The sequence below is a fragment of the Massilia soli genome, assembly GCF_016809835.1.
Lineage (GTDB): Bacteria > Pseudomonadota > Gammaproteobacteria > Burkholderiales > Burkholderiaceae_D > Telluria_A > Telluria_A soli.
In genome coordinates, this window is sequence record NZ_JAFBIL020000001.1 from 853,881 (window position 1) to 911,551 (window position 57,671).

Sequence of the window (57,671 nt, forward strand, 5' to 3'; positions counted from 1 at the left end):
AACTTCGTCTGAACTGATAGTTATGCACAATGGCGCTACCGGGCGACGAGAAAACACTGTGCATAAGTACAGTACGCAAGTACTTGAAATTAAACGAAAAAATATATTTGATTTTTTCCGGAGCCCTGCATGTCTTGTGCAAAGCACAAATTTTTTGCCCTTAATCCAGAGTTTGTTCACAAAGTTGTCCACAACTTCGCGCAAACCGCTGGCATCGTGGGAAAACATGCGTTTTCGGCCAGCCGCGCCGTCGATTCGCGCGGCCAGGTGTCAACCTGATGAGCTTTTGCATCCTTCGGGTCGCCCTCGATACCCCGCTCGATAGCTGCTTCGACTACCGCTGGCGCTGCGAACCGGGGACCGAACCTGCGGTCGGCCAGCTGGCCCTGGTCAGTTTCGGCACCCGCGAGGTAGTCGGGCTCATTGTCGGAGTAGGTCAGGCGACCGATGTCGCGCCTGAAAAGCTCAAGGATGCGCTGGCCGTGCGCAGCCAGCTGGCGCCCCTGTCGGCCCAGTGGCTGGCGCTGGCGGCCTTCGCCGCCGACTATTACCAGCGTCCGCTGGGCGAGGTGGCGCTGCCGGGGCTGCCAAAGAACCTGCGCGTGCCGACCACGGTCAACCTGGACCGCGCCCTCAAAAAAATGGACAAGCACGACGCTGTGCACGACGCCACGCCGATCTCGGTGCCGCGGCTGAATGGCGCGCAGCAGCTGGCGGCAGACGCGATCGGCGGCGCCACCGGCTTTACGCCAATCCTGCTGTACGGCGTCACGGGCAGCGGCAAGACCGAGGTCTACCTGCAGGCCTGCTCGCAGGTGCTGGAACGCGAGGCCGACGCCCAGATCCTGATCCTGGTCCCCGAGATCAACCTGACGCCCCAGCTGGAAGGCAACATCCGCGCGCGCTTTCCGGGCGTGATGCTGGCGACCCTGCACAGCAGCCTGTCCGAAGGCGAGCGCATGCTGCACTGGCTGGCCGCGCACCAGGGCCGCGCGCGCATCATCCTCGGCACGCGGCTGTCGATCCTGGCGTCGCTGCCGCGGCTGAAACTGATCGTCATCGACGAAGAACACGATCCCTCGTACAAGCAGCAGGAAGGCCTGCGCTATTCGGCGCGCGACCTGGCGGTATGGCGCGCGCGCCAGCTGGCCATTCCGATCGTGCTGGGATCGGCCACGCCGTCGCTGGAAAGCTGGCACCACGCCGGGTCGGGCCGCTACCGCAAGCTGGAGCTGCGCGAGCGCGCCGTCAAGGACGCGGTGTTGCCGCGCGTGCGCCTGCTCGACATGGAGCGCGACAAGCCGAAGGACGGGCTGACCTCGCACCTGATCGCGGCGCTGCGCCAGCGCATGGACCGGGGCGAACAATCGCTGCTGTTCCTGAACCGGCGCGGCTACGCCCCGGTGATCTCGTGCGACGCCTGCGGCTGGATCAGCGACTGCACCCGCTGCACCTCGTTCATGGTGCTGCACAAGCCCGAGCACCGGCTGCGCTGCCACCACTGCAGCCTGGAGCTGCGCATTCCGCGCAATTGCCCGACCTGCGGCAACGTCGACCTGCAGCCGCTCGGACGCGGCACCCAGCGCGTCGAAGAAGGGCTGCAGCAGATGTTCCCCGAGGCGCGCATCCTGCGCATCGACGCCGACTCCACGCGCCGCAAGGGCAGCGCGCAGGCGGCGTTCGACACGGTGCACCGCGGCGAGGTCGACATCCTGATCGGCACCCAGATGGTCGCCAAGGGACACGACTTCAAGAAGCTCACGCTGGTGGGCATCCTCAACCCGGATACCGCGCTGTTCTCGCAGGACTACCGCGCCAGCGAACGCCTGTTCGCGCAGCTGATGCAGGTTGCCGGGCGCGCCGGCAGGGCCGCGCGCAATGAAGGCGGCAGCACCAGCGAAGTACTGGTGCAGACCCGCTACGCCTCGCATCCGCTGTACGGCGCGCTGGTCAACCACGACTACGACCGCTTCGCCGACACCCTGCTCGACGAACGCCGCGGCGCGGCGCTGCCGCCGTTCATGTACCAGGCGCTGCTGCGCGCCGAGGCGCGCGAACTGGCCATCGCCATCGCGTTCCTGCAAGCGGCGCGCGACGTCGGCGCGGTCGAAGGCATTACCATCAATGACCCGATCCCGATGACCATGACGCGGGTGCACAACGTCGACCGTGCCCAGCTGCTGGTGGAGTCGCCGTCGCGCCCCGCGCTACAGGCTTTTCTGAAACAGTGGATTGTGTCGTTGCGCGACATGAAGAGCCGGGTCAAGTGGTCGCTGGAGGTAGACCCGCTCGATATTTGAATTTCCAATAGAATCGGGGCTGGAACCAGGCGCCGGAAGGAACATGCAATGAACAAGTTGACAGTGGACGTAGCGGTAATCGGCACCGGCACCGCGGGCCTCACGGCCTACCGCGCTGCCCGCGCGCAAGGCAAGCGCACCGTACTGATCGAAAGCGGCCCTTATGGCACGACCTGCGCGCGCGTCGGCTGCATGCCCAGCAAGCTGCTGATCGCCGCCAGCGAAGCGGCGCACACGGTGCAGGCGGCGGCCGGCTTCGGCATCCACGCCGGCCAGGTGCGCATCGATGGCAAGGAAGTCATGGCACGGGTGCGGCGCGAACGCGACCGGTTCGTCGGCTTCGTGCTGGAAGGCGTCGACAATATTCCCGACCAGGACAAGATCATCGGCCACGCGCGCTTTACCGGGCCGCATTCGCTGCAGGTGGATGCTCACACCGAGATCGATGTCGCGCGGGTCGTGATCGCGACCGGCTCGCGCCCCTACATTCCTGAAGAACTGCGCGATGTCGGGCCGGGCGTCATCGTCAGCGACCAGGTGTTCGACTGGACCGACCTGCCGGAATCGGTCGCGGTGATCGGCACCGGCGTGATCGGCCTCGAACTGGGCCAGGCGCTGCACCGCCTCGGCGTGCGCGTGTCGATCTACGCGCGCGGCGGCAGCGTGGCCCATATCAGCGATCCCGAAGTACTGCACGTTGCCACCACGGTCCTGAGCGCGGAGCTTGACCTGCGCTTCCAGCACAAGCTGGTCAGCGCGCGCCAGGACGGCTCCGAAGTGCTGCTGACGACCCGCGACCCGCTTGGGGCCGAGCGCAGCGAACGATTCCAGTATGTGCTGGTCACCGCGGGCCGCACGCCGAATGTCGACAACATCGGCATCGAGACCACCGGGCTGGAACTGGATGCCAGAGGTATTCCAGTGTTCGACCCGATGACCATGCAGTGCGGTACCAGTGCGATCTTCATCGCCGGCGATGCCAACAACGAGCGCCCCTTGCTGCCCGAGGCGGCCGACCACGGCAAGATCGCCGGCGACAATGCGGGACGCTATCCGAGCGTGCACCCGGGCCTGCGGCGCACGCCGCTGGCGATCGCGTTCACCGAACCGCAGATCGCCACGCTGGGCGCGTCATACCGCGCGCTGTGCGCGGAAGGGCAGCACACCTTCGCGGTCGGGAAGGTATCGTTTGAAAACCAGGGACGCAGCCGCGTGATGTTGCAAAATCACGGCATGCTGCGCGTGTATGGCGAATATGGCAGTGGCTTGTTCCTGGGCGCCGAGATGATCGGGCCGCGCGCGGAAAACCTGTCGCACACGCTGGCGTGGGCATGCCAGGCGCGCATGACGGTGGCGCAGATGCTCGACATGCCGTTCTATCACCCGGTGATCGAAGAGGGCATGCGCACCGCCTTGCGCGACCTCGCCGCCGAACTGGAAAAGGGCGCGCCTGCGCAAAGCAAGGCGCCCGACTGCGTGCCGGGCGCCTGAACCTTCAGTTGACGTAGTCGCTGTCGAGGCGTCCGGACGCCGCCATTTCGCGCAGGATCTTGATGGTGTCGATGTCGGCCGCCTGGTAGTGCGAGCGCTTGATATCGTCGTACATTTCGCTGGCCGGATCGGACGAGGGGCCATGGCCGTCGTCGTAGGTGAAACGCACGAACAGGCGGCCTTCGGCCGGCGCCTCGATCGCCATCACCAGGCTGGAAGCGACGATTTCCCCCTGGGCCGGCACCTCGTAGCGCACCGTCTCCAGCGGCGTCAGGCGCACATGGTCGAGCACCACCAGCTGGCCGTAGCGCAGGCGGCGGCGGAAGCCCTGGTCCGATTTCTGGTCGATCGTCGCCTCGTCGAGCTGGGGCACGAACAGCTTCGGCGCCTCGGCGCGCAGCACCAGGCCGCGCCACAGCTGCTCGCGGGTGATCGTATCCATTAGTGGATTGAGCAGGTCGTTAATTTCAATCAGGTGTTCAAATTTCATGGTGCGGGCCGTGTAAGTGAAGGCGTGATGGTAACGCAATGGGGCGCATGGCGTCCGGAAGCGAGTCGTGCGCGCGGAACGGCCGTGTTGCGCATAGCCAATTGACAAGCTGACGGAGCAGCGCAAGGCCCACATGCTGCTGCTGTGAAAGCTCGCATGCACCGACGCCGCCTGGCGTCATTCGGTGTTTACACAACGCTAATGGTTTTTTCCGATACAAGTATGTATTTATTACTGGAAATAATGGTACGCTGTAGGAACTCTCCTACAGTGCCATTGTATGAACCGTCGCGACAACTATCTCTCCCGCAAAGCGGCTTCCGCCTTGAAGCAGCGCCTGATTGGCGTGGCGGTGGTGGCTGCCGTGGCTGGCCTGGCGGTGGTCGGGCTGATGGTGGAGCCGGAGCACGCCATCGCGGCGCGCTCTGCGATGGCAGAAACGGCTGTACCGCCTAAAACGGCGCCGGGCACTGCCCAGCCTGCGCCAGCACCGGCGCCAGCGGCCGCGGAGCGGCGCGTCTATCCGTATTCGATCATTCCGGGCGGGGTTTCTGGCAAGGAAGAGCTTGCCAGCGTCATCAAGACCGACAAGGTCGTCGCAGCGCACTACGCGTCATTCGATGTGGCCAAGGCCTTCAAGCTGACCGTCCAGAAGCCGCGCGCGGTGTACGTCTCGTATCGCAAGGGCGACCAGGTGTACTGGACGTCCAGGAAACTCATGCTGGTCAAAGGCGAAATGCTGCTCTCGGACGGGCGCAATGAAATGCGTGCGCGCTGCGCCAACCGGATTTCCGACACGCCGCAGTTCCCGGTCGAAGTGAACGAACCAAGCGCGGAAGAACTCGACTCGGTGATGGCCGTGTCGATGGACCTGGATGACCTCGGACTCGACGACACTGGCGCGGGAACCGGGTATGGCCCTGGCCTTGGCCCGGCCAGCGGCGAACCGTCTTCCGCCAACAACGCTGGCCAGGCATCGCCGGACGCCAGCCGCACCGCGCTGGTGGCAAAGAAACCGGTCTCGGGCCGCGCCACCACCTTGCGTCCGGAGCCGTCCGACCCGTCCTCCGGCGCCACCCCGGAAACGCCGGTGGCGGTTCCGCCGCCGCAAAGCAACGATGGCGTCCCGGGCAATACGCCAGGAACTCCTCCGCTTGCGGGCGGCGGCACGCCTGCCCCATCGCCGGCACCACTGCCTGCCCCGCCGCCGGCACCATCGCCGGCCCCATCGCCCGAGCTGTCCCCGCCGCCGTCCGGTGGTCCAGTCACTCCGGGCCCGGGTGGACCGCCGCCGCGGCCCGCGCCGCCAGGCGCCAATCCGCCTGCGGGAATTCCTCCTGGCGATATCCCGGGTACGCCGTTTTTGCCGCCGGTTGTGCCCGAGCCGCCTGTGTTCCCGCCAACCGAGCTGCCGCACACGCCTGGCGAGCCGGAACACGCCCTGCCGGAGCCGGGCACGCTGCTGCTGTTCGGCGCGGCATTCGCCGGCATACTGCTGCTGCGCCGAAAGCCGGCGCGCTCGAAGCGCTGAGCTTCCAGCATTAATTGGACAGCAGAATCCCGTTCTGGCGACGTTGCAGGAAAGCGATGCCGACCAGGATGCTGAACGAAATCGCCAGCAGGATCAGCGCGTAGGCGTGGGCGGCGTCGTAGTTCAGCTTCTGGGCTTCGTCATACAGCGCAATCGACGCCACCCGCGTCTGGCCGGGGATATTACCCCCGAGCATAAGGACGACGCCGAATTCCCCCATCGTATGCGCGAAGCTGAGCGACACGCCGGTCAGGATGCCGTGCTTTGACAGCGGCATCACGATCGACCAGAACACTTGCCGTTTGGTCAGCCCGAGGGCGAGGGCGGTGTCCTTCATCTCGCGCCGCACCGAGCGGAACGCGGCCTGGAACGGCTGCACCGCGAACGGCAGGCTATAGATCACCGAGCCGATCACCAGGCCGGCAAACGAGAAGGGCAGCGGCTGGCCGAATACCGATACCCAGGCGGCGCCGATCGGTTGCTGCGGCGCCATCAGCACCAGTAAATAGAAGCCGATCACCGTCGGCGGCAGCACGATCGGCAGGCTGACCAGGGTTTCGATGAAGATGACGCCGCGCATGCGGCTGTTGTTGAGCCAGTTGGCCAGCGGCATGCCAAGCACCAGCAGCACCAGCGATGAAACGAAGGCAAGCTTGAGCGTCAGGCCGATCGCGTTCCACAGTTCGGGTGGCAGGCCGGTCATTCGGTGCCGTCCGCCGCTGCCCCCGGCAGGCCGAAGCCGCTGCGCTGGAGAATGTCGCGTGCGGCCGGGGTGTGCAGGAACTGCAGGAAGCGCGCCGCCAGCGGATTGTCTTTCCCATGCCGGGTCAGCACCACGCCCTGCTCGAGCGGCGCCAGGCCCTGCTGCGGCACCACATAGTGGCGGCCCACGCCCTTCATGCGTGGCGAGAGCACCGTCGCCAGCGAGACGATGCCGACTTGGGCGTTTCCGGTCTGGACGAACTGGGCGGCCTGGGCGACATTGTCGCCAAGGGCCAGCTTGCCTTCCACGTGCTGCCAGACGCCGTGATGCACCAGCGCGGCGCGCGCGGCGCGGCCATACGGCGCCACCTCGGGGTTGGCGATCGCTACCCGGCGCAGGCGGGCGTCGGCGAACAGCCGCATGCCCACGGCGGGGTCAAGGCGCGGGTCCAGCGTCCACACCGCCAGCCGTCCGATCGCATAGGGCGTGAGCGAGGCCGGGTCGGCCGCGCCTTGCTGCGCCAGCTGGCGCGGGTAGTCCATGTCGGCCGACATGAATACATCGAATGGCGCCCCGCGCTTGATCTGGGCGAAGAAGTTTCCCGAGGCGCCGGTGGACACCTTGACCTCGGCCCCCGGCACCTGCTTGCGGAACGCGGCGCTGAGTTCGTCGATACAATAAACCAGGTCGGATGCGGCCGCCACCAGCAGCGTGCCGGCCTGCGCCAGCGGCATCGCGGCGACCATCATCAGGAAGAGTAATTTTTTCACAAGCACATTCTACGACAGGACCTGCCGCCACAGCCACTGGCGCTGGACGCGCCGGCGCTTGCGCTACAATGGGCGGCTGTTTTGTCCAAAAAAGAAGTCCGTCCCGATGTCGACCGCCCCCAAGTTTGGCCTGAACGTTCCCCAGAGCGAAGCCGTGATGTATCTCGACGGTCCGTGCCTGGTGCTGGCGGGCGCCGGTTCCGGCAAGACGCGCGTGATCACCCAGAAAATCGCCCACCTGATCGAGGACCGCGGCTACGATCCGCGCACCATCGCCGCGCTGACCTTCACCAACAAGGCGGCGCTGGAAATGCAGGAGCGCATCGCCAAGCTGCTCAAGCAGCCGCGCCAGGCCAAACAGCTGACGGTGTCGACCTTCCATTCGCTGGGCGTGAAAATCCTGCGCCAGGAAGCCGGCGGCGTCGGGCTGAAGGACCGCTTCTCGATCATGGACAGCGACGATTGTTTCGCGCTGGTCTCCGACCTGGCCATTACCACCGACAAGCAACTGGTGCGCCAGATCCAGAATGCGATTTCGCTATGGAAGAACGGCCTGGTCGACCCGGAGCTGGCCATCAGGAACGCCAAAGACGAGGACGAGGCCCAGTCCGCGCGCATCTACCGCAGCTATGTCGCCACGCTGGCCGCCTACCAGGCGGTCGATTTCGACGACCTGATCCGCCTGCCGGTCGAGTTGTTCCGGAATAACGACCCGATCCGCGACAAGTGGCAGCGCCGCCTGCGCTACCTGCTGATGGACGAGTACCAGGATACCAACACCTGCCAGTACGAGCTGGTCAAGCTGCTGGTCACCGGCATCGGCAAGAAGCCGATGTTTACCGCCGTGGGCGACGACGACCAGGCCATTTACGCCTGGCGCGGCGCCTCGGTCGAGAACCTGAAGACCCTGGGCGACGATTTCCCCGACCTCAAGGTCATCAAGCTGGAACAGAATTACCGCTCGACGACCCGCATCTTGCAGGCGGCCAATGCGGTGATCTCGAACAACCCGAAACTGTTCGAGAAGGCGCTGTGGTCCGAGCACGGCCTGGGCGAGCCGGTCAAGGTGCTGGGCATGCAGAACGACGAGCAGGAGGCCGAGCAGGTGGCCATCATGATCTCGGCCGACCATTTCCAGCGCAAGAACAAATGGTCCGACTACGCGATCTTGTACCGCGGCAACCATCAAGCCCGGATCATCGAGCAGTGCCTGCGCAAGGAGCGTATCCCGTACACCATCTCCGGCGGCCAGAGTTTCTTCGACAAGGCCGAAATCAAGGACATCATCAGCTACCTGCGCCTGATCGCCAACGAGGGCGACGACCCGGCCTTCATCCGCGCGGTGACCACGCCCAAGCGCGGGGTCGGCATGGCCACGCTGGAAGTGCTGGGCGAATTCTCCAAGCAGTGGAACTGCTCGCTGTTCGAGGCCGTCTTCAAGGGCGGGCTGGAAGCCAAGCTGCCGGACCGCCAGCTGTTGCCGCTGCGCTCATTTTGTAACTTTATCAACCAGCTGGAAGCGCGCGCCAGCCGGCCGGGACCGTCGGGCAGCGGCGAGAACGCCGCCTCGGTGCTGGACGACATGATGAAGGAAATTAACTACGAAGGTTATCTGTACGACACCTTCGAGGAACGCGCCGCCCAGAGCAAGATGCAGAACGTGTTGGAATTTACCAACTGGCTGAAAGAACGCGGCTGCGGCGGCCGCGACAAGACGGGCGAGGAAAAGAACCTGCTCGAACTGACCCAGATGGTGGCGCTGATGTCGATGCTGGAAGGCGCCGACGAAGAGCAGGACGCGGTCCGCATGTCGACCCTGCACGCCTCGAAAGGGCTGGAGTACCCGCACGTGTTCCTGGTCGGCGTCGAAGAAGGCATCCTGCCGCACAAGGGCGATCCGGATGCGCCGGTGGAAACCATCGCCGCGCGGGTGGAGGAAGAGCGCCGCCTGATGTACGTCGGCATTACCCGGGCCCAGCGCACCCTGCAGATCACCTGGTGCAAGAAACGCAAGCGCGCCGGCGAGCACGTGCACTGCGATGTGTCGCGCTTCATCAAGGAAATGGCGCTCGACGTCGGCGACGCCGTCCCGACCGAGGCCGAAACCATTTCGCCGAAGGACCGGCTGGCCAGCCTGAAGGCGCTGCTGGCGACGCCAAAAGTGTAAAAACAGCCAGCTGCCAGCGCGCACGGTTGAACCCGGTTTTATTTGACACCGAAGGTCCGGCAGGAAATACTTGGGACTCCCGCAGCACGTCGGGAGGCCCGCGCCCGGCACCCGCCAGTTGCGACAGGATCAATCCGTGACTACTTAACGACATCGCGCCCAGCATGCCTAAACTTTCCGACATCGAATCGACGCCCCTGTCTCCGCTTTACCACGTCAATGCGCTGCTTGACTCGGGGCCGGACTGGAATTACCTGATGCCCTCGAACAATACAATCCTGTACACGTTCTCGGTCGCATCTGGCAACGAGGTACGCAACGGCACGCCGATTTCAGGCCAGTCGAGCTTCTCGATTTCCCAACAGGTCAACGCACGCAGCGCGATCGACTACATTTCCAAGCTGACCGGGATCGTTTTCGTGGAAACCAGCGACGGCGCCTCCGCCCACGTCCACCTGGCAAACATGGACATCGCCGATGCGAACACGGTCGGCCTGTGCAGCTGGAGGGTGTCGTACGGCGCCAGCAGCGTCACCGGAGAACTGACCAGCTACGAGGCCGATGCCTGGGTCTACCTCGACAACCGCGAATGGGCCTCCCACAACGCCAACCTGGCGCCCGGCGGCAGCGGCTATGAAACCCTGCTGCACGAGCTGGGCCACATGCTCGGCCTGAAGCACCCGCACGAAGACGACATCCAGCTGTCGCCGTCGCAGGACAATACGTCCCAGACCATCATGTCGTACGACCATCTGGGCGGCCCTTATGCCCAGTTCAACAGCCTGGATATCGCGGCGCTCGACTGGCTGTACGGCCGGGACGGCCTCGGCGGCAACCTCGGCATCAACTCGGTCACCGGCGCGCGCTACCTGAGCGGCAGCCGCTTGTCCGAGACCATCGACGGCACCCCATTCGATGACACGCTGCGCGGCGACAAGGGCAACGACACGATCAACGGCGGCGCCGGGACCGATACCGCGGTGTTCAGCGGCAACCGGGACGGGTATGTGTTCAACGTGATGGCTGGCGACACCCTGATCGTCAGTGGCGCAGATGGCACCGATACGCTCACGTCGGTCGAGCTGTTCCAGTTCGCGGACGGCGTGTTCCTGCGCGGGCAAGTCATCGACACCACCCCGCCGGTAGCGCCGCTGGTCAATGTCGCCAAGAATGCGAACGGCTATATTGCCGGCAACGTGCCTACGCTGTTCGGCAAGACGGAGCTTAACTCGACGGTTACCATTTTTGCCGGCACGACCGCGGTCGGCACCGGAAAATCGGACGAAAACGGTTTATTCAAGGTCACGCTGGCGGGGATGGGCAACGGCACTTACACCCTGAGCGCCGTTGCCACCGATGCGGCCGGCAACCGATCTCCGGCAAGCAGCGTCACGTTCAAGGTCGATGGCACGCCGCCCGTGGCGCCGACGGTCGCCTTCCAGGCCGCGGCGGCCGATGGCAACCAGCCTGCCTTCTCCGGAACCGGTGAAGCGGGAAGCACGATCAAGCTGTTCAATAATGGCAGCGAGCTGATTGCCACAGCGCTGGTCGATGGCACGGGCAAGTGGAGCAGCGCCAATCCACTGGCCAATGGCAACTACAACGTGTCGGTGAAATCCTTCGATGCCGCCGACAACAACACGACGGCCGCGACGGCGTTCACGTTCGTGGTCAACAGCTCCCTGAACAGGGTCGGTACGGCGGCAAACGACGTCATCACCGGGACCTCCGGCAACAACGCCTTGCAAGGGATGGCTGGCATCGACACCGCGCTGTACACGGGCGCGCGCGCCGGCTACGCGATCGATGCCTCGGCCAACGGCTATATCGTCGCTTCGGCTGCCGACGGCCGCGATTCGCTGATCGGGGTCGAACGCCTCAAGTTCTCCGACATGTCGGTGGCGATCGACATTGAAGGCAACGGCGGCATGGCTTACCGGGTGTACAACGCGATCTTCGCGCGCGAGCCTGATCTGGTCGGCCTCGGGTTCTGGATCGATCACCTGGACGACGGCCTGACGCTCAACTATGTGGCCAGCCGCTTCCTCGCCAGCGAAGAGTTTTTCGATCGCTTTGGCGCCAACCTCAGTACCCAGGACTACGTTGAAAAACTGTATTTGAACGTGCTGAACCGGCCACTCGACCAGGACGGCTTCAATTTCTGGGTGGCCGCGCTGGACCGCGGTGTCCCGCGCGAGGATATCCTGATCGAGTTCAGCGAAAGCATCGAGAACAAGGCGCAGGTGATCGGCGCCATCGAGCACGGCATCGAATATGTCCCGTGGCTCGGCTGACCAAGGTCCGCGGTTGCCGCGCGCTGGCATAATGGCGGCTTTGCCGCAAGGACTATGCCGTGAGTAACGAAGACCGTTTCGTCGATATCGAAATCAAGCTGGCGCACCAGGAAGACCTGGTCGAATCGCTGAACCAGATGGTGTACCAGCAAAGCCGCCGCATCGACCAGCTCGAAGCGATGGTGGCCGGCCTTGCCGAACACATCCGCACCAGCGCGCAAGCGGGCGGCGGACCGCTCAACGAGCCGCCGCCGCACTACTGACCATTGGGCCTTCGCGCCCGTCAATACGGGGCGCGCGCCGCGCGCTGCCGTACACATATGCATACAAACCGGCCCGTGACGGTTGAGTTCCATGCTGCTATGATCGAACGTTCAAGCGCTGCCTGCCATCCGCGGGCAGCTTTACATTAGCGCTCGTGAAAGATGCCATGAACCGTCCACACATGCTTATCCTTGCCGCCAGCCTCGCGCTGGTCAACGTTGTCCACGCCGCCCCGGGCGCACCCGCCGCGGCAGTGCTGGAAGCGTCGAATCCGTTTGCGAAACTCAGCACGCTGCCGTTCCACTATCCGGCTTTCGACAAGATCAAGGACGAGCATTTCGTGCCAGCTTACGCGGCCGGCATGCGCGAGCACCTGCGCGAGATTAACGCCATCGCCGCCAACCCGAAGGCGCCGACCTTCGACAACACCATCGTCGCGATGGAGCGTTCGGGCCAGCTGCTCACGCGCGTGGCGACCACCTTCTCCAACCTGCAGGGCGCCAACACCAACGACAGGCTGGACGAGATCGACCGCGACATGTCGCCGAAGATGGCGGCCCACTTCGACGCGGTGTTCCTCAACGAAAAGCTGTACCAGCGCGTTAAGACCCTGTACGACAAGCGCGCCACGCTGGGCCTGGACAAGGAATCGGCGCACCTGCTCGACCGCTACCACAAGGACTTCGTGCGTGCCGGCGCCAAGCTCTCAAGCGCCGACAAGGAAAAACTCAAGTCGCTGAACGGCCAGATCGCGGTACTGCAAACCACCTTCACCCAGAACGTGCTGAAGGAAACCAACGCGTCAGCCCTGGTGGTCGACACCCGCGCCGAACTGGCCGGCATGTCCGAGGCGGCGATCGACGCCGCAGCCGCCGCCGCCAAGGAGCGCGGCCTGGAAGGCAAGTTCGCGGTCGCCCTGATCAACACCACCGGCCAGGCCCCGCTGGCGGTGCTGACCAATCGCGCCACCCGCGAGCGCTTGCAGGCGGCGTCGATGGCGCGCGGCAGCCGCGGCGGCGAATTCGACAACCGCGATGAAGTCGTCGCGCTGGCCAAGCTGCGCGCCGAACGCGCCGCGCTGCTCGGCTATCCGAACTACGCCGCCTACTCGCTCGAAAACGAGACCGCCAAGGACACCGCGGCGGTCAACAAGCTGCTGTCCGAGCTGGCCAAGCCGGCGGTCGCCAACGCGAAGAAGGAAGCGGCCGAGATCCAGAAGGTGATCGACGCCGAAAAGGGCGGCTTCAAGGTCGCCGCGCATGACTGGGCGTTCTACACCGACAAGGTGCGCGCCGAGCGTTTCAGCTTCGACGAGAACCAGCTCAAGCCATACTTCGAACTCGATAACGTGCTGGTGAAGGGCGTGTTCTTCGCCGCGAACAAGCTGTATGGCCTGTCGTTCAAGGAACGCAAGGACCTGCCGGTGTATAACCCGGACGTGCGCGTCTTCGACGTGTTCGATGCGAACGGCAAGCAGATCGCGATCTTCCTGGCCGATATGTACGCGCGCGGTAACAAGCAGGGCGGCGCATGGATGAACGAGTACGTCTCGCAGTCCGGGCTGATGGGCACCAAGTCGGTGGTCGCCAACCACCTGAACATTCCGAAGCCGCCAAGCGGCGAGCCGACCCTGCTGACCTACGACGAAGTCAAGACCACCTTCCACGAGTTCGGCCACGCGCTGCACGGCATCTTCTCGAACGTGAAGTACCCGCGCTTCTCGGGTACCAACGTCCCGCGCGACTTCGTCGAGTATCCGTCGCAGGTCAACGAGATGTGGATGATCTGGCCTGAGGTGCTGGCCAACTACGCCAAGCATTACAAGACCGGCGCCGCGATGCCGAAAGAACTGCTGGACAAGGTGGTCGCGTCGAAGAAGTTCAACCAGGGCTTCATCACCACCGAATACCTGGCGGCCTCGCTGGTCGACCAGCGCTGGCACCAGCTGGCGGCCAACCAGGTGCCGACCGACGTGCTCGGGTTCGAAGCGGCCGCGCTGAAAGAAGCCGGGGTCGACTTCGCGCCGGTGCCGCCGCGCTACCGCACCACCTACTTCTCGCACGCCTTCTCGGGCGGCTACTCGGCCGGCTACTACGCCTACCTGTGGAGCGAAAAGCTGGATGCCGACACCGTCGAATGGTTCAAGGAAAACGGCGGCCTGCAGCGCAAGAACGGCGACCACTTCCGCAAGACCTTGCTGTCGCGCGGCGGCACCGCCGATGCGATGGACCTGTTCCGCAACTTCCGCGGACGCGACGCCAAGATCGAAGCGCTGCTTGAGCGCCGCGGCCTGACCGGCGAGTAAGGAAGCAATGCCGCGTCAAGTGTGAACCTCAGCACGTCGTGCCCGCGAAGGCGGGCACCCATGCTGAGCTGGCAGGAGCCGCTTTCGCGCGAACGACGTGCGACTGCCAAAACCGAGTCCACACTTGACCACGACATACCTGCGCCCACTGATACCACCCAGGAGAGACAACAAATGAATCGTCCCCACATGTTAATCATCGCCGCCAGCCTGGCGGTAGCCAATGCCGCCTACGCCGCGCCTGCGTCGCTGCTGGAAGCATCCAATCCGTTCGCCAAGGTCAGCACGCTGCCGATGAACTACCCGGCCTTCGACAAGATCAAGAACGAGCACTACGAGCCGGCTTTTGCCGAAGGCATGCGCCAGGAGATGGTCGAAGTCGATGCCATCGCCAACAACCCGAAGCCGGCCACGTTCGAGAACACCATCGTCGCGATGGAGCGTTCGGGCCAGCTGCTCAACCGCGTCAGCAGCGTGTTCGGCAACCTGTCGGGCGCCAACACCAACGACACCATGCAGGCGATTCAGCGCGGCCTGTCGCCAAAGCTGGCGGCCCACAACGACGCGATCCGCCTCAACGAAAAGCTCTACGCCCGCATCAAGAGCCTGTACGACAAGCGCGACCAGCTCAAACTCGACCCGGAATCGAAGTTCCTGCTCGAGCGCTATCACACCGACTTCGTGCGCGCCGGCGCCAAGCTCTCGAGCGCCGACAAGGACAAGCTCAAGGCGTACAACTCCCAGCTCGCGACCTTGCAAACCACCTTCGCTCAGAACGTCCTGAAGGAAGCCAACGCCGCCGCCCTGGTGGTCGACAAGCGCGAAGAACTGGCCGGCATGTCGGATGCCGCGATCGACGCGGCGGCCGCCAACGCCAAGGCACGCGGCATGGACGGCAAGTTCGTCATCCCGGTCACCAATACCACCGGCCAGGCGCCGCTGGCGGTGCTGACCAACCGCGCCACGCGCCAGCGCCTGATCGAAGCGTCGATGGGACGCGGCAGCCGCGGCGGCGAATTCGACAACCGCGATGTCGTCGTCAAGATCGCCAAGCTGCGCGCCGAACGCGCCGCGCTGCTCGGCTATCCAAGCCACGCCGCCTACGCGCTGGAAGACCAGACGGCGAAAAACACCGAGTCGGTCAACAAGCTGCTGGCCGAATTCGCCAAGCCGGCGGTTGCCAACGCGAAGAAGGAAGCGGAAGAGATTCAGAAGATGATCGACGCCGAAAAAGGCAGCTTCGGCGTGGCCGCGCATGACTGGTCGTACTACAGCGACAAGGTGCGCGCCGAGCGCTTCGCGTTCGACCAGAACCAGCTCAAGCCGTACTTCGAACTGAATAACGTGCTGACCAACGGCGTGTTCTTCGCCGCCAACAAGGTGTATGGCCTGAGCTTCAAGGAGCGCAAGGACCTGCCGGTGTACGACCCTGACGTGCGCGTGTTCGACGTGATCGACGCCAACGGCAAGCCGCTGGCGATCTTTGTCGCCGACTTCTACGCGCGCTCGAACAAGCGTGGCGGCGCATGGGCCAATGCCTACGTCTCGCAATCGAAGCTGATGGGCACCAAGCCGGTCATCGGCAACCACCTGAACATTCCAAAGCCCCCGAGCGGCGAAGCGACCCTGCTGACCTACGACGAGCTGCGCACCCTGTTCCACGAGTTCGGCCACGCGCTGCACGGCATGTTCTCGGACGTGAAGTACCCGCGCTTCGCAGGCACCCGGGTGCCGCGCGACTTCGTCGAGTTCCCGTCGCAGGTCAACGAGATGTGGGCGGTCTATCCGGAAGTGCTGGCCAACTACGCCAAGCATTACAAGACCGGCGAGCCGATGCCGAAGGCTTTGCTCGACAAGGTGATCGCCTCGAAGAAGTTCAACGAAGGCTTCCGCACCACCGAGTACCTGGCCGCGTCGATGCTCGACCAGCGCTGGCACCAGCTTGGCGCGAACCAGATCCCGACGGACGTGCTGGGCTTCGAGGCTGAAGCGATGAAGGCCGCGGGCGTCGACTTCGCCCCGGTACCGGCGCGCTACCGCACCACCTACTTCTCGCACGTGTTCTCGGGCGGTTACTCGGCCGGCTACTACGGCTACCTGTGGAGCGAAAAGCTGGACGCCGACACGGTGGAATGGTTCAAGGAAAACGGCGGCCTGTCGCGCAAGAACGGCGACTACTTCCGCAAGATGCTGCTGTCGAAAGGCGGCACCATGGACGCGATGGACATGTACCGCCAGTTCCGCGGGCGTGATGCGAAGATCGAGCCGCTGCTGGACCGCCGCGGCCTGACGGCGAATTAAAAAGCAGGACCGTAACTCGTAGGGCGGATAAGCGACAGCGCATCCGCGTGCACGCGTCTCGTTGACGCAAGCACGCGTATGCACTCCGTTTATCCGCCCTACACTTTTTTGACGAGCCGACCATATGACCGACGACGAATTCCTCGCCAGCTTCAGCGCCTGCACCTTGCCGCCCGAGCAGTTCAGCCACGCCGGCCATATCCGCCTGGCCTGGATCAACCTGCAGCGCCTGGACTTTGAGCCGGCTGTCGAGGCTACCTGCCGCGGCATCCGCGCCTACGCTACCCACCTCGGCGCCGCCACCAAATTTCACGCCACCATCACCGTCGCGCTGATGCACCTGCTGCGCGCCGCTGGCGCTGGTGAGCGCGACATCAGCTGGTACCAGTTCGTTAACGCCAACCAGGAGCTGATGCATGATGCGCGCGCCGTCCTCGCCCGCCACTATTCCAGCCAGCTCCTCGACAGCCAGGCGTCGCGCGAGCGCTTCGTTGGCCCCGACCTGCAGCCGCTGCCCGTGCGAGCCGCTGGGCCGTGATCGGTATATACTTTCTCACAACAACGCAACCGGAAGCGCCGCAGCAATGAGTGTTCAGGAATTACATGGTATTACCCTTGAAGCGATCTTGACCAGGCTGGTCGACCATTATGGTTGGGACCAGCTGGGCAAGCGGATCGTGATTAATTGTTTTCTCAGCGACCCGAGCATCAGGTCGAGCCTGAAGTTCCTGCGCAAGACGCCGTGGGCACGCAAGGAAGTTGAGGATTTATACCTGAATACGCGTTTTACCAACTAAAGCGAGCCTGATATGTTGAACGACAATGCATCGAACCTGAAGGACCATCTGAAAAGCCTGCACGCGAACCTCGAGCAGACCGAACACGTCGACGACGAGCTGCAGGAATTGCTGCGCCAGCTCGATGGCGATATCAAGGCCCTGCTCGACAAAGGCGCCGAGGAGGAGCTCGAGGAAGAGGGCGGTCCTTACGGCCTGGCCGAACGGACCCAGGAGATCACGGCGCGCTTCGCAGTCGAGCATCCGACCCTGGAACCGACCTTGCGCGAGCTGGGCCGAATCCTGCAGAACATGGGCATCTAGACCGTCATTCGCGTGACAGCGGGAATCCATAACCCGTTCGCGGCATTCGACGGCCATCGCAATGGCATGGCCGGTATCGGTTCCCGCTTTCGCGGGAACGACGAGGTGTTTGTCGCAATCGCGACACAAGTTATTGATAGTTAAGACATTTTTCGAGCCCGTCCGGCCTCCCAAAACGGCCGGTCATCGGCTTTGCATAGCGTTTTCCGGTACAATACCGGCCAATGAGCTCCCCATCGAACCTGTTTGCGACCGTCCCGAAGCGGTCTAGCCGCGCTGCTGCTGCGCCTTTCCTTCCCATGTCCCGTGCGGAGATGGATAAGCTCGGCTGGGATCAGTGCGACGTCATCGTCGTGACCGGCGATGCGTACATCGACCACCCCAGCTTCGGCATGGCGCTGATCGGCCGCGTGCTGGAAGCGCAGGGTTTCCGCGTGGGCATCATCAGCCAGCCGGACTGGCTGTCGGCCGACCCGTTCCGCGCGCTCGGCAAGCCACGCCTGTTCTTCGGCATCACCGCCGGCAACATGGATTCGATGATCAACCGCTATACCGCGGACCGCAAGATCCGTTCCGAGGATGCGTACACCGCCAACGGCGAGCCGAACAAGCGTCCCGACCGCACCGTGACCGTGTACGCCCAGCGCGCCCGCGAAGCGTATCCGGACGTGCCGATCATCGTCGGCTCGATCGAAGCGTCGCTGCGCCGCATCGCCCACTACGATTACTGGTCCGACAAGGTGCGCCGCTCGGTGCTGCCCGATTCGAAGGCCGACCTGCTGCTGTTCGGTAATGCCGAACGCGCGATCGTCGACCTGGCGCACCGCCTCAACGCGGGCGAGAACATCAAGAACATCCGCGACCTGCGCGGTACCGGTTTCATGGTGCCGGCGGGCTGGCTGCCGGCCGACGACTGGTCGGTGCACAATTCGACCCGTATCGATATTCCCGGCAAGGTCGAGGCGCCGATCGATCCGTACGCGATGATGCCGGAAGATAAGACCGCCTGCGCGACGGAAGCCGGGGCCAAGGAAGCCGACGTCGTCAAGCCGATCCGCATCATGACGCGCGAAGAGCGCGCCGCCGCCGCCAAAGAGAAGCACGACAAGACCGTGGTGCGGCTGCCGTCGTACGACGTGGTCAAGGATGACCCGGTGATGTACGCCCATACCTCGCGCGTGTTCCACCTGGAATCGAACCCGGGCAACGCGCGCGCGCTGGTGCAGGCCCATGGCGAACGCGACGTGTGGCTGAACCCGCCGCCGCTGCCCTTGCAGATGGACGAGATGGATGGCGTGTTCGACCTGTCGTACGCGCGCGCCCCGCACCCAAGCTATGGCAATGCGCGCATTCCGGCATGGGAAATGATCCGCTTCTCGGTCAACATCATGCGCGGCTGCTTCGGCGGCTGCACCTTCTGCTCGATCACCGAGCACGAAGGCCGCATCATCCAGAGCCGTTCCGAGCCGTCGATCCTGCGCGAGATCGAACATATCCGCGACAAGACCAAGGGCTTCACCGGCACCATTTCCGACCTCGGCGGCCCGACCGCCAACATGTACCGCTTGCAGTGCAAGGACAAGACCATCGAGGAAAGCTGCCGCCGCCTGTCGTGCGTGTATCCGACCATCTGCGTCAACCTCGGCACCGACCACAGCAAGCTGATCTCGGTGTACCGCAAGGCGCGCGCGATCCCCGGCGTGAAGAAGGTGCTGATCTCGTCGGGCCTGCGCTACGACCTGGCGGTGCGTTCGCCGGAATACGTCAAGGAACTGGTGACCCACCACGTGGGCGGCCTGCTGAAAATCGCGCCCGAGCACACCGAAGAAAACACCCTGACCAAGATGATGAAGCCGGGCATCGGCGCTTACGATGAATTCAAGCGCATGTTCGACAAGTTCTCGCTGGAAGCGGGCAAGAAGCAGTACCTGATTCCGTACTTCATCGCGGCCCACCCGGGCACCACCGACGAGGACATGCTGAACCTGGCGCTGTGGCTCAAGAAGAACAACTTCCAGCTCGACCAGGTGCAGACCTTCACGCCGACGCCGATGGCGATGGCCACCACCATGTACCACACGCGCAAGAACCCGTTGCACAAGGTGACCGAAGATTCCGAGATCGTCGAAACGGCGCGCAGCGGCAAGATCCGCAAGATCCACAAGGCGTTCCTGCGCTACCAGGACCCGGAAAACTGGCCGATCCTGCGCGAGGCGCTGGTCAAGATGGGCCGGGGCGACCTGATCGGCAACAGCGACAAGCACCTGATTCCGGCCACCGGCAGCGATGCGGCGCCGGCCGGCGGCGAACGCGGCAAGCGCCTGGCGCCTGGCTTCGGACCGGAGAAGTTTGTTCCGCCTGGCAAACGCGCGGTTCCCCGCGCCGCGACCTCGACGCCGTTCATGGCGCCTGAAAGCAAGATCCGGCCGTCGATCCTGTCGACCATCAAGACCAAGGCCAAGCCCGCCGCGGCCGCCAAGGCCGCGCGCCCGGGCCGCAAGTAGGCCCGGTGCCCCGCCGCGCCCACGGTACGAGTGTGGCGCGGCGACCCCGTTGTTACAATAATCAGGGTTGGCGGCCAGCGAACTTACGTACAATCTCACTCATATATTGCTCCTGCGCACCGGTAACCCGGCCGCTATCCCGAGATGACGTTCCTGCACCTGGCTGACCGGACTCGCCGTGCCCTGGCCGCCGTGCGCCAAGCGGCGGTGCTGGCGCTCGTCCTCGGCGCCGCGCTGCCGGCCCACGCGCTCGAGCGAGTCACGCTGCAGCTCAAGCACCTTCACCAGTTCCAGTTTGCCGGCTATTACGCGGCCGTCGAAAAGGGCTACTACCGCGACGCAGGGCTGGCGGTGCAGATTCTGGAAGGCAAGGACGGCAACGAGCCGGAGCGCAATGTCATTTCCGGCAAGGCGCAGTTCGGCGTCGGCAGCAGCAGCCTGCTGCTGGCGCGGCTGGCCGGCAAACCGGTGGTTGTGCTCGGCACGATCTTCCAGCACTCGCCATACGTGTTGCTGGTGGCGCGCCGCGACGGCGTCAAGGACCTGCGCTCGATCATCGGCAAGCGCGTCATGATCGGTTCGCTGACCGACGAACTGACCCAGGCCGACGAGCTGGTCGCGTTCCTGAAGAAAGAGGGCATCCCGATGTCCAGCACGGTGCGGGTCGACCACAGTTTCGACCCGCAGGACCTGGTCGACGGCAAGGTTGACGCCTACTCCGGCTATATCACCAACGAGCCGTATTTCCTCGACAGCATCGGCTTTGCCTACGACGTCTTCAGTCCGCGCGCCGCCGGCATCGACTTTTACGGCGACAACCTGTTTACCAGCGAAAGCGAGATCGCCCGCCGTCCGGAGCGGGTGCGCGCATTCCGCGAGGCCAGCATGCGCGGCTGGGCCTATGCGATGAATCACCCCGAAGAGATCGCCGACCTGATCCGCGCCAGGTACAGCAAGCGCCACGAGCGCGAGCACCTGCTGTACGAAGCGCGCCAGATGGTGCCGCTGGTGCAGCCGGTACTGGTCGAACTTGGCTACACCAATCCCGAGCGCTGGCGCCATATCGCCGACACCTATGCCTCACTGGGCATGTTGCCGGCGAATGCCTCGTTCGACGGTTTCCTGTACCGTGGCGATACGCCGCTGTACAGGACCTGGCCGTTCCGGATAGCGGTGCTGGGCGCCTTGCTGCTGATCGGCGCGACCGCGCTGCAGTTTTCACGGCTGGCGCGCGAACGCCGGCGCGCCCGCGAAACGATCCGCCAGGGGGAGCGGCGGTTCCGCACGATGTTCGAGGAAGCGCCGATGGGCATCGCGCTGATCGATTCGAGCACTGGCGAGTACAAGGACATCAACCCGCGCTACGCGCAGATCGCGGGCCGCTCGTTCGACGAAGTGATCAGCGGCAGCTGGACCGATTTCCTGCACCCCGACGACGCCGCCGGGGCGGTCGGATTGAGCCCGGGCGGCGGCGCCGACGCCAAGACCACGGCGCGGCTGGTGCATCCGGACGGCTCGGTGGTGTGGATCGCCATGTCGGTGGTGGCGGTCGAAACCGAGGCGGGCGCCCACCCGCACCACCTGTGCATGATCGAAGACGTGACCGAGAAGAAGAAATCGGAAGCGCTGATCTGGCAGCAGGCCAATTTCGACCCGCTGACGCAATTGCCGAACCGGCGCATGTTCCACGACCGCCTGGAAGTCGAGATCGGCAGGAGCCGGCGCGAAGCGCTGCGCACCGCGATCCTGTTCATCGACCTCGACCACTTCAAGGAAGTCAACGACACCCTCGGCCACCATCAGGGCGACGTGCTGCTGATCGAGGCATCGGAGCGCATCCGCGCCTGCGTGCGCGCCACCGACACCGTGGCGCGGCTGGGCGGCGACGAGTTCACCGTGATCCTGTCGGGGCTCGACAGCGCCACCTGCAGCGACGTGATCGCGCAAAAGATCCTCGACACCTTGCAGGCGCCGTTCGTGCTGGGCCAGGAACAGGCGTTCGTGTCGGCCAGCATCGGCATCACGCTGTACCCGGACGACGCCACCGAGGTCGACGAGCTGCTGAAACATGCCGACCAGGCCATGTACGCGGCCAAAGGCGCGGGCCGCAACCGCTTCAGCTACTTCACCCCGGCGCTGCAGGTGGCCGCACTGAACCGCATGCGCCTGACCAACGACCTGCGCGGCGCCGTCAAGGGCAACCAGCTGCGCGTGTATTTCCAGCCGATCGTGCACCTGCGCACGGGACGCATCCACAAGGCCGAGGCGCTGGTGCGCTGGCAGCATCCGCAGCGCGGGCTGGTCAGCCCGCTCGAATTCATCCCGCTGGCCGAGTCGAGCGGCCTGATCGTTGAAATCGGCGAGTGGGTGTTCAAGGAGGCGGCGCGCTGGGTGCGCCAGTGGCGCAGCCAGCATCACCCGGACTTCCAGGTCAGCGTCAACCAGTCGCCGCTCGAGTTCCAGCGCGACGGGCAGGGCTACGAGCACTGGTTCGCGCACTTGCAAGAGCTGGGGCTGAAAGGCTCGGCGATCCTGGTCGAAATTACCGAAGGCTTGCTGCTGGACGCAGGCAGCGGCGTCACCGACAAGCTGCTGCAGCTGCGCGACCACGGCATCCAGGTCGCGCTGGACGATTTCGGCACCGGGTATTCCTCGCTGTCCTACCTGAAGAAATTCGATATCGACTACCTCAAGATCGACCGCTCGTTCACCCGCAACCTGGCGCCGCAGTCGAGCGACATGGCGCTGTCGGAAGCGATCATCGTGATGGCCCACAAGCTCGGCCTGAAAGTGGTTGCCGAAGGGGTCGAAACGGCCGAGCAGCGCGCCTTGCTGCTGCGGGCCGGTTGCGACTACGGCCAGGGCTATCTGTTCGCGCCGCCGCTGCCTGCCGCCGAATTCGACGCGATGCTCAAGGCGCAGCTGGCGATTGCCGACGGCGCGCGCCGTTAGAAGCTGCGCACTAATTCTTCACGGTACAACCGTACAACCATCAATACCGTGTAATATAGTTCCTTTGGGAAACACCTATTACAATTTTGCTATGCAAATGCAAGCTATCCAACGCCATTTTGCAGCGGAAAATTGATCGGACGCGGCAATCCCTGCGGGCCGGAGGAAGTCTCTCAAGCGAGGAACTGTAGTGATCGACATTAAAACTTTCGTGCTGGTGCTCGCCATCGGCAATATTGGCCTGGCGGTGCTGATGGCAGGTTACGCCCATTCGCAGCGCCATGCCGCGATGCGCATCTGGACCTGGTCCAAGCTGGTGGTCGGCTCGGCCTACCTGATGGGCTGGCTGCAGGCGCCGGTGCCGGCGCTGTGGCACAGCGTTTCCGCGAACTCCCTGGTGATGGTCGGCATTACGCTGGAAGTGGCCGCTTACTGCACCTTCTTCGGCTTCAAGGGCTGGAAGCGGGTGTTGTACCCGTTCGCGGCGCTGTCGATCATTGCCTACATTGGCCTGCGCCTATCCGGCGCCGCGTTGCCGTACGCGACAGGCCTGATGTCGAGCGTGGTCGCGGTGATGATCGGCGCGATCGCGTTCGCGCTGCTGCGTCCGGCAAGCGACAGCACGCTGCTGCGCCGCATTATCGGCGTCAACGACGCCAGCTTCTTCCTGGCGATGAGCGCGCGTGCGCTGTCGGACCTGATGCCCGGCACCTTCACCTTGCTGTCGCCGCACGCGGCGCACGCGTTCACGTTTGTCACCGGCTATCTGCTGGTGATCGTCAACGGCTTCGGCTTCCTGCTGCTATGCAAGGAAAAAGACGACCGCGAGATGGCGCTGCTGGCCACCACCGACAGCCTGACCGGGCTGGCGAACCGGCGCGCCTTCTTCGAGCGCACCGAAGCGGCGCGCATGCTGGCGGCGCGGCTGCGCAAGCCGATCTCGCTGATGATGCTCGACATCGACCATTTCAAGTCGCTCAACGACCGCTTCGGCCACGCCTGCGGCGACCAGGCGCTGTGCGTGTTCGCCGACACCGCGCGTTCGGAGCTGCGCGAGCACGACATCATGGGCCGGCTGGGCGGCGAGGAATTCGCGCTGGCGCTGCCGGGCACCGACCTGACTGGCGCAATGCAGGCCGCTGAGCGGCTGCGCGAAGCGGTCGAACGGGTGATCTTGCCGAATCACGGCTACGCGATGACGGTGAGCATCGGCGTCGTGCTGATCGACCCCAACGAAGACATCAACGCCGCGCTGGCGCGGGCCGACCAGGCGCTGTACCAGGCCAAGAGTGGCGGGCGCAACCGGGTGAAGAATGGCGAGCCGATGCTCAAGTTCGCTTAAGCAAGCGCGGGGATTTTCGCTATTTTTCGAAAAACCCTTGCGCAGGTCGAAAGGTATTTGCTATGATTCGGCCTCTTCAGACGCGATGACAAGCGTCGGATGCAAGAAGTCTCTGAGTTAAGCGAGCATATGGGTGCTTAGCTCAGTTGGTAGAGCGGCGCCCTTACAAGGCGTAGGTCGGGAGTTCGAGCCTCTCAGCACCCACCAAGACTCAGAGTCCTGCATCATGATCAGCAACACCGATCAGAGTAAAAACGGAGTGGTAGTTCAGTTGGTTAGAATACCGGCCTGTCACGCCGGGGGTCGCGGGTTCGAGCCCCGTCCGCTCCGCCAGCAAAAAGAGAAAAGGTCCGACAGTGTCGGGCCTTTTTTCGTTTCCACGGTCAGAGCGTTCCCCCTGCGGGGAACGCGGTTTAGGGCTCGAAGGGATTTCCTTGCAAGGAAATCCGCGGCCTGCGGCACGTAGGCGAGCCCCGTCCGCTCCGCCAGCAAAAAGAGAAAAGGTCCGACAGTGTCGGGCCTTTTTTCGTTTCCACGGTCAGAGCGTTCCCCCTGCGGGGAACGCGGTTTGGGGCTCGAAGGGATTTCCTTGCAAGGAAATCCGCGGCCTGCGGCACGTAGGCGAGCCCCGTCCGTTCCGCCAGTCAAAAAAGGGTCCGACACTGTCGGGCCCTTTTTCAATTCTGCAGTAACAACACCCATTCCACAGCGCACTGTGCCGAGCCAATCTGCCATCCATTTTTTAACATTTCCCACGAAACCCGTTCAAATAAAAACAACCGATTCAACGGCCATACCCGCTCTTAACCAAACAACATTTGATTTTGCTCAAACTTCCCGCCTAAGTGTTGTGTTTACCGCGAATGTCATTGAATTCCCGAATCTTTCTTTTGGTTTCGTCGTAATCTGCAGAGCTTGCTTGAAAGCGAGTCTGCGTAACAATTGCGTAGAAAAAAAACGGCAGCACAGCTGGCCATCCAGTTGCGACTGCCACCATAAGATTCTTACGGAAAAAAGGATTTGACATGAAGCTGAAGCATTCGACGTACCCGGCAGTGTTGGGAGTTTTTGCAGCTGCAGTAGTCATCGGCGGGCCTCTGACCGCCAATGCCGCCGTGCCGGAGTTCCAGGCCACGGTGGAAGCCCAGACCATGCATACGGACCGCATGATCGTCAAGTACAAGGACTCCAAGCCTGCCGGCAAGGGTGCTGCCAAGCACGCCGCGGTCGGCAAGGATCGCGAAGCGATCCTGAACCGCGCCGGCCAGCAGTTCGGCCTGAGCATGAAACTGTCGCACGGCATCGCCACCGGCGCGCATGTCATGAAGCTGAACAAGCGCATGAGCGTCGCCGAAGTGCAGGCCCTGGCGCGCGACCTGATGGAACGCGATCCGAACGTCGAATATGCTGAGCCAGACCGCATCATGCAAAAGTTGTTCACCCCGAACGACACCCGCTACAACGAACAATGGCACTACTTCGAAGCCACCGGCGGCCTGCGCGCCAACCTGGCGTGGGACAAGTCGACCGGCACCGGCGTACGCGTCGCCGTCATCGACACCGGCTACCGTCCACATGCCGACCTGAGCGGCAAGATCGTCGGCGGCTACGACTTCATCACCGACACCTTCATCTCGAATGACGGCAACGGCCGCGACTCGGACGCGTCGGATCCGGGCGACCGTGTGCTGGCCGGCGAATGCGGCGGCGGCCAACCTACCCAGACCCAGAACTCCAGCTGGCACGGCACCCACGTCGCCGGCACCATCGCAGCGGCAACCAACAACGGCGCCGGCGTGGCTGGCGTTGCTTATGGCGCCACGGTGGTACCGGTACGCGTGCTGGGCAAGTGCGGCGGCTACACTTCGGACATCGCCGACGCGATCATCTGGTCGTCCGGCGGCACCGTCAGCGGCGTGCCAGCCAACGCCTACCCGGCCAAGGTCATCAACATGTCGCTCGGCGGCGGCGGCGCCTGCGACACCACCAGCCAGAACGCGATCAACAGCGCCCGCTCGCGCGGCACGGTCGTGATCGTCGCGGCCGGTAACGAAAACCAGAACGCCAGCAACTCCAACCCGGCCAACTGCGCCGGCGTGGTGACTGTTGCCGCGACCAACCGCTCCGGCGGCCGCGCCTGGTACTCGAACTACGGCACCGTGGTTGACGTGGCAGCGCCAGGTGGCGACACCAGCGTGGCCGCCAACGGCATCCTGTCGACCCTGAACGCCGGCACCGGCGCGCCAGGCGCCGACAACTACGCCTTCTTCCAGGGCACCTCGATGGCGACGCCGCACGTCGCCGGCGTCGCTGCGCTGATGCTGTCGAAGAAATCGACGCTGACGCCGGACCAGATCGAGAGCATGTTGAAGTCGACTGCCCGCGCCTTCCCGGCAACCTGCACCAGCTGCGGCTCGGGCATCGTCGATGCCAACGCCGCGGTTGATGCGGCCATCGGCACCACCACCGGCACCACCTTGGCCGAAACCGAGTCCAACAACACGCTGGGCACCGCCGATCCGGTCGCGACCAGCGGCACGACCGTCAACGCCAACCTGGGTTCGACGACCGACACCGACTACTTCGTGGTCCAGCTGCCGGCCGGTAAAACCCTGAACTCGGTGCTCACCCCTGGCACCAAGGACTACGACCTGTACGTGTACAACAGTGCGGGCACGCAGCTCGGCAAGAGCGAAAACGGCGCCGGCTCGGTCGACACCGTCAATGTCACCAACACCGGCAGCACCACCTCGGCCCGCTACGTTCGCGTGGTGTACTACAGTGGCGGCACCGGCTCGACCAGCGGCACCTACACGCTCAAGCTGACCTGGTAAGTTTCCAGCGAGGGTAGTGCCAGCAGGGCGGGAGACTTCGGTTTCCCGCCCTTTTTCTTTGGGGCCCAGCTCGTTGGGGTCATGTTGGACCCCCGAGGCGGCGCGGATTACTTGCAACAAAAGCGATTTCAGATAATACTGTATGGAATTACAGTAGTTGCCCGCCTTGTGGCACCCCGCCGAGTGAACGACCCCGTCCGAAAAATCATCCATTGCGACTGCGATTGTTTCTATGCGTCGGTCGAGATGCGCGACAACCCGGCGCTGCGCGATGTGCCGCTGGCCGTCGGTGGGCGCTCCGATCAGCGCGGCGTCGTCGCCACCTGCAATTACGAGGCGCGCCGCTATGGCATCCATTCGGCCATGGCGACCGCGCAGGCCATGAAGCTGTGCCCCGATCTGGTGGTGATTCCGCCGAACATGGAGAAGTACCGCGTGGCGTCGCGCCAGATCCTTGCCATCTACAATGATTACACCGAGATCGTCGAGCCGCTGTCACTCGACGAGGCCTATCTCGATGTGTCCGACTCGCCCCACTGCAAGGGCAGCGCGACCTTGATCGCCCAGCAAATCCGGCGGCGCATCTTCGACACCGTCGGCATTACCGCGTCGGCGGGCGTCGGGCCGAACAAGTTTGTGGCGAAGGTCGCCAGCGACTGGAACAAGCCGGATGGGCTGTTCCTGGTTCGCCCGGATGAGGTCGATGCTTTCGTCGCCGTATTGCCGGTCAAGAAGCTGTGGGGCGTCGGCAAGGTGACGGCAGCGAAACTGAATCATCTCGGCGCCCAGACCTGCGGCGACCTGCGCAGCTGGACGCTGGCCGACCTGGAGCACCATTTCGGCAGCTTTGGGGCGCGCTTGCACGACTTGTGCCGCGGCATCGATAACCGCGCCGTGTCGACCTCGCGCGAGCGCAAGTCGGTCAGCGTCGAGGAAACCTACACGCCCGATGTGCCGGACCTGCAGAACTGCATCGCATTGCTGCCCGAGTTGTTCGAGCGCCTGCAGGCGCGCATCAAGCGCTCGGGCACCGAGTCGGCCGCGCAGAAACCTTTTGTAAAGATCAAGTTTTCGGATTTCCGCCAGACGACCGTCGAGTCCGCCACGTCGGCACCCACGCTTGGGCATTTCGAGAACCTGATTGAAACCGCCTGGCAACGCGGCAAGCGCCCGGTGCGCCTGCTGGGCCTGGGCGTGCGGCTGGGCGAGGCCGAGGGCGTCGAACAGCTGAGCTTGTTTAGCGAGAGCGGCAGCGATATTTAAGCGTCATCGTATGCAACATCCAGCCGTCCCGGGCCGGATCGAGCGTGTAGAATGGCGTTCCTCTGGACATACTGACTGACACAAGGTTTAGCAAAATGTGGTTTAAGAATCTACAGATTTACCGCCTGCCCGCACCGTGGGCTTACACACCCGAGCAGCTGGAAGAGGCGCTGGCGCCGACCCGCTTTGCTCCGGCATCGAGCAATGAATTGCTGCGCCAGGGCTGGGATTCGCCGCGCGGTAATGGCAATCTGGTGCACACCGTAAACAAGCAGATGATGATCCTGCTCGGTACCGAAAAGAAGCTGCTGCCGACGTCGGTCATCAACCAGGTCGCCAAGGCCAAGGCGGCCGAGCTGGAAGAGGCGCAAGGCTTCGCGCCCGGCAAGAAGGCGATGAAAGAATTGAAGGAACGCGTTGCCGACGAGCTGCTGCCGCGCGCATTCAGCATCCGCAGCAACGTCTGGACCTGGATCGATCCGGTCAACGGCTGGCTGGTGGTCGATGCGGCCAGCCCGTCGAAGGCCGATGATGTGATCAAGCTGCTGTTGAAGGCGGTCGACCGCATGCCGCTGGAAAGCCTGCGCGTGCAGCGCTCGCCGGTCGCGGTGATGACGGCATGGCTGGAGATGGACGAAGCGCCGCACGGCTTTACCGTCGACCAGGACACCGAACTGCGCGCCACCGGCGAGAGCAAGGCCGCGGTGCGTTACGTGAAGCACACGCTGGAGCCGGACGACATCCGCCGCCATATCGCCGCCGGCAAGCAGTGCACGCGCCTGGCGATGACGTGGAACGACAAGGTCTCGTTCGTGCTGACCGAGTCGCTGGCGATCAAGGGCATCAAGCCGCTGGACGTCATCAAGGAAAACGACACCAGCACGCGCAATGACGAAGAGCGTTTCGACAACGACATGATGTTGATGACGGGCGAACTGTCGAAGATGATGGGCGACATCGTCGAGGCGCTGGGCGGAGAAGCCAAGGCCTAAGGGAATCCGGCGGATGCGGGCTGCGCCCTTATCCGCCGATCTGACTTACAAAGGCTGGAACACGCCCGCCGCGCGGTTCTTGGTCACGTTATTCCACGTGAACACCTGCCCGTTCATCGCCACATACACGCCCGGCGGCAAGGTCTGCGCCACGCCCGTTGCAAAGCCCAGGTTGAACAGCGCATCCGAGTTGGCAATCTCGTAAGGAATCATCGCGCCGGTCAGCACGATCGCCTGCTCCAGTCCCGCATTGCCCAGCACCTCGGCGGTTTCCTTCATGGTATCGGTGCCATGCACGATCACGATCGCTTTCTCTTTGGCGCCGCGGCATGAGGCGAGCACGCGCTGGCGGTCCTCCTCTTTCATATCCAGCGAATCGAGCAGCGGCAGCACTTCCAGTTCGACCGGAATCGTCATGCGCGTGCGCGCCAGCACCTGCGGAAGATGGCTGTCGGAGAAGCCGAGGATGCCCGTCAGTTCGTCGTAGTGTTTGTCGAAGGTGCCGCCGGTGGCAATGATGCGCAAGCTCATAATGGTCGTATCGTAGTTGGGTAAAAGTGGCTTATGATAGCCGTTACCACAGCTGCTGTCGAAATACGCGGCGATGATGTTTCAGGTTGTGACCGGGCTGGAATCCCCGATACCCCATCAGTACACTGATCCTTTATTTTTCCCGGCTTACCCGATGAAAGCGCTTGCTCCAGGTACTGTTATTTTCCACCGCCATCGCGGCTACGGCGTCATCACCCACGTCAACCTGCTGACCGGCTGGATCTCCGCACGCTTCGGCTCCGAAGCGCGTACGCTCGACCTCAACCTGTCATCCGATGAAGTGCAGCACGCCGACGGCGAGCCGATCCTGTTCCGCCGCGCGCCGCCCGACCGCATGCCGCATGCGCGCCTGATGGCGATGGTGCGTTCGCTGCATGAGGCCGGCTACGAAAAGCTGTACCTGTACTCCTGGCCCAAGCCATCCGGCTTGCACTGGCGCTGGCACTTGTTCACCGGCCAGCGCGACTGGATGCAGCGCCCCTGGCGCGAGGGCTGGTATGGGTCGGGCGCCGACTACAACGTCAACCCGGTGATGGGCTGGGGCGATACGCCGGGCGCCACCACCGAGGAGCTGGTGCACGCGCTGGCCAAATTCGATCCGCAGGGATTGGCGCAGGCCCTTGGCCGCGATGAAGACCACAGCGCGTGGTTTGCCGATGTTTGCGACGCGCTGCTGCCCGGCTACATGTACAGCCTCGATATGGAGAAGCCGGTCGCGGGCGGCTTGCGCGATACGCCGCCAGTGCCGGTGATTCCGGTACGCGCCACCTTGCCAGCCTATAGCGGGCCGGCGATCGGCTGGCCGCCGGGCTGGGCCGGCCTGTGGACGCGCGCGCATGTGATGCCGGCGCCAAAGATCCGCCTGACGCCGCAGGAAGAAGAGCGCTGACATCCCGTCCGGAATATTCTTGTTGACAGTGCGATCGCCTCAATCGGGTTCGGGGCGCTCAAAGAAATCGCGACATTGAGACTGGAAATGCAAGACTTAACGTCGCCCCTTCGAAGGCAGGGGCCAATGCTCGGCACGATTCGTATGGGCCCCTGCCTGCGCAGGGGCGACGTTGGCCTGCATTGCCGATTTCCTTGTGGCTGTCGCTTCTGAAACGACGCTTGGCTGCCGAGCGATTCGGGTAAAGCAGAATATTCCGGACAGCAGTGCGCCTGCGCGGGAACGGCGCCAGCGCTAGAGGCGCTGCTTGCCCAGCGCTTGCGGATTCAGGATATTGCTCGGCTCGCCCCTGGCGAAATTGACCAGGTTCTCGAATGCCGCGCCAAAGTACATCTCGTAGCTGTCCTGTTCAACATAGCCGATGTGCGGCGTGGCCAGCACGGTCGGAATGCGCAGGATCGGCGCGCCCGCCGCCAGCGGCTCGCTGGTGAACACATCGAGCGCGGCGAAGCCAGGGCACCCCTCGCCAAGTGCCTGTTCCAGCGCACCCTCGGCCACCAGTTCGGCGCGGCTCGTGTTCACAAACAGCGCGGTGCGCTTCATGCGCGCCAGGCGCGCGTGGGTGACGATACCGCGCGTGCTGTCGGCCAGGCGCAGATGCAGGCTCAGCACATCGGCGCGCTCGAACAGGTCGTCGCAACTGGCCGCCGCTTCAAAGCCATCGGCCACAGCCGCCGCCCGGCTCGTTTCGCCGCCCCATACCAGCACCTGCATCCCGAAAGCCTTGCCGTAGCCGGCCACCATGCGGCCAATTTTTCCGTAGCCCCAGATCGCCAGCGTCCGTCCGCGCAGCACCGTGCCCAGTCCGTTTAGCTGCGGATTGATGGAGGCGGTCTGCCACAGCCCGTCCTTCAGGTTGCTTGCATACGGGACGATTTTGCGGGTGGCCGCCATGATCAGCGCCCAGGTCAGCTCGGCCGGCGCCACCGGCGAGCCGGTGCCTTCCGCGATCGCGATCCCGTACTCGGTCGCCGCCTCGACATCGACATGCCCGCTGACCTTGCCGGTTTGGGAAATCAGCTGCAGATTCGGCAGGCGCGCCAGCAGCGCGCGCGGGAAAGCGGTGCGTTCGCGGATCAGCACCAGCGCGTCGTAAGGCGCCAGCCTGATCGCCAGCTGGCCCAGTCCGCGTGAGGAATTGGTGAATGTTTTGACCTCGTAGCCGTCCAATAATCTGAAACACGCGAGTCCGCGCGCGCTGTCCTGGTAATCGTCGAGAATTGCAATTTTCATGGGAGATGCCAGATGTTGAGCTTGCCTACGTAGGTAAATAACAGGTTTCGTGAGTATCGAAATAGCTTACTACTTTAGTCGGGCATTATTCCTACATTTTTGTGGGTTTTGCATATTAAACGACTAATAGCGGGTGTACAATCGCCCTCTAAAATCGGGATTTGCCCGGGCCGGAGGCCCTCCAAATCCCTGCAACACCCAAGTCCACCAGCCTCGTCAAAGAGGTTGGCGACATGACCGCCGTACCGCCGGACCATCGGATCGCCTTCCCGTTCCAGCAGTCACGTGCGCAAGAGCTCTCCAGCTGACGACGATCTGCCGTACAGGACCAAAGAATTTTAATTGGCATTGGAGGTACTATGAATCAGCCCGTCATGGGCGGCGTTGCAGCACTGAACGTCCCAGCTTACATCAAACATCAAAAGCTCATCAACTGGGTCGCCGAAGTGGCGGCCCTGACCAAGCCTGCGCGCATTTACTGGTGCGACGGCTCGCAGGAAGAGTATGACCGCCTGTGCGGCGAGATGGTCGCGGCGGGCACGATGCAAAAGCTCAACCCAGCCAAACGTCCCAATTCTTACCTTGCCTGGTCCGACCCGTCGGACGTGGCCCGCGTCGAAGACCGTACCTTCATCTGCTCGGAAACCAAAGAGCAGGCCGGCCCGACCAACAACTGGACCGACCCGGCCGAGATGCGCCGCACCCTGCACGGCCTGTTCGACGGCTGCATGGCCGGCCGCACGCTGTACGTGGTGCCGTTCTCGATGGGCCCGCTGGGTTCGCCGATCGCCCACATCGGCGTCGAGCTGTCCGACTCGCCTTACGTGGCCGTCAACATGCGCATCATGACGCGCATGGGCAAGGCCGTGTACGACGTGCTGGGCACCGACGGCGATTTCGTACCGTGCGTGCACAGCGTTGGCGCGCCTTTGCGTGCCGGCCAGCAGGACGTGTCCTGGCCGTGCAACCCGACCAAGTACATCGTGCACTACCCGGAAACCCGTGAAATCTGGTCGTTCGGGTCCGGCTACGGCGGCAACGCGCTGCTGGGCAAAAAGTGCTTCGCGCTGCGCATCGCTTCCAACATGGGCCACCAGGAAGCCGAGCAGGGCGGCGCCGGCTGGCTGGCCGAACACATGCTGATCCTCGGCGTCGAGTCGCCAGAGGGCAAGAAGCACTACGTCGCGGCGGCGTTCCCATCGGCTTGCGGCAAGACCAACTACGCGATGCTGATCCCGCCGACCGGCTTTGAAGGCTGGAAAGTCACCACCATCGGCGACGACATCGCCTGGATCAAGCCGGGCGCCGACGGCCGCCTGTACGCGATCAACCCCGAGGCAGGCTACTTCGGCGTGGCGCCGGGCACCAACGAGAAGACCAACTTCAACTGCATGGCATCGCTGCGCGAAAACGTCATCTTCACCAACGTCGCGCTGACCGACGACGGCGACGTGTGGTGGGAAGGCATGACCAAGGAAGCGCCTGCGCACCTGGTCGACTGGCAGGGCAAGGACTGGACGCCGGCGTCCGGCACCAAGGCCGCGCATCCGAACGCGCGCTTCACCGTCGCGGCAACCCAGAACCCGGTGATCGATCCGGCCTGGGATGACCCTGCCGGCGTGCCGATTTCGGCATTCATCTTCGGCGGCCGCCGCTCGACCACCGTGCCGCTGGTAACTGAAGCGCGCGACTGGGTAGAGGGCGTGTACATGGCCGCGACCATGGGTTCCGAGACCACCGCCGCGGCTGCGGGCCAGATGGGCATCGTGCGCCGCGACCCGTTCGCGATGCTGCCATTCATCGGCTACAACATGGGCGAGTATTTCAAGCACTGGCTGAATCTGGGCAAGAAGGTTGGCGAGCAGCATGGCAGCGATGTGCTGCCAAAGATTTTCTGCGTGAACTGGTTCCGTACCGATGCGGATGGCAAGTTTGTCTGGCCTGGCTTTGGCGACAACATGCGCGTACTGAAGTGGAAGCTCGATCGCATCGAAGGCACGGTTGGCGGAACCGAGAACATCTTCGGTACCACGCCGCGTTACGAAGACCTGAACTGGAACGGCATCGCCTTCACGCGCGAGCAGTTCGAGCAGATCACGTCGATCGACACCGATGCCTGGATGGAAGAGCTGAAGCTGCATGACGAGCTGTTCCAGAAGCTGGAAGGCAACGTGCCGCAGGAGCTGGCCAAGGCCAAGGCAGAGCTGGAGAAGCGCTTGGCGGCGTAACCGGCCTGCACTTCCTCAAGTGAAAAAGGGACTGCTTTCGCAGTCCCTTTTTTTGTGCACGCAATTCGGTGGATACCGCTTACTTCGATTTCACCTTCAACAGCGGCCCGAGGTACTTGCCGGTCACGCTCTCCGGATTGGCCGCCACTTCTTCCGGCGTGCCGCTGGCGATGATCCTGCCGCCGCCCGCGCCGCCTTCCGGCCCGAGGTCGACCAGCCAGTCAGCCGTCTTGATCACGTCGAGGTTGTGCTCGATGATCACCAAGGTATTGCCCTGGTCGCGCAGGCGATGAATCACCTTCAGCAGCAAGTCGATATCGTGGAAGTGCAGGCCCGTGGTCGGCTCATCGAGGATGTACAAGGTGCGGCCGGTGTCGCGCTTGGACAGCTCGAGCGACAGCTTGACCCGCTGCGCCTCGCCGCCCGACAGCGTGGTCGCGCTTTGCCCCAGCTTGATGTACCCAAGGCCGACATCGAGCAGCGTTTGCAGCTTGCGCGCGATAACCGGCACCGGCTTGAAGAATTCGTGCGCGTCTTCCACCGTCAGGTTCAGCACTTCGGTGATATTCTTGCCCTTGTACTGCACTTCGAGCGTTTCGCGGTTGTAGCGCTTGCCGTGGCAGACGTCGCACGGCACGTACACGTCCGGCAGGAAGTGCATTTCGACCTTGATCACGCCGTCGCCCTGGCATGCTTCGCAGCGCCCGCCCTTGACGTTGAACGAGAAGCGCCCGGCGCTGTAGCCGCGCTCTTTCGCCGTCGGCACGGTAGAGAACAAATCGCGGATCGGCGTGAACACGCCGGTGTAGGTGGCCGGGTTGGAACGCGGCGTGCGGCCGATCGGCGCCTGGTCGACCGAGATCACCTTGTCGAAGTGCTCAAGCCCGCTGATCGACTCGTGCGGCGCAGGCTCGGTCTGCGAGCCATACAGGTGGCGCGACAGGGCAGGGTAGAGCGTGTCGTTGACCAGCGTCGACTTGCCCGAACCGGATACGCCTGTCACGCAGGTCAGCAAACCGACCGGCAGCTTGAGCGATACCTTCTTCAGGTTGTTGCCGGTCGCGCCCGTGATCACCAGCTGGCGGTCGGGATTCGACGGGTGGCGCTTCTTCGGGACCGCGATGCCGAGCGTGCCGTTCAGGTATTTCGCGGTCAGCGAGTTCTTGTTCTTCAGGATCTCCTTGACCGTGCCTTCGGCGATGATCTGGCCGCCATGCACGCCGGCGCCCGGACCCATGTCGACGACGTAGTCGGCGGTGCGGATCGCATCTTCATCGTGCTCCACCACCAGCACGCTGTTGCCGATGTCGCGCAGGTGCTTGAGCGTTTCGATCAGGCGGTCGTTGTCGCGCTGGTGCAGGCCGATCGACGGTTCATCGAGCACGTACATCACGCCGGTCAGGCCCGAGCCGATCTGCGACGCCAGGCGGATGCGCTGCGCTTCGCCGCCCGACAGGGTGTCGGCGCTGCGGTCCAGCGACAGGTAGTCGAGGCCCACGTTATTGAGGAACGTGAGGCGCGAGACGATCTCCTTGATCACGCGGTCGGCGATGTCCTTCTTGGCGCCCTTGAGTTTCAGCTTTTCGAAGAACTCGAGGCAGTCGCGCAGCGGCTTGTTGGCCACTTCGTAGATTGCGCGCTGCTGCTTGCCTTCGCCGACCTTGACGTAGCGCGCTTCGGTGCGCAGGCGCGCGCCGTCGCACGACGGGCACTGCTTCTCGTTGATGAACTTCGACAGCTCCTCTTTCACCGCCATCGAATCGGTTTCGCGATAGCGGCGCTGCAGGTTGGTGACAACGCCTTCGAACGTGTGCTCGCGGATCACGGTGCGGCCACGCTCGTTCACATAGGTGAACGGAATCGAGGTTTTGCCCGAGCCGTAGAGGACTGCTTTCTGCGATGCTTCCGGCAGCTTTTCGAACGGCTCGTCGATGTCGAATTCGTAGTACGCCGCCAGGTTCGACAACATCTGGAAGTAGAACTGGTTGCGCCGGTCCCAGCCCTTTACCGCGCCCGATGCGAGCGACAGGTTGGGGAAGGCGACGATGCGCTTCGGGTCGAAGAACTCGATGTGGCCAAGGCCGTCGCATTCTGGGCAGGCGCCCATCGGATTATTAAACGAGAACAGGCGCGGCTCGAGTTCCTGCAGCGAGTAGCCGCATTCGTTACAGGCGAACTTGTTGGAGTAGACGTGCTCTTCCCCGCCATCCATCTCGAGCACCACGGCGCGGCCATCGGCCAGGCGCAGCGCTGTCTCGAAGCTTTCGGCCAGGCGCTGCTTGATCTCGTCGTTGACCTTGACGCGGTCGATCACCACGTCGATGGTGTGCTTTTCGGTTTTCTTCAGCTTCGGCAGGTCGTCGATCTCGTAGATCTTGGCCGCGTGCGTGCCGCTCTGGATGCGGAAGCGCACGAAGCCCTGCGCCTGCATGCCCTCGAACAGGTCGGAATGCTCGCCCTTGCGGTTGGCGACCACTGGCGCGAGGATCATCAGTTTTGTATCGGCCGGCATGGCCAGTACCGCATCGACCATCTGCGACACGGTTTGCGCGGCCAGCGCGTTTTCCGGATGGTTGATGCAGTAGGGCGTGCCGACGCGCGCGTACAGCAGGCGCAGGTAATCGTGGATTTCGGTGACCGTGCCGACTGTGGAGCGCGGGTTGTGCGAAGTGGCCTTCTGCTCGATCGAGATGGCCGGCGACAGGCCTTCGATCATGTCGACGTCGGGCTTTTCCATCAGCTGCAAAAACTGGCGCGCATACGCCGACAGCGATTCCACATAGCGCCGCTGGCCTTCGGCATACAAGGTGTCGAAAGCAAGCGAAGACTTGCCCGAACCGGACAGCCCGGTGATGACGATCAGCTTGTTGCGGGGAAGGTCAAGATTGATGTTCTTGAGGTTGTGCGTACGAGCGCCGCGAATGCGGATTTGTTCCATGTATTTTTGCCTTTGATGGTCAGCCACATACTATAGCCGCGATTCACTTCGGACGTTCCGGGCTGCTTCGATTGGCTGAGGCCGTAAGCGGGGGGAGAGCATATTGAGATCGCTCAGGAATCTATCGCGGGGTACTGTATATAATACCAGTATTCATGCTCCCTGCAAACGCATGTTGAGTGCACAATATTGAGTGCTTTTCACTGGATGGCTGACATATAATCGTCGTTTAGGGATAAATCATCGCGTCGCGCGCCGTCGCGTTCATTAGGAGTAATACATGGCATCAGTGAATAAAGTCATCATCGTCGGCAACCTGGGGCGCGATCCGGAGATCCGCTACATGCCGAGCGGTGACGCCATCGCCAACATCGCCGTCGCGACCTCGTACAAGTCGAAGGACCGCAACACCGGCGAGCAGAAAGAGCTGACCGAGTGGCACCGCATTTCGTTCTTCGGCCGCCTGGCTGAAATCGTTGGCCAGTACCTGAAAAAGGGCTCGTCGGTCTATGTAGAAGGCCGCCTGCAGACCCGCAAGTACACCGACAAGGACGGCGTCGAGAAGTACGCAACCGACATCATCGCTGAAAACATGCAGATGCTTGGCGGACGCCAGGGCATGGGCGGCGACGCTGGCGGCGGCATGGACGACGGCGGCGGCTACGATGCACCACAGCAGAGCCGTCCAGCGCCACAGCGCCAGGCCCCTCCGGCACCGGCCGCGCGCCCGGCGCCGCGTCCGGCACCGAATTTCTCGGATATGGATGACGACATTCCGTTCTAAAACGTACCTGACGTACGGAAATAACCAAACCCCTGCAACGTTTCGGCGCTGCAGGGGTTTTTTATTCGCGGGAAAGCGCCACCGACGGTCGCGCCGCTGAAGCCAAAGTAACGGTGCCGGTCGTCGATGCGCGCTGCCAGCAAGACAAGGTCATGGTCTGCAAATCCAACGGCGGCGGCACCAACGCGCCGACGCAAGTGTGGGTATCACCGAATGCGGTACCGACGCACCTTCAGTCTGAAGTGTCACTCGAAGCATTCAGCTGATTGTCTGAAGCCATATCGCAACCCGGCACTTCGGCTGGCCGGGTTTTTACTGCTTCTAGACAGAAAAGATGCGTACGCTTACACTCCTGGTTGTTGTTATTTATGAAACTACCCCAACCGCATAAGTCTCGTCCGATCGCGTTGATAGCGTCCGGCAGGGCAACCACGTATAGGAAACGTCACGATGTTCAGCCGCCTCGCAACTCTGCTTTTTGCATCTCTTTTATTGACCTGCGCCCCATCCTTCGCGGCACCGATTACGATTGATTTTGAATCCTACCCAGGCCTTGACGGAAAGTTGGGCACGTCGGATGACGTCCCTGCCCACAATATGATCTGGCGGCTTAGCGATGAATTTGCAACGATGGGCATTACGTTCGTCCGTGGCAGCCTTCACCAAAGTGGATTCTTTGATGGGAATCCTGCAAATCATTTCCTAAGCTCTGACAACCCGATTATTTCATTAGGCGTGCCGGTCTTTGGTATCAGTATGATGAGCAAGTCGTACTGGGATGCGACGTTGACAGCCTATGGCGCGTCCGGAAACGTTCTTGCGATCCATCGCCTCGAACACTTCGGCCCCGGTACCGCGATGATGGAGGGTTTGTTGTCCGTCACGACCTCCGAAGCCATCGCCAGCTTCTCGATTCTGCCCGATCGGCCGAACTATATTCTTAACCTCGACAACCTTGTCCTCGACGTTGTCGACGTCCCCGAGCCATCGAACATGTTGTTCGCTGGCCTTGGCCTTCTCGGGCTGGTCATGCGCGCGAAGCGTCGGCCACGTCCTTTCGCGTAACCAGCAGGCGCTTGGGGCACATCAATGATGTCCCGGCCGCGCAGAACTTCAGCGCATCAGTATTTCTCCAAGCTTGGCACGGTTGCATTCGCAGCCGCTCAGCCTTGCAAGGAGAATACCCATGCTGGAGGATCTCGAGGCCCTGTCGATCGCACATTTTCATGATGCCAAGCTGGTCGATCCCGCATGGCCGAATGCGGCACCGCCGCACGCGCTCGACGGTGCGTGGCGCTGGATCGATGCCAACCATCGTTTCAATGGATTGTTGTGGAACGAGGAAGACCGTGCCAGGCGCACCGACGTCGAGCCAGCCGAGATAGCCGCCAGCAAACGCCTGATCGACCGGCACAATCAGTTGCGCAACGACGCCGTGGAGGCGATCGACGAAGTGGTTCTTCAGCTACTCGGCAACACCATGCGCTCGCCGGGAGCGCGCCTCAGCAGCGAAACTGCCGGTGCGATGATCGACCGGCTGTCGATTCTGTCGCTCAAGATATTCCATATGCGCGAGCAAACCCGGCGTCACGATGCCGGCGCCGATCACATCGACACCTGCAACACCAGGCTGCGGCGCCTCGCCATGCAGCGCGCCGACCTTGCCTCTTGCCTCGATAACCTTCTTGCGGACGCGCGTCTGGGCCTTGCCTACTTCAAGGTCTACCGCCAGTTCAAGATGTACAACGATCCCGCGCTCAATCCCTACCTGTATGCGCAGCAAGCCTCGGCACCGGGCAAGGCGGCACCATGAGCAGCGAGGCGGTGATCGATGTCCTGATACCCACCTGTAACCGGCCTTGCGCGCTCGCGGTTGTTCTCACCGCATTGTCGTCGCAAAATTTCGAGCGCTTCCGCATCATCGTTTCAGACCAGTCGGAGGATGATGGTGTGTTCTTAACTCCCGAGGTGGTCGCGGTGACGCGCGTCTTGCGCGCGCGCGAGGTGCCCGTACTTACCCTGCGCAACGTGCCGTGCCGCGGCATGGCGGAGCAACGCGCATTCCTGCTGGCAGCCGTTACCGGCCCGTATTGCCTGTTCCTCGATGACGATGTCATCCTCGAACCTGACCTGCTGCAACGCCTGTACGCCGCGATTCGCGAACAGCAGTGCGGGTTCGTCGGCAGTGCGCTGCATGGTTTGAGCTACAGCGCCGAACAACGGCCGCATCAACAGCACATCGAGTTTTGGGAAGGCCAGGTTACGCCGGAAATCATCACTCCGGACTGCGCCGCCTGGGCGCGCCACCATTTGCACAGCGCTGCCAACCTGTATCACGTCCAGTCGGCGCTGAAGCTGGCGCGCGAAGACACTCGGCACTATCGGGTCGCCTGGGTAGGCGGGTGCGTGCTGTTCGATACGGCCAAACTGCGCGACGCCGGCGGTTTCGACTTCTGGCAGGAGCTGCCGCCCGAACATTGCGGTGAGGACGTTCTGGCGCAGCTGCGCGTGATGGCGAAGTATGGCGGCTGTGGAATCATTCCCTCCGGCGCTTTTCACATGGAACTGCCGACCACGGTCCAGGCGCGCCGATGCGATGCGCCGCGAATGCTGCTCGCAGCGCGAAGCGCATGACGCGCGCTTCGAACAGCACCATTCCCGGCGTGCAAAAAATTCTGGCGCTGCGGCCCAACGCTGTCGGCGATTTCGTGTTCGCATTGCCGGCGCTGCACGCGCTGCGCTTTGCCTATCCAGCTGCGGAAATCTGGTATGTCGGCAAGCAATGGCATGCTGACTTTTTGCTGGGCCGGCCTGGTCCCATCGACCGGGTCGTGGTCGCGCCGCCGATACCCGGCGTGGGCGCCCACCCGGAGGCAAAGGTGGACCAGCTCGCGGTGGATGCGTTTGTCGTTGCGATGCGCAGCGAAGGGTTCGACCTTGCGGTGCAGATGTTCGGCGGCGGGCGCTATTCGAATCCGTTCATCAAGCGGCTCGGCGCGAGGGTGACCGTCGGTGCGCGCACGCCCGATGCCGAGCCGCTCGACAGGTGGATCGCTTACGGCGACTTCAACAACCGCCGCCTCGAGATGCTGGAAATTGCCGCGCTTGCCGGCGCGACCATGTGGCGCACAGGACGCGAACTACAGGTCACCCAAGGGGACCGGGTTCAGGCGGCGACGGCGTTTCCAGTGCCGCCTTCTGCGCGCGTGGTCGTCGTGCACCCAGGTTCAAGCGACCCGCGCAGGCGCTGGCCTGTCGAGCGTTTTGCGGCTGTCGCCGATGCGCTGGCGCAGGCGGGGGCGGTCATCGCCGTCAATGGAACTCGCGACGAGTCTGCCCTGGTGCAGGGTGTGATCGGACACATGCGCAACGCGGCGATCGATCTCACTGACGCGCTGTCGTTGTCGGGCCTGTGTGGAGTGATCGACCGCGCGGCGATGGTGCTGTCGAATGACTCCGGTCCACTGCACCTGGCGCTGGCGATGGGCACCCCATGCGTGGGTGTGTACTGGCTGACCAACCTGATGGAGGCCTGTCCCCTGCGCCAGAACATGCATCGCGCCGCGATGTCCACAAGAATACATTGCCCGGTTTGCGGCCAAGAGAACCGCAAGTCGCGGTGCGAGCACGACGTCTGCTTTGTCGACGATGTCCCGGTTGAGCATGTCAGGGAGATGGCACTGGAGTTGTTTGAGTCAACGATGTTACGCACCTGAGCTTGCCAGCCCGCGCGCAGGCAACGACACGGCGGCTACACACCGCACAGCAGCACCCGCGCGTGCTCCAGAACCTCATCTGCCCGCTCACCTGCCGGATCCCACAGGCACTTGTGATGCTGCTGATCGAGCGGCGCCCAGCGCCGTATGTCCGCTTTGCTGAAAATGACCACGCTGCGCAACCTGAGCCCTGCAGCAATATGCGAGACGCCGGTGTCGTTGCACAGCAGAAGTCTGGAACGGCTCATCAGCGCAGCCATGGCCCCGATGGACATCGGGACGGCGGCGTCCAGCGCAGGCGTGCGCATATGCCGCGCCACCTCGGCGGTAAGGGCAGCTTCATCCGCTGATCCTGTCAGCACCACCTGCAGGCCAAACTCGGCGGCAAGCCGGTCAGCGACCTGCGCAAACAGCTGCGGCGGCCAGCACTTGTCGCGCCAGCGCGCTCCCGGGTGGACGCACAGGTATGTTCCGGCCCTGAGGCCGCTGGCGATGCCGCTTGCGGCAAGCTCCCGTTCGTCTGCATCCGTGATCGGAAACTCCAGGTGCACGCCGATTGTCGGCGCACCGAGCTGTTGAGTTAGTTCAAGCAGCCGCAGTGGCTCCGGGCCGCAGTCCGGGTAGGGGTAGAAGTAATCGTCCTTGCCCGCCGGGCGCATTGGAATGCCGAAACCGGCAACGCAGCGCGCGCCGAACGACTGGACAATCGCATTGGTGATCTCGCCGCTGCCGTGCAACTGCAGGGCGAGGTCGAACTTATTGCTGGTGATTGCCGCGTAGAAGGGCGCTACGAGGCGGTCCTGTACCGGCTGCTCCGGCAGGCCATGGTGGCCAGGATAGGCGAGGAAAGCATCGATGTAACCCGCAAAGCGCCCGGCAAACTGCGTCGCCCAGGGCAAGCCGACCAGCACGATCCGTGTGGTCGGCAATGCGGCGCGCAAGGCCCGCAGCGCGGGAACGGCGCACAGCATGTCGCCGAGCTGAAGGGCGCGGAAGATGACGAGGGAACCGGGTGCGCGATCGGCCACGCAGAGGTGGGAATTAGCGCTGGTGCGAAGCGTATGTTCGGCGTTCATTCATTGCCTCCTGCGCCGAAGCGCGCTTGGTTCTGCTCTTCGGTTCGACCGGCACGGCCAGCCACAGTTCAGTTGATGTTCAATTTTCCTGTAGCCGGTCAATCACGTTGCGTGTGATGGTGTCGACGCAGGGTTCCTGCATGGTGCCAAGCACCCGCGCCCAATCGGTGGTGCCGGCGCTGAACACCGTGCCGCCGTTGGCGTACAGGCCGATTGCCGCGGCATGGATGCCGCCGCGCTCTGCTTCCGGTTCGCGGCGCGGCAGCTCCTGCCACCCGCGCCCGAGCACGCTTGCGGCGAGGAGCGCGAAGCCTGCGGGCGTCGCGCCGCGCGCGCATGGTGGTGACAGCGTGGCGCGCCGCTTGCGATGGTCGAATGCCGCGATCGGCATGCCATCGCATTCGTAGCCGATCAGCGGCGGCCTGGTGTGGGCGCCGAACGATTGGCCGTCTGCCAGGCCGGTTCCCGCAAACACCCAGTGCGCCGCCTGCTGGACGATGTAGCCATCGGTCTCGCGCGCGCCGTCCCACCAGCCGCCGCCGTGCCGGTAGCTCAGGCCGCTCAGCGAATCTTCAGGCCGGCCCACGCCGCTGGCGGGCCACCAATGGTCGCGCGCACCGTCCGGGCCGCCCTGGTGGCAGACCATCGATGCGCCGTCATCGACCAGCCGGACGCGCCACCAGCAGGTATTGGCGCCGAAGATGGCGACGTTGCCGCCCCGCGCGATGAACGATTCGACGGCGTCGCGTTCCGGCTCGCTCCAGTATTCGTCGTGCCCCGCCGTGAGCAGGAGGCGGTGGCTGTCGGGAACAGGTTCGCCGTGAGCGAAGTCGAGGCCGGTGCAAAAGTCGGCCGCATACCCATTGCGCGTGAGCCAGCGGATGAACGGCGCGTCCCAGTGGGCGAAGGTCTGGCGTGGCGAACCCGGGTCGTAGTGATCGGGCGCGCACCAGACGGCGCCGCCAATGCCGCCGCCGGGCCGCTGGAAGCAGACCTTTCCGCCCGGAGGGTCGGCCGACCATGGTGGGTTGTTGTAGAAGCAGCCGCCGCCGCTGAAGTTGTAGGCGTGGTAAGTGGCGAGCGGCAGCTTGTACAACAGCCGGGCCTCGCCCATGCCGCGCACGACGAACAGGACGGCCGCGCTGCTGGCGGCGAGCGACGGCGCGGCGCCCCGTCCGTCGTCCAGGAAGGCGAGGTAGACGGCGGACGGCCAGTTGCCTTGCAGCTTGAACGGATAGGCGGGCCAGTCCCAGTCATCCGCTGGGCCGCGTGGTGCAGCATATTTGCCCGGCATCCAGCCGGTGATGTGCACCGGCACGAGTTCATCGGACCATCGGTAGAACAGCACGCGGAATCGGCGCGCCGTCGTCGATATGTGCAGCACCAGCGTGGCGCCCCGGGCGATGCTGGCGCTGGCAGGGTATCCGGCGATCATCCACAGGCCCGCGGCATGGAGCAGGCTCTCAGGCGACAGCGGGTGGTTCGCGCCGCTTGCGGATCAGGTAGGGCGGCATGGCCAGCGCGTGGATCGGCGTGTTCCGGAACGTTTCCAGCGCCTCGGCCGGCGTTTCGACGATGGGTTCTTCCTTTCGGTTGAACGAGGTGTTGAGCAGTACCGGTACGCCGGTGCTTGCCTCGAAGGCGTTTAGCAATGTCCACAGCAGGGGGTCGTCGTCATCGCCGACTGTTTGCAGCCTTGCGGTGAAGTCGACGTGGGTTACCGCCGGCAGCACCGGCGCGGCATCCTGGCGCACCGGGGCCGCGAACTGCATGAAGGGAGACGCCCGCTGGATGCCGAAGTAGGCGCTTGCGCGGTCAAGCAGCACTACCGGCGCCAGCGGCCTGAACCACTCGCGCTGCTTGACCTCGGCATTGATCCAGTCGCGCATGCGCTCGTTGCGCGGATCGCCAAGAATGCTGCGGTGGCCAAGCGCGCGCGGGCCGAATTCGCTGCGGCCCTGGTACAGCGCCACCACTTTGGCGTTGCTCAAGAGCCCGACCAGCTGCTGGCAGAGGTCGGGAAGTTGGTCGATTTTTGCCACCACCAGGTCGTCGGCGCCGTGCAGCGCTGCCGCGATATCGGCTTGCAGCGGTTCGGGGCCGAGGTAGTCGTGGTGCCAGCGAAAGTCGCAGCGTGCACCGGCAAGTTCGGTCAGGCCATAGATGGCGCAGCCCAGGGCAGTGCCGGCGTCGCCTGGTGCCGGTGGAATGAAGACGCGCTTGAAGGGTGTTTCGCGCAGCAGGCGGTCGTTGGCAGAGCAGTTGAGTGCGGTGCCGCCGGCGAAGCACAGGTTGTCGGCGCCGGTGTGGCGGTGCAGCCAGCGTGCCACTTCGAGCAGCGCTTCTTCGAACGCGCGCTGGCCTGCCGCAGCCAGGTTGGCGATGGCGTTGAAGCGGGCCCCGCTGGCCGTGGTGTCGTAGCGATATCGGCCGCGTTCGCGCAGCACCTCGCGCCACTGGCGCGGAATGCCGACGTGGGGGCCGGAGACATCGAGCGGCGGCAGCCCGGCAGCGCCGGCATCGCCATGGGGCGCCAGGCCCATGACCTTGCCTTCGCTGCCTTCGCCGGAAAACATGGCCTGGGTGAGCATGAAGTAAAACATGCCAAGGCCGGCCAGGCGGTTGTCGTCGCGGTCCCACAGCTGTTTGCCGATGCACTCGACGCGCTTGCGGTCGGCCCGGTAGAACGATGACACCTCGCGCCAGTGGCCCGGCGTTTCGGCGGCGCCCGCCCAGTGTTCGGTAAAAGTGGACGCTTCGCTGCCCTGGCCATCGATGACCATGACCGCGGCGTCGGCGAACGGCGAGGGATGGAACACGCTGTACGCGTGGGCCAGGTGGTGCGACAGGTGCGCGCGCCTGCAGCCGGGGGCCAGGCGCAGCGATGCGCCAAGCTCTTGCTCATAGTGCGCGAGGTGGCGCAGTTCAGCGTCGGATGAATAGCACTCGACCAGCACGTCGATCTCGCGGTCCAGTCCGGGCAGGCGCGGCCGGTAGATGCTGGCGATGTCGCCTTGCTTGCCCCAGTGATGCTTTTTACGGGTCAGGCGTTCCTTCTGGATCGCCCATAATAGTGTTGAGCCCTGCATCAGGCAGGCGCTGGCGTCTTGCGTGCGGTTGACGCCCAGTACACGCGGTTCGTTTGTCATGTTGTTCTCGTCGGGGCCCTGCCTGGCGGCCGCGCAGCTCGGCGGCGGCGATACCAGTTGGAGCAGGCGCGAGAGCTTTAGTTCGCATCGCTGAAGCCGAATCAGCAGTCGGATTCGGCCGCGCGAGGACGTAAAAAAGCCCGCGCGGAGCTCCGGCGGGCTGATGCTGGCGCGGTGCGTTTCAGGCCGGCTTACGCGCTGCCCTGCGGCGGTACGCCAACGCAAAACCGAGCGCGCCCAGGCCGACCAGCAGCAGCGATGCCGGTTCCGGTACTTCGCTGGCGCTGACGTCGGCGTCCAGTGTGTTGAGCGTGAACATCCAGCTCGACAGGCCGCCTGTGTTGTTATTGAACTGAAGATCGGCAATGCCGGCCGCCGACAGCGAGAAGGCGCCGCCGAATCCGACGAAGCCGGTCTGCAGCAGCTCGCCGGCCGTGTTGAACGCGGAGAAGTAGGTGTGGCCGGCGCCCGACAATTCGACACCCTCGTTGAAGAAGTTGAACGATACGTCACTGGCAAGGCCATCGAAACGCAGGTTCAGGATCTGGGCGGTTTCGTAATCGCCGCCGGCGCTGTTGGTCAGGCCAAGGCTGTCGAATCCGCCGATCACCGGCGCACCGCCCGGGCCGGGTCCGCCGATCAGCGAGAACGTCACGCCCGGAATCTGGTTGGTGATGGCGGTACCCACCGCGAAATCAGCGAAATTGATGGAAACAGGGGCCGCGATGGCGCTCGACGCGAAGCACGCGGCCGCGCTGATCATCCCGATGGCTTTCTTGAACATGACATACCTGCAGATAAGTTTGATAAATGCATAAAAGCAATTTTTATGCCCTGAATCGGATGTTGAATGAAATCAAGCCCTTACCGCGCGCGTCCCTCGCTTCGCCAGGCTCATCTGTAAGATTCGTCGACATCGCTGCACAGTGGCATTGCCGGCGGTATGATGTCCACACTTCTACATTGAAGGCATTCGCGACATGCTAAAAAGCCCCCTTTCATTCAGCCCCGTAATGGACCCGCGTACCGACCCCGATCCGCTGACCTTCGTGTTCAACGGCGGCAAGTTGTTGATGCGCGAGGACAGCCTGAGCTTGCCGGACCTGTTTGTTGCCGCCGCAGCAGGAGCGGACGCGCAACACTTGCAGCCGGTCGGCATGTTCGGCGACCGCTACTGCCAGACCGCATGGGTAGAAGGCGATCCGGCTCCTCCCGACGGCTATGCGTGGCGCGGCTTGCGCTCGCTGTTCGGCGCCGTCGATGAAGACTTGCTGGCAATCGCCGGGCGCGCCTCGCAAATCGCCGAGTGGGCGCGCACCCACCGCTTTTGCGGCGCCTGCGCGTCGCCAATGGAACGGCTCGGCGGCGAGCGCTGCTTCAAGTGCGTCAAGTGCGGCATGGCCGCCTACCCGCGCATCTCGCCGGCGATGATGGTGCTGATCCGCAAGGGCGACGCCTACCTGATGGCGATGCATATTGCCTCGCCGAGCAAGCGTTTCACGCCGCTGGCGGGGTTCCTGGAAGCCGGGGAGTCGATCGAGGAGGCGGTGCACCGCGAGGTGTACGAGGAAGTCGGCCTGCGCGTGCACAACCTGAAGTATTTCTCGAGCCAGTCCTGGCCTTTCCCGCATTCGCTGATGATCGCGTTTACCGCCGATTACCTGGACGGCGACATCCGCATCGACGCCAACGAGCTGTCCGAGGCACGCTGGTTCGGGCCGAACGACGAATGGCCCGAACGCGTGCCGCACATCTCTATTTCAAGCGTTCTGGTCGACGCTCACCGGCCGCGCAGCTGACGGTTCTTGCTTGCTGCGCTGCTGGGGCTTCTCGCCGGTGCCTCGGATCTGCACGGTGCGCTGCAAGAGGTCGAACCAGAACGGCGCGCCGAATAGCGCGGTCGATGCCGTCAACAGCCAGCCCGCCACCTGCATCGCGAAGGCGCCGTCGACCTGGGCCGGAAAGCTTTGCCAGCCGATTGGCAGGGTCATCAGCGCGCTGACGGCGCCCTTGTCGATCGCATCGGCCGACAGGTGCGCGGCCAGCGTCGGTTGCTGCCACAGCGTGCTGAAGAGGTGGATGCTGTCGATGTTGAACAGGATCGCCAGCAGCAGCGACAAGGCCAGGCTGACCATCAGCGACTTGCGCTTGTAAGCCCCCGAAACGAGCTCCATGGCGCTGTCGAACCAGCCGGCGATGCCAGCCTGGAGGCTGGCCAGGTCGCCATTGGCTTGCTGGTAAATGCTTTGCAGCGCGCGCCGTACCTGCTCGTCGCCGACCGCATCGATGTCGCGGCCAAGCTGGACCCAGTTGCCGGGCAGGGTCTGGATGGTGTCGAGCATGGCGATGGCAAACAGCTTCGGTTCGATATACGATGGCTTGAACTTCAGCGCGCGCTCGTCGGCGGCGGTACCGTCGTCATGCGGGTTGACCAGCGCATGGCTGTACAGCGCGCGCGCCAGCCCGCTGTAGTGGGGGTCGTTGAGCATGGTCTTGACGCCGTCGAGCAGGGTGCGGGCGCGCAGGCGCAGCAGCGAGGCGAGCGCCTCCTGGACGGTGCTGACGATCAGCGCCACCGCGGCGTAGCAAAAGGTAAGGCCAATTGCCACTTCCAATACAGTGCTTCCAAACATGGCTTTCTCCCGAGTGGACTGACATGTATTGACGCTAGCGCGGAGCCGGTCTTGATGAGTCCGGTTAGCGCAATAAACAGCGTCGCCATCGGTGCAAATGACCCGCAGTGGCTCAGTCGAAGGGAGGCTGCTGCCGGTCAGGCCTCCGCATTTTCTATATACTGTCGGCAATCGAAATATTTAGGGTTAAGAATATATGTCCAAGGAAACCTTCTCCGAGCAAGACTGGCGCCGCCTGCTGTCCAGCCTGGGCGAAGACCCGGACCGCCCTGGCCTTGTGGAAACGCCGCACCGCGTCGCCAAGGCCTGGAAGCACTGGACTTCGGGCTACGACCAGGACCCGGTCGAGCTGCTGAAGGCGTTCGAAGACGGCGCCGAGCAGTACAACGAGCTGATCGTGGTGCGCGGCATCCCGGTCTACAGCCACTGCGAGCACCACCTGGCGCCTTTCTTCGGCAAGGCAACGATCGGCTATCTGCCAAACGGCAAGATTGTCGGCCTGTCCAAGCTGACCCGGCTGGTCGACTGCTTCTCCAAGCGCCTGCAGGTGCAGGAACGGATGACGATCCAGATCGCCAACGCGCTGATGGAAGTGCTGGAACCGAAAGCGGTCGGCGTGGTCATCAAGTGCCGCCACCTGTGCATGGAAAGCCGCGGCATCCGCACGCCGGGCGAAGAGACCATTACGTCGGCGATGCTCGGCGAACTGCAGCCGAACCTGGGGCTGCGTACCGAATTCCTCGCGCTGGCGCGGGACGCGTAGGCCGGATGGCTGAACTCAACTGGTTCGAGGGCGATGCGGCCGCCGCCTTTGCGCAGGCGCAGGCGCTGGACCGCCCGCTGTTCCTGTACTGGGGCGCGCAGTGGTGCCCGCCGTGCAACCGTATCAAGTCGACCACGTTCGCGCGGGCCGACTTCGCCGAACTGGCCGGCTCGTTCGTCGCGCTGCACATCGACGGCGACGCCCCGGGCGCCCAGCAGCTTGCCGCCCAGTACAAGCTGCGCAGCTATCCCACCCTGGTGGTATTCAAACCGGACGGCACCGAAGTTACCCGCTTGCCGTGCGAAGTGTCGGGCGCGCGCTTTGTCCGCACGCTCGGGCTGGCGCTGCGCGCCACCTACACGGTCGCCCAGTCGCTCAGCGCCGCGCTGTCGCGCGAACGGCGCCTGGCCGACGACGAGTGGCGCCTGCTCAGTTTTTACGCCTGGGACACCGACGAACACCAGGTACTGAAGAACCTCGATTTCGCCGCCGCCCTGGCCAGCATGACGCGCGCCTGCACCCTGCCGCACGCCGGCCTGCGCCTCGAGTGGCACGCGCTTCACGCGGCGGCGATGGGCGGCAAAGCCGGCATCGACCAGCGCACCGTGATTTCCCGCATCGGCGCCGCGCTGGCCGACCCGAACACGGTGTGCGCCCAGATGGACCTGGTAATCACCTACGCGGTCGACCTGGTCCGTTTCCTGACCGAGCCCGGCTCGGAAGCGCGCATCGCCTTTGCGCAAACCTGGGCCGCCGCGCTGGAAGCGCTGGAATCGGACACCACGCTCGACCTGACCGACCAGTTGTCGGCGCTGCGCGTGCGGGTCAGGCTGGCGCGGCTGGGCGCGCCGATCGACGGCATGGCCGCGCTGGCGCGCGCACGCGTCGCGGCCGCCCTTGCCGCGGTCAGCGAGCCGGCCCTGCGCCACGCCGTGCTCAATACCGGGGCCGGCATCCTGGCCGACGCCGGCCTGCTGGACGAGGCCGACGCACTGCTGGCCGGCGCACTGGGGCAGTCCCATTCGCCGTTCTATTTCATGCACTCGCTCGCAACAATCTCCAAGAAACGCGGCGACCCGGCGCGCGCCATCGACTGGTACGAGCAAGCCTGGGCGGGCGCGCGCGGCAGCGCCACGCGGCTGCAATGGGGCGCCACCTACCTGCAGGGCCTGGTGGACTTCGCCCCGCATGACATCGCGCGTATCGAGCTGCTGTCCGGCCAGATCATGAGTGAACTGTCGGACATGGTGGGGCCGGCCAGCCAGCGCAACGGTACGCAGCTGGCGCAGATCGCCGGCAAGCTCGGCGTCTGGACCGGGCGCGGCGAGCGCGCACTGGCGCTGCGCCAGATGGCCGTGGACCTGGCCGGGCAGGGCGAGCGGCGCAACGACCGCTAGCGGTTTTTTCGGCGTTGGACGGGGGTTGACGGGAACCTGTTCCTTATTTTTGTCTCAAATGATCATTTGAGGCGAAAGCGATGGCCAGACCCGAATTCGCGACTGACATCTCGCGCGAGGAATTCGACGCCGTACGCGGCATGCTGGAAGCGGCGCGCCGCAAGACGCGGCCACGTAAGCACGACCTGTACGACGTCTTCAACGCCATGCTGTATTTTCTCGACACCGGCACCGCCTGGCGCAGCTTGCCGAAGGAATTTCCTCCATGGCGCACGGTCCACGAATACTTTACGCAATGGACCATGGCGCGCGAAGGCGAGCGATCCTTGCTCGAGCTGGCGCTGGAAAAAGCCGGCCGCCCCAAGGCCATGGCGCGCTTGAAGGAATTACTCGAACGCCGCACGGTGTAGGGCGGATAAGCACGGGCGCGCATCCGCCAAAGCCGCCGCAGATGTGGCGGCGGCCAATGAAGGTTCGACCGGGTGTGCCGCCTGTGTCTCAGCCCGGCGCGGCCGCCTTTTCGAACACATACTTGCCACTGTCATCCATCCTGAACACGCCGACCGGCTGGCCCAGCGCCTCGGGTGCCGGGGTCGGCAACAAGGTGCAGTTCTGCGTTTCGAGCTGCCACATGCGCTCGCCGGAGCGCAAGCTGAACACATTGTCACCGGCCTCGAACAGCTCCAGTTCCATTTCGGCCTGGGGCAGTTCGCCAAAGTTGAACTGCCGCTGGCAGTCCGGCCAGCGCGCGGCGACGACGGTGACGCCGACCGTCTTCTTCCAGAAATAGTCCTGCGCCACGCGCACGCTCAGCGTGTGCTCGTTGCCGTTGATGTAGTGCGAAGCCGAGTCCTTGACGCAACCAGCCAGCACCAACGGCGCCAGCAATACCCATGTCCCGCGCATGTAAGCTTTCCTCGAAAGTAGTCAGCGCAGTATAAGGCGGTGCTTGTCCCGTTGCAACAAGCTCAGAATTCGGTGCCGACGGTGATCGCCGCGATACGGTGGCGCGGCACCGGAATCGACGAGCGGAACTCGCGCGAGCGGCGCGTGACCTTGAACTGCAGGAACCACGGGCCATGGCTGGCGCTGCGCGTGTCGGGGAAGTCGATACGCGTCCCCACCATCAGGTCGGTCACGACCTTGCGCCGCTGGACCGAGGGATCGTCGCGCCACATGCGCCCGTCGAGGAAGATGTTGCGTCCCATCAGCCGCGTTTCGACGACCGCAAACGCCGTGCATTGCAGCCATTTCAGCATGCAGGTGGTCGTGCCGATCGCGTCCTGCACCAGCTTGTTGCCGATGCCGGGAGGCGGTGGCGAGACGGCCGGCAGGTCCTTGCCGACCACCACCGCCAGCCCTGCCGCCGCGTAGGTCATGGTGTTGCCCGCTGCCAGGCGCCAGTAGCCGGCGGTGTTGAGCTGGACATCGCCCGGAAGCGCCAGCGACAGGCTGTCGAGCGCAGTGCGCCGCTCGGCGCTGGCCATCAGCGCGAGCGACCCGCCGATCTGGTTGTGCCAGCCCCTGGGCTCGGGACGGTCCATGATCTTGTGGAAGAGTTTCTGCGCGTCTTCAGACAGCGAGGCCGGCCCGGTCACCCCCACCTGCGCGCTCAGCGTCGTCAGGGTGCGTTGGTCGGGCGACAGCAGCGCGTAGGCATGTTCGACGTACAGCAAGCCTGCCCACGGCCGGTCCTCCGGCTGGGGCTGGGCAATCGTGATGTCGCGCGGGGTGTACATCAGCTGGCCGTAGTTGGTCTGGCTGGTCAGGAAAACGCTGTCTTCGCAGCCGAGCCAGGCGCAGGCGCGCCGCGTGAGCGCCTTGGCGAACTCGCCGCGCCGGTCGCGCGAGCGCTTGATCGACAGCTGCACGCCATTGGTATAAAAGCGGTCGCTATCGAAGAACGAATCGTTCTCGTAGGTGCCGAAATGGACGGTCTCTTGCTGCGGCACCGGCGCTTGTGCATGGGCCGCACCGCAGGCGAGCAATGCAAGGCCCGCGCACCAGCGCGGGTGGAAGGAAAACAGCGACATGGCCGCACCGCCTTTCCGTTTCGTGACTACTGATCAGTCCGATTGTAGGCGTGCAACTTTCCCCGGTCTTGCCGTGGGTCATATCCACCGTCTAAACTTGGCTCCCGCCGCGCCCTCGACGGCCCTTGGGCCAGAAACGTTCAAGCGCCGGGGTGACGCTGGAGCCGTGCACGACAATCGACAAAATGATCGTGACGACGGTGAGCTGAATCAGGTCGCGCGCCAGATGATGCGGCAGGCCATGGTTGATCGCATACATCAGGTAATACAGCGAGCCGATGCCGCGCACGCCGAACCACCCGGTAATCGAGCGCACCCGCATCGGCGCGTTCGAGCCTGCCAGCCCGAGCATGATGCTCAGCGGCCGCGCGATCACGAACAGGAACACCGCGGTGCTGATCGAGCGCCAGTTGAAGTCGGTAACGGCCACCATGCCACCCAGCAGAAGTACCAATGTCAGTTCGGACAGCCGCTCGAGGTGTTCCTTGAACACCAGCGATTCGCCGCTGACCGTCAGCGGCACGTCGTGCTCTGGGCCGGCCGCATTGGCCTCGGGTTGTTCGGCCACCAGCACCCCCTGGCGGTCCTTGTGGGCGCCAGAAAGAACCAGTTCGGTCTGGCGCAGGGCCACGCCGGCGGCAAACACCGCCAGGAAACCCCATGCATGGGCCAGCACCGTCAAGCCATAGACGACCCCGATCAAGCCCAGCGCGACCAGGTCGTCGAGCACCTCATGTTTTGGCGCGCGGTTGCGCAGATGCCAGCCCAGCCGGCCTAGCAATGCACCGCCGACAATGCCGATGCCAATCGCGGCCAGCGTCGCCCAGACCACATCGACGGCAACCCAGCGCCACCCGAACTCACCGAGCTCATGCGCGCCAAGCAAGCCCAGCCCGAGCATCACGAAAGGGAAGGCCGAACCGTCGTTCATGCCCGCCTCGGACGTCAGGGCGAAGCGCAACTGGTCGCGGTCGCCCGCATGACGGATCTGGACGTCGGTCGCAAGCACCGGATCGGTCGGCGCCAGGATGGCGCCGAGCAAGACACCGGCGCCCAGCGGCAGTCCGAGGACAAAGTGTGTGAAGGCGGCAATCAGCCCGACCGTCAACGACATCGACACCCATGCCATCCGGATCGGTGTCCCCCAGCGCTTGAGCGTGATCGGCACCGGCATTTTTACGCCCGCCGAGAACAGGGAAATCAGCACCGCGATTTCGGTCAGCGTTTCCAGCAGGTGGGATTGCTCGGTAGGATTGAAGGAAAAAACGCCCAGCACCATCGGTCCAAGGATCAAGCCCACGGCCAGGTACACAATGCTGGAGGAAACCGGGAGCCGCGAAATCGAGGTCGCGAACAGGCCGCGTGCCAGCATCAGGCAGCCGATCAGGATAATCCAGTGAATTGTTGTCATGAAATAGTTCGTTGGGAGTCTTGCCAGTCATGCTACAGGCGACACCCCAGCCCGTCCGTTCGCTTGCACACCTTGTCGTGTCCATCGGCATGATCCTCCCGCGCACCCGGGCGGCATGTATTTTGCGATCATATCGGCTGGCAGCGCAATGCGGAGACCCCATGACACCCGACCCCACCTACGACGTCATCAACAATGAAGGCGCCCGCCCGATCAAACTGTGGACCAGCGGCGTGCCGGTTGAACAGTCCGCAAAGCAGCAATTATCGAATACGGCCAGGCTTCCCTTTATCTATAAACACGTCGCAGTGATGCCGGACGTGCATTTAGGCAAGGGGTCGACCATCGGCAGCGTCATTCCCACGCTTGGCGCGGTCATTCCGGCTGCGGTCGGTGTCGATATTGGCTGCGGCATGATGGCTGCGAAGACCACCCTGACCGCGAACGACCTGCCCGACAGCCTGGCCAGGCTGCGCAGCGCGATAGAACAGGCGATCCCGCACGGAATGTCGCCAAGGACGCGCAGCTTCAAGGGCCCCGACAAGGGTTCATGGAGCAAGGCGCCTTCGGCGGTAGATGCCGGCTGGCTGCAGCTCAAGGACGAGTTCGACGAGATTTGCCGCAAGCGTCCCACCTTGAAAAACACCAACAACTACAAGCATCTGGGAACCCTGGGCAGCGGCAACCACTTTGTCGAAGTCTGCCTCGACGAGCAGGGTTTCGTCTGGCTGATGCTGCATTCGGGCTCGCGCGGCGTGGGCAATGCCATCGGCACCCAGTTCATCGAACTGGCCAAGCAAGACATGCGCAAGCATCACATCAACCTGCCCGACCAGGACCTGGCGTACTTGTCGGAGGGCACGCAGCATTTCGACGACTATCTCGAGGCGGTCGGCTGGGCGCAGAAATTTGCCCGCATCAACCGCGAAGTGATGATGCAGAACCTGATTGCGGCCATGCGCACGGTGATCGCCAAGCCTTTCGACACCCACATCGAAGCTGTCAATTGCCACCACAACTATGTGCAGAGGGAGCGGCATTTCGGCCGCGATGTGTTGGTGACGCGCAAGGGCGCGGTATCGGCGCGCGCCGGAGAGCTGGGCATTATTCCGGGGTCGATGGGCGCGAAGAGTTTTATCGTGCGCGGCAAGGGTAACCCGGAAAGCTTCAATAGCTGCAGCCACGGCGCCGGCCGCATCATGAGCCGTACGGAAGCCAGGCGCCGCTTCACCGTGGAAGACCAGGTGGGCGCGACCAAAGGCGTCGAGTGCCGCAAGGACGCGGCGGTGATTGACGAGATTCCCATGGCCTACAAAGACATCGACGCGGTGATGCACGCGCAGCGCGAGCTGGTGGAGGTCGTGCACACGCTGAAACAGGTGGTCTGCGTCAAGGGTTAGCGCTGGGGCGTGGCCGCACCGTATGCCGCCAGCTTGCGCGCCGGCGAGCCCGGCAGCAGGCGCAGGTCTGGCGTGCCATCTTTTGGATAGCTGACAAACTGCGGCGCCGCGCTGATCGTGCCGCTGTGCTTGAGCCCATTGCGCAAACCCCAGTCGGCGCTGGCGTTCTGGAACACCAGGTTGTTGCGGTAGGTATTGTTCTTGCCGGTCCAGCCATGCTCGGTGATGCCGGTCTGGTTGTCGAACACGATGTTGTTGTGGACGCTCGTGTAATCGTTTGGCCCCTTGGTGTGGTAATAGTCGCCGCCGCCCACCAGGATGCCGCTGGTCGACCTGACCACGGTATTGCCCGAGACGATAGCGTGATGGGCGTCGTGCCAGAGCTGGATGCCGGCGCCGCCAATTGCATAGAGCACATTGTTCTGCACCCGGCCGGTCGTGTTGAGATAGATGCCCTTAGAAAACTTGCATCCCGGGGTGCCGATGTTGTGCACGGTGTTGCCGATCACGGCGGAATTGACGCCCTTGTAATAGCTGTCGAGCCCGATGCCGGAACTGCCCGCGCCGCCGCATGCGCTCGTCTCGCCGACATGCTGCACATGATTGTCGCGCACCGAGACGAACGAGCCGCCGTTGTAGATGCCGTGCAGCCACGCCGTGCCCGTGGTCGACCCGCGGCCGTCGATGTCGAAGCCGACAATGTCGACATAGCTGCCGCGGTTGTCCCACGCCGTGTTGGTGGTGGACTTTACGGGCGGCACGATGCGTGCGCCCCATTTGACCATCGACCGGTAGACGATGCGGGCGTTCGATTCGCCGTTCATGTTGGTGCGAAAGCCGCCGGCGTAAGTTCCCTTGGCGACGTGGATGGTGGTGCCGGGCAGTGCGACGCCAGCGGCGTGCTGGATGGTCTGGAAGGGGGAGCTTTCGGTACCGGAATTGCTGTTTGAACCGTCTGGCGAGACGTAGTAGTTGTATTTGCTTGCTGGCGCTGCCCTGCTGTCCGGCGGCGCCGCCGCTGCGTGCGCGAGGAGGACCATCAGGCCGGTACAGATCAGCAAACCGGTACATGCATTTCTTGCAGCACGGATAAAAGTCATCGACGGGTCCTCGCAGAACGACAAGCGGAGGTCCGCAACGACCTCCGCGAAAAAGCTGGAGGCGGGTGTTGGAATCGAACCAACTTAGCCAGCTTTGCAGGCTGGCGCATTGCCATTTTGCTACCCCGCCATTGGATTCAAGTGTCTACCTTTGAGGCGGGGAGCGCTTTGCATGGATCAAACTTCGGTTTGATGGGGAACATATACGGCGAAGTCAGTGCATGACGAAAGGAACTTGAAATTGCGGGCAGGCTACCGAGCGCACGTAAAGATATGACAAAGCTAGACTTGAGCAACACCGGGATGTCTATCCGGCAGTTGTTATTCACTTCCAATGGAGATCCACATGCTTAAAACAAAAATTTTGAAGTCCCTGCTGAGCGCGAGCCTGATCGCCGCGTTCGCCGTACCGATGGCCGTGCAGGCGCAAACGTCCGCTGCGGGAATGAACACGCCGGCCGCCAGCGCCCTCAACAAGGCCGACCAGAAAATCGTCATGGACATGGCGCGCGCCAGCATGGCGGAGATCGAGGCCGGCAAGATCGCCGTCAATAAGGCGCAAAGTCCCGAAGTGAAGGCGTACGCCCAGCGCATGGTCGATGAGCACACTAGGGCGCTGACCGACGTGACCAACCTGGCCCAGAGCAAGGGCGTCACCCTGCCAACCGAGCTCGATGCGAAGCACAAGGCGATGGCCGCGAAGCTC

The 57,671-nt window shown here is 63.7% G+C and carries 45 protein-coding genes and 3 tRNA genes (1 of these 48 only partly in view); 32 read left to right on the forward strand and 16 right to left on the reverse strand.

The genetic code is table 11. The features are described from left to right. Window positions 1–278: 278 nt before the first annotated feature. Complete coding sequence (locus I4X03_RS03915; RefSeq protein ID WP_223465907.1) at window positions 279–2,300, forward strand: primosomal protein N'; 2,022 nt, start codon at window positions 279–281, stop codon at window positions 2,298–2,300. A gap of 48 nt (window positions 2,301–2,348) precedes the next feature. Then, complete coding sequence (locus I4X03_RS03920; protein WP_223465908.1) at window positions 2,349–3,791, forward strand: dihydrolipoyl dehydrogenase; 1,443 nt, start codon at window positions 2,349–2,351, stop codon at window positions 3,789–3,791. Window positions 3,792–3,795: 4 nt separating this feature from the next. On the opposite strand, the gene I4X03_RS03925 is transcribed toward I4X03_RS03920, so the two are convergent. Beyond that, window positions 3,796–4,281, reverse strand: a complete 486-nt coding sequence (locus I4X03_RS03925) for an SRPBCC family protein (RefSeq protein WP_223465909.1) — start codon at window positions 4,279–4,281, stop codon at window positions 3,796–3,798. A gap of 325 nt (window positions 4,282–4,606) precedes the next feature. Between I4X03_RS03925 and I4X03_RS03930 the strand changes: the two genes are divergently transcribed. Continuing rightward, window positions 4,607–5,812, forward strand: coding sequence for a PEP-CTERM sorting domain-containing protein (locus I4X03_RS03930; protein ID WP_223465910.1), 1,206 nt, complete (start codon window positions 4,607–4,609; stop codon window positions 5,810–5,812). Between the two features lie 10 nt (window positions 5,813–5,822). Here I4X03_RS03930 and modB read toward each other — a convergent pair whose 3' ends face one another. Then, a complete protein-coding gene (gene modB / locus I4X03_RS03935) occupies window positions 5,823–6,515 on the reverse strand; it encodes a molybdate ABC transporter permease subunit (RefSeq protein ID WP_223465917.1) in 693 nt (230 codons plus the stop codon). Next, entirely contained in the window at window positions 6,512–7,285 is a 774-nt protein-coding gene (gene modA / locus I4X03_RS03940) for a molybdate ABC transporter substrate-binding protein (protein WP_223465918.1), read from the reverse strand. The genes modB and modA overlap by 4 nt, the downstream gene beginning before the upstream one ends. A 106-nt stretch (window positions 7,286–7,391) precedes the next feature. On the opposite strand from modA, the gene I4X03_RS03945 reads away from it, so the two are divergent. The 16 genes from I4X03_RS03945 (at window position 7,392) to I4X03_RS04020 (ending at window position 29,603) form a co-directional block, all read left to right on the forward strand. Continuing rightward, window positions 7,392–9,452, forward strand: a complete 2,061-nt coding sequence (locus I4X03_RS03945; RefSeq protein WP_223465919.1) for a UvrD-helicase domain-containing protein — start codon at window positions 7,392–7,394, stop codon at window positions 9,450–9,452. Between the two features lie 164 nt (window positions 9,453–9,616). After that, window positions 9,617–11,746, forward strand: coding sequence for a DUF4214 domain-containing protein (locus I4X03_RS03950; RefSeq protein WP_223465920.1), 2,130 nt, complete (start codon window positions 9,617–9,619; stop codon window positions 11,744–11,746). Between the two features lie 59 nt (window positions 11,747–11,805). After that, on the forward strand, window positions 11,806–12,009 hold the full coding sequence (locus I4X03_RS03955) for a SlyX family protein (protein WP_223465921.1): 204 nt from the start codon (window positions 11,806–11,808) through the stop codon (window positions 12,007–12,009). A 167-nt stretch (window positions 12,010–12,176) separates the two neighbouring features. After that, a complete protein-coding gene (locus I4X03_RS03960; protein WP_223465922.1) occupies window positions 12,177–14,315 on the forward strand; it encodes a M3 family metallopeptidase in 2,139 nt (712 codons plus the stop codon). A gap of 174 nt (window positions 14,316–14,489) precedes the next feature. Continuing rightward, a complete protein-coding gene (locus tag I4X03_RS03965; RefSeq protein ID WP_223465924.1) occupies window positions 14,490–16,616 on the forward strand; it encodes a M3 family metallopeptidase in 2,127 nt (708 codons plus the stop codon). Between the two features lie 124 nt (window positions 16,617–16,740). Then, the gene (locus I4X03_RS03970) at window positions 16,741–17,154 is read left to right on the forward strand and encodes a hypothetical protein (protein WP_223465927.1); all 414 of its coding nucleotides are present in this window, start codon (window positions 16,741–16,743) and stop codon (window positions 17,152–17,154) included. Window positions 17,155–17,200: 46 nt separating this feature from the next. Continuing rightward, window positions 17,201–17,413, forward strand: coding sequence for a VF530 family protein (locus I4X03_RS03975; RefSeq protein ID WP_223465929.1), 213 nt, complete (start codon window positions 17,201–17,203; stop codon window positions 17,411–17,413). 12 nt (window positions 17,414–17,425) lie between these two features. Next, window positions 17,426–17,716, forward strand: coding sequence for a DUF4404 family protein (locus tag I4X03_RS03980; protein WP_223465931.1), 291 nt, complete (start codon window positions 17,426–17,428; stop codon window positions 17,714–17,716). A 224-nt stretch (window positions 17,717–17,940) separates the two neighbouring features. Next, window positions 17,941–20,220 (forward strand): YgiQ family radical SAM protein, encoded by a 2,280-nt coding sequence (locus tag I4X03_RS03985; RefSeq protein WP_502572549.1) that lies wholly within the window; start codon window positions 17,941–17,943, stop codon window positions 20,218–20,220. A 144-nt stretch (window positions 20,221–20,364) separates the two neighbouring features. Further along, window positions 20,365–23,172, forward strand: coding sequence for an EAL domain-containing protein (locus I4X03_RS03990; protein WP_223465932.1), 2,808 nt, complete (start codon window positions 20,365–20,367; stop codon window positions 23,170–23,172). A 190-nt stretch (window positions 23,173–23,362) separates the two neighbouring features. Beyond that, a complete protein-coding gene (locus I4X03_RS03995) occupies window positions 23,363–24,514 on the forward strand; it encodes a GGDEF domain-containing protein (RefSeq protein WP_223465933.1) in 1,152 nt (383 codons plus the stop codon). Window positions 24,515–24,645: 131 nt separating this feature from the next. Then, window positions 24,646–24,721, forward strand: a tRNA-Val gene (locus I4X03_RS04000). Between the two features lie 49 nt (window positions 24,722–24,770). Next, a tRNA-Asp gene (locus I4X03_RS04005) sits at window positions 24,771–24,847 on the forward strand. Window positions 24,848–25,539: 692 nt separating this feature from the next. Continuing rightward, a complete protein-coding gene (locus I4X03_RS04010; RefSeq protein WP_223465934.1) occupies window positions 25,540–27,348 on the forward strand; it encodes a S8 family peptidase in 1,809 nt (602 codons plus the stop codon). A 183-nt stretch (window positions 27,349–27,531) separates the two neighbouring features. After that, window positions 27,532–28,611: a DNA polymerase IV gene (dinB, locus tag I4X03_RS04015; RefSeq protein ID WP_223465939.1), complete on the forward strand. Its 1,080-nt coding sequence runs from the start codon at window positions 27,532–27,534 to the stop codon at window positions 28,609–28,611. Between the two features lie 95 nt (window positions 28,612–28,706). Then, complete coding sequence (locus tag I4X03_RS04020; protein WP_223465941.1) at window positions 28,707–29,603, forward strand: recombination-associated protein RdgC; 897 nt, start codon at window positions 28,707–28,709, stop codon at window positions 29,601–29,603. A gap of 45 nt (window positions 29,604–29,648) precedes the next feature. Here the strand turns inward: I4X03_RS04020 and I4X03_RS04025 are convergent, their stop codons facing one another. Beyond that, window positions 29,649–30,134: an asparaginase domain-containing protein gene (locus I4X03_RS04025; RefSeq protein ID WP_223465943.1), complete on the reverse strand. Its 486-nt coding sequence runs from the start codon at window positions 30,132–30,134 to the stop codon at window positions 29,649–29,651. Between the two features lie 154 nt (window positions 30,135–30,288). Between I4X03_RS04025 and I4X03_RS04030 the strand changes: the two genes are divergently transcribed. After that, entirely contained in the window at window positions 30,289–31,044 is a 756-nt protein-coding gene (locus I4X03_RS04030; protein ID WP_223465946.1) for an L-asparaginase, read from the forward strand. A gap of 294 nt (window positions 31,045–31,338) precedes the next feature. Here I4X03_RS04030 and I4X03_RS04035 read toward each other — a convergent pair whose 3' ends face one another. Next, window positions 31,339–32,337, reverse strand: coding sequence for a D-2-hydroxyacid dehydrogenase family protein (locus I4X03_RS04035; protein WP_223465948.1), 999 nt, complete (start codon window positions 32,335–32,337; stop codon window positions 31,339–31,341). A gap of 359 nt (window positions 32,338–32,696) precedes the next feature. Between I4X03_RS04035 and I4X03_RS04040 the strand changes: the two genes are divergently transcribed. Further along, window positions 32,697–34,565: a phosphoenolpyruvate carboxykinase (GTP) gene (locus I4X03_RS04040; protein ID WP_223465950.1), complete on the forward strand. Its 1,869-nt coding sequence runs from the start codon at window positions 32,697–32,699 to the stop codon at window positions 34,563–34,565. Window positions 34,566–34,644: 79 nt separating this feature from the next. Here I4X03_RS04040 and uvrA read toward each other — a convergent pair whose 3' ends face one another. Beyond that, window positions 34,645–37,503, reverse strand: a complete 2,859-nt coding sequence (uvrA, locus tag I4X03_RS04045) for an excinuclease ABC subunit UvrA (protein WP_223465951.1) — start codon at window positions 37,501–37,503, stop codon at window positions 34,645–34,647. 280 nt (window positions 37,504–37,783) lie between these two features. On the opposite strand from uvrA, the gene ssb reads away from it, so the two are divergent. From ssb to I4X03_RS04070, 5 genes are all read left to right on the forward strand, one after another. Next, entirely contained in the window at window positions 37,784–38,287 is a 504-nt protein-coding gene (gene ssb, locus I4X03_RS04050; protein WP_223465952.1) for a single-stranded DNA-binding protein, read from the forward strand. Window positions 38,288–38,737: 450 nt separating this feature from the next. Further along, window positions 38,738–39,352 (forward strand): PEP-CTERM sorting domain-containing protein, encoded by a 615-nt coding sequence (locus tag I4X03_RS04055; protein WP_223465953.1) that lies wholly within the window; start codon window positions 38,738–38,740, stop codon window positions 39,350–39,352. Between the two features lie 121 nt (window positions 39,353–39,473). Beyond that, window positions 39,474–40,100 carry a DUF4254 domain-containing protein gene (locus I4X03_RS04060; RefSeq protein ID WP_223465955.1) on the forward strand — a complete coding sequence of 209 codons (627 nt, stop codon included), beginning with the start codon at window positions 39,474–39,476 and terminating at the stop codon, window positions 40,098–40,100. Continuing rightward, window positions 40,097–40,921: a glycosyltransferase family 2 protein gene (locus tag I4X03_RS04065; protein WP_223465957.1), complete on the forward strand. Its 825-nt coding sequence runs from the start codon at window positions 40,097–40,099 to the stop codon at window positions 40,919–40,921. Before I4X03_RS04060 ends, I4X03_RS04065 begins: the two co-directional genes overlap by 4 nt. Continuing rightward, window positions 40,918–42,003, forward strand: a complete 1,086-nt coding sequence (locus tag I4X03_RS04070) for a glycosyltransferase family 9 protein (RefSeq protein WP_223465959.1) — start codon at window positions 40,918–40,920, stop codon at window positions 42,001–42,003. The genes I4X03_RS04065 and I4X03_RS04070 overlap by 4 nt, the downstream gene beginning before the upstream one ends. A 35-nt stretch (window positions 42,004–42,038) precedes the next feature. On the opposite strand, the gene I4X03_RS04075 is transcribed toward I4X03_RS04070, so the two are convergent. From I4X03_RS04075 to I4X03_RS04090, 4 genes are all read right to left on the reverse strand, one after another. Next, window positions 42,039–43,079, reverse strand: a complete 1,041-nt coding sequence (locus tag I4X03_RS04075) for a glycosyltransferase family 9 protein (protein ID WP_223465961.1) — start codon at window positions 43,077–43,079, stop codon at window positions 42,039–42,041. 79 nt (window positions 43,080–43,158) lie between these two features. After that, on the reverse strand, window positions 43,159–44,514 hold the full coding sequence (locus I4X03_RS04080; protein WP_223465963.1) for a N,N-dimethylformamidase beta subunit family domain-containing protein: 1,356 nt from the start codon (window positions 44,512–44,514) through the stop codon (window positions 43,159–43,161). A gap of 28 nt (window positions 44,515–44,542) precedes the next feature. Then, complete coding sequence (locus tag I4X03_RS04085) at window positions 44,543–46,228, reverse strand: carbamoyltransferase family protein (protein WP_223465965.1); 1,686 nt, start codon at window positions 46,226–46,228, stop codon at window positions 44,543–44,545. A 181-nt stretch (window positions 46,229–46,409) separates the two neighbouring features. Next, the gene (locus I4X03_RS04090; protein WP_223465967.1) at window positions 46,410–47,012 is read right to left on the reverse strand and encodes a PEP-CTERM sorting domain-containing protein; all 603 of its coding nucleotides are present in this window, start codon (window positions 47,010–47,012) and stop codon (window positions 46,410–46,412) included. Window positions 47,013–47,208: 196 nt separating this feature from the next. On the opposite strand from I4X03_RS04090, the gene nudC reads away from it, so the two are divergent. Beyond that, window positions 47,209–48,027 carry an NAD(+) diphosphatase gene (nudC, locus tag I4X03_RS04095; RefSeq protein ID WP_223465971.1) on the forward strand — a complete coding sequence of 273 codons (819 nt, stop codon included), beginning with the start codon at window positions 47,209–47,211 and terminating at the stop codon, window positions 48,025–48,027. Here the strand turns inward: nudC and I4X03_RS04100 are convergent. After that, window positions 47,989–48,861: a hypothetical protein gene (locus I4X03_RS04100; protein ID WP_223465973.1), complete on the reverse strand. Its 873-nt coding sequence runs from the start codon at window positions 48,859–48,861 to the stop codon at window positions 47,989–47,991. The two genes, nudC and I4X03_RS04100, sit on opposite strands and share 39 nt — an antisense overlap. A 196-nt stretch (window positions 48,862–49,057) precedes the next feature. Here I4X03_RS04100 and folE point away from each other — a divergent pair, with 196 nt between their 5' ends. The 3 genes from folE to I4X03_RS04115 all read left to right on the forward strand — a co-directional run bounded on the left by folE (window position 49,058) and on the right by I4X03_RS04115 (window position 51,431). Beyond that, on the forward strand, window positions 49,058–49,624 hold the full coding sequence (gene folE, locus I4X03_RS04105) for a GTP cyclohydrolase I FolE (protein ID WP_223465975.1): 567 nt from the start codon (window positions 49,058–49,060) through the stop codon (window positions 49,622–49,624). A 5-nt stretch (window positions 49,625–49,629) separates the two neighbouring features. After that, the gene (locus I4X03_RS04110; RefSeq protein WP_223465977.1) at window positions 49,630–51,021 is read left to right on the forward strand and encodes a thioredoxin family protein; all 1,392 of its coding nucleotides are present in this window, start codon (window positions 49,630–49,632) and stop codon (window positions 51,019–51,021) included. 80 nt (window positions 51,022–51,101) lie between these two features. Next, window positions 51,102–51,431 (forward strand): transposase, encoded by a 330-nt coding sequence (locus I4X03_RS04115; RefSeq protein ID WP_370660480.1) that lies wholly within the window; start codon window positions 51,102–51,104, stop codon window positions 51,429–51,431. 88 nt (window positions 51,432–51,519) lie between these two features. Here the strand turns inward: I4X03_RS04115 and I4X03_RS04120 are convergent, their stop codons facing one another. The 3 genes from I4X03_RS04120 to I4X03_RS04130 form a co-directional block, all read right to left on the reverse strand. After that, window positions 51,520–51,927, reverse strand: coding sequence for a hypothetical protein (locus tag I4X03_RS04120; RefSeq protein ID WP_223465978.1), 408 nt, complete (start codon window positions 51,925–51,927; stop codon window positions 51,520–51,522). Window positions 51,928–51,989: 62 nt separating this feature from the next. After that, window positions 51,990–53,054 carry a lipid A deacylase LpxR family protein gene (locus I4X03_RS04125; RefSeq protein WP_223465979.1) on the reverse strand — a complete coding sequence of 355 codons (1,065 nt, stop codon included), beginning with the start codon at window positions 53,052–53,054 and terminating at the stop codon, window positions 51,990–51,992. Window positions 53,055–53,145: 91 nt separating this feature from the next. Continuing rightward, window positions 53,146–54,465 (reverse strand): cation:proton antiporter, encoded by a 1,320-nt coding sequence (locus tag I4X03_RS04130; protein WP_223465983.1) that lies wholly within the window; start codon window positions 54,463–54,465, stop codon window positions 53,146–53,148. A 161-nt stretch (window positions 54,466–54,626) separates the two neighbouring features. Between I4X03_RS04130 and I4X03_RS04135 the strand changes: the two genes are divergently transcribed. Continuing rightward, window positions 54,627–55,865 (forward strand): RtcB family protein, encoded by a 1,239-nt coding sequence (locus I4X03_RS04135; protein WP_223465984.1) that lies wholly within the window; start codon window positions 54,627–54,629, stop codon window positions 55,863–55,865. Here I4X03_RS04135 and I4X03_RS04140 read toward each other — a convergent pair. Together I4X03_RS04140 and I4X03_RS04145 are read right to left on the reverse strand one after the other, a co-directional pair. Next, a complete protein-coding gene (locus I4X03_RS04140) occupies window positions 55,862–56,965 on the reverse strand; it encodes a DUF1565 domain-containing protein (RefSeq protein ID WP_223465985.1) in 1,104 nt (367 codons plus the stop codon). The two genes, I4X03_RS04135 and I4X03_RS04140, sit on opposite strands and share 4 nt — an antisense overlap. 56 nt (window positions 56,966–57,021) lie before the next feature. After that, window positions 57,022–57,095: transfer RNA gene (locus I4X03_RS04145), tRNA-Cys, on the reverse strand. A gap of 216 nt (window positions 57,096–57,311) precedes the next feature. Here I4X03_RS04145 and I4X03_RS04150 point away from each other — a divergent pair. Next, on the forward strand, window positions 57,312–57,671 hold the 5' portion of the coding sequence (locus I4X03_RS04150) for a DUF4142 domain-containing protein (protein WP_223465986.1). It continues 459 nt past the right edge of the window; the window shows 360 of its 819 coding nt (coding positions 1–360); its start codon is at window positions 57,312–57,314; its stop codon lies off the right edge, out of view.

What these genes read in the sequence shown, in the direction of transcription:
- I4X03_RS04115 (WP_370660480.1), top strand. Translation starts at nt 51,102, where the DNA reads ATGGCCAGACCCGAATTCGCGACTGACATCTCGCGCGAGGAATTCGAC.
- I4X03_RS04020 (WP_223465941.1), top strand. Translation starts at nt 28,707, where the DNA reads ATGTGGTTTAAGAATCTACAGATTTACCGCCTGCCCGCACCGTGGGCT.
- I4X03_RS03920 (WP_223465908.1), top strand. Translation starts at nt 2,349, where the DNA reads ATGAACAAGTTGACAGTGGACGTAGCGGTAATCGGCACCGGCACCGCG.
- I4X03_RS04025 (WP_223465943.1), bottom strand. Translation starts at nt 30,134, where the DNA reads ATGAGCTTGCGCATCATTGCCACCGGCGGCACCTTCGACAAACACTAC.
- I4X03_RS04110 (WP_223465977.1), top strand. Translation starts at nt 49,630, where the DNA reads ATGGCTGAACTCAACTGGTTCGAGGGCGATGCGGCCGCCGCCTTTGCG.
- I4X03_RS03945 (WP_223465919.1), top strand. Translation starts at nt 7,392, where the DNA reads ATGTCGACCGCCCCCAAGTTTGGCCTGAACGTTCCCCAGAGCGAAGCC.
- I4X03_RS04140 (WP_223465985.1), bottom strand. Translation starts at nt 56,965, where the DNA reads ATGACTTTTATCCGTGCTGCAAGAAATGCATGTACCGGTTTGCTGATC.
- I4X03_RS04055 (WP_223465953.1), top strand. Translation starts at nt 38,738, where the DNA reads ATGTTCAGCCGCCTCGCAACTCTGCTTTTTGCATCTCTTTTATTGACC.
- I4X03_RS04080 (WP_223465963.1), bottom strand. Translation starts at nt 44,514, where the DNA reads ATGATCGCCGGATACCCTGCCAGCGCCAGCATCGCCCGGGGCGCCACG.
- I4X03_RS04010 (WP_223465934.1), top strand. Translation starts at nt 25,540, where the DNA reads ATGAAGCTGAAGCATTCGACGTACCCGGCAGTGTTGGGAGTTTTTGCA.
- modB (WP_223465917.1), bottom strand. Translation starts at nt 6,515, where the DNA reads ATGACCGGCCTGCCACCCGAACTGTGGAACGCGATCGGCCTGACGCTC.
- I4X03_RS04070 (WP_223465959.1), top strand. Translation starts at nt 40,918, where the DNA reads ATGACGCGCGCTTCGAACAGCACCATTCCCGGCGTGCAAAAAATTCTG.
- I4X03_RS04075 (WP_223465961.1), bottom strand. Translation starts at nt 43,079, where the DNA reads ATGAACGCCGAACATACGCTTCGCACCAGCGCTAATTCCCACCTCTGC.
- I4X03_RS04060 (WP_223465955.1), top strand. Translation starts at nt 39,474, where the DNA reads ATGCTGGAGGATCTCGAGGCCCTGTCGATCGCACATTTTCATGATGCC.
- I4X03_RS04125 (WP_223465979.1), bottom strand. Translation starts at nt 53,054, where the DNA reads ATGTCGCTGTTTTCCTTCCACCCGCGCTGGTGCGCGGGCCTTGCATTG.
- I4X03_RS04100 (WP_223465973.1), bottom strand. Translation starts at nt 48,861, where the DNA reads ATGTTTGGAAGCACTGTATTGGAAGTGGCAATTGGCCTTACCTTTTGC.
- I4X03_RS04035 (WP_223465948.1), bottom strand. Translation starts at nt 32,337, where the DNA reads ATGAAAATTGCAATTCTCGACGATTACCAGGACAGCGCGCGCGGACTC.
- I4X03_RS03980 (WP_223465931.1), top strand. Translation starts at nt 17,426, where the DNA reads ATGTTGAACGACAATGCATCGAACCTGAAGGACCATCTGAAAAGCCTG.
- folE (WP_223465975.1), top strand. Translation starts at nt 49,058, where the DNA reads ATGTCCAAGGAAACCTTCTCCGAGCAAGACTGGCGCCGCCTGCTGTCC.
- ssb (WP_223465952.1), top strand. Translation starts at nt 37,784, where the DNA reads ATGGCATCAGTGAATAAAGTCATCATCGTCGGCAACCTGGGGCGCGAT.
- I4X03_RS03915 (WP_223465907.1), top strand. Translation starts at nt 279, where the DNA reads ATGAGCTTTTGCATCCTTCGGGTCGCCCTCGATACCCCGCTCGATAGC.
- I4X03_RS03985 (WP_502572549.1), top strand. Translation starts at nt 17,941, where the DNA reads ATGAGCTCCCCATCGAACCTGTTTGCGACCGTCCCGAAGCGGTCTAGC.
- I4X03_RS03970 (WP_223465927.1), top strand. Translation starts at nt 16,741, where the DNA reads ATGACCGACGACGAATTCCTCGCCAGCTTCAGCGCCTGCACCTTGCCG.
- I4X03_RS03925 (WP_223465909.1), bottom strand. Translation starts at nt 4,281, where the DNA reads ATGAAATTTGAACACCTGATTGAAATTAACGACCTGCTCAATCCACTA.
- I4X03_RS04135 (WP_223465984.1), top strand. Translation starts at nt 54,627, where the DNA reads ATGACACCCGACCCCACCTACGACGTCATCAACAATGAAGGCGCCCGC.
- I4X03_RS03990 (WP_223465932.1), top strand. Translation starts at nt 20,365, where the DNA reads ATGACGTTCCTGCACCTGGCTGACCGGACTCGCCGTGCCCTGGCCGCC.
- nudC (WP_223465971.1), top strand. Translation starts at nt 47,209, where the DNA reads ATGCTAAAAAGCCCCCTTTCATTCAGCCCCGTAATGGACCCGCGTACC.
- I4X03_RS04065 (WP_223465957.1), top strand. Translation starts at nt 40,097, where the DNA reads ATGAGCAGCGAGGCGGTGATCGATGTCCTGATACCCACCTGTAACCGG.
- I4X03_RS03975 (WP_223465929.1), top strand. Translation starts at nt 17,201, where the DNA reads ATGAGTGTTCAGGAATTACATGGTATTACCCTTGAAGCGATCTTGACC.
- I4X03_RS04130 (WP_223465983.1), bottom strand. Translation starts at nt 54,465, where the DNA reads ATGACAACAATTCACTGGATTATCCTGATCGGCTGCCTGATGCTGGCA.
- I4X03_RS03950 (WP_223465920.1), top strand. Translation starts at nt 9,617, where the DNA reads ATGCCTAAACTTTCCGACATCGAATCGACGCCCCTGTCTCCGCTTTAC.
- I4X03_RS04085 (WP_223465965.1), bottom strand. Translation starts at nt 46,228, where the DNA reads ATGACAAACGAACCGCGTGTACTGGGCGTCAACCGCACGCAAGACGCC.
- uvrA (WP_223465951.1), bottom strand. Translation starts at nt 37,503, where the DNA reads ATGGAACAAATCCGCATTCGCGGCGCTCGTACGCACAACCTCAAGAAC.
- I4X03_RS03965 (WP_223465924.1), top strand. Translation starts at nt 14,490, where the DNA reads ATGAATCGTCCCCACATGTTAATCATCGCCGCCAGCCTGGCGGTAGCC.
- I4X03_RS03960 (WP_223465922.1), top strand. Translation starts at nt 12,177, where the DNA reads ATGAACCGTCCACACATGCTTATCCTTGCCGCCAGCCTCGCGCTGGTC.
- I4X03_RS04090 (WP_223465967.1), bottom strand. Translation starts at nt 47,012, where the DNA reads ATGTTCAAGAAAGCCATCGGGATGATCAGCGCGGCCGCGTGCTTCGCG.
- I4X03_RS04040 (WP_223465950.1), top strand. Translation starts at nt 32,697, where the DNA reads ATGAATCAGCCCGTCATGGGCGGCGTTGCAGCACTGAACGTCCCAGCT.
- I4X03_RS04030 (WP_223465946.1), top strand. Translation starts at nt 30,289, where the DNA reads ATGAAAGCGCTTGCTCCAGGTACTGTTATTTTCCACCGCCATCGCGGC.
- I4X03_RS04120 (WP_223465978.1), bottom strand. Translation starts at nt 51,927, where the DNA reads ATGCGCGGGACATGGGTATTGCTGGCGCCGTTGGTGCTGGCTGGTTGC.